A 53,768-nucleotide genomic window follows, 5' to 3' on the forward strand; every position below is an offset into this window, starting at 1 on the left:
GCCGATGGTAGTGAGAGTATAGCTCTTGTGAGAGTAGGTCGTCGCCGGGATTGATCATGAAGCCCCGCCTTGTCACCATGCAAGGCGGGGCTTCTCTGTTTATACTCGAATCCTCATCCCCGCGAAATGTGACGAATGCAGAAAAATCGAAATGATCTCGGAAAGAGCGGAAAAGATATGGACTCTGGAGCTGTTTTGAACTATTTCTCCATTCCATTATCATGAAGCTGTTGTTGTTTTTCTTGCTGGGGTGTTTTGCGATACCGGTCAATGGCCGGGATTTGAAGATTTTTTTACTGACTGGGCAATCGAATTCACTGGGAGCCGTGAAGGGATCTCCTGTATCTGCGGAAATGTTGGAAAAGTACAAGCCGGAAAGGACGATGTACTGGCATGAAAATTTCGGACAGAAGGAGGGAGTCTTTTCCGGGGCCTCCCAAGAATGGGGAATGGTTGTTCCTGCGGTCCCTTCTTATAATGGCAATTTGTGTATGGGGCCGGAGTATGGATTCGCCGCGGTTTTGGAGAAAAAGGGATGGTTTGACGATGCCGATGTGGCGATTGTGAAGGCGTCGCGCGATGGTGGCGACAATGGACATTGGATGCGGAATGGACAGGCTTACCGGTTGCTGGTGGGGGCCGTGAAGAATGCAAGTTCTGCCTTGAAGGAAAAAAAGTATGGGAAAATTGAGTTTGCCGGACTTCTTTATCTGCAGGGTGAGAGTGATTCAGGGGATGCTGTGCCGGCTGCCGCCCAGCGTTTCAAGGAACTTCTCAAGCATTTGGCGGAAGATTTGAAAGGATGGGGAGATACTGCGCCTTTGGCAAAATCGTGTGCTGTGATTGGAGAGAATGCGAATTGGGGGACGAAGAATGTGACGGACTCTTTAACCGGGAATACGAACGGGATGCTGAATGGCCGCGATACGGAGGTGGATGGCAAGACGACTTGGCAGGTGATGCGTTCTCTCGCGGCATCTTCTCCTGCTCTCGGTTATGCTCCTACGAGGGACCTTCCCAAGTTGACTTCCGGCGATTCGATGGGGGTACACTATGATGGATGTTCTCAATTGGTGATCGGAGCGCGTTTTGCCTATGCTATGGGGCATCTGAAAGGGAAATCGGTGGGGAGTGTCCGGAGTGGACGCTATGATCTGCCTTTGAATGCTCCCGACGCCTGGATGGATGGGAAAGTACCTGTAAAGAAGGTGTGTGTATGGGATTTGGCTTCTTCTATTTTGCCGAGCCGGATTGGAGAAGGTGTGGATTCGTTCAAGGCTTTTGGCATCCGTGTCGAGGATCCGTCTGTGAATACGGTTGCTATTGCCGGTGGCGCTTCGCAACGTTTGGTTGTAGGTCCGGGCGGGATTGAAGTACAGCAGGGAAGGAAATTGTTGATTGCCTCGGCATTGCAACTATCCGGTCGTCAGGAGTGGAAATTGTCGGGCGGATCTTGTGTGGCGGTTGCAAGACCGGATGTTAAGGGTGGTATGGCGGCTTTGACGGGACAGGCGGATATTTTCATCATGAATACAGACGCTTCTTCTTCCGGGAAGCATGCTGCCGTCGATTTTACCGAGGTCGGCCAAGGAATGTCGAAGAAGGGGAGGGGTGTACCGTTCCGGGGGAATTGGGTTATTGGTCCGGGGGTTGAGGTGAAGGGGGGTCTTCCTGGAACAGGCAAGGCGATTTTCAAGAAGGGATCTATTTATCAGGGAGAAGTTCTGACAGCTGACCGGAATGTTGTTTTGGAGGGGATTGCGACCGGGGTGTGACAATGTTTGCCGATTTAGGTTGTGTCCGGAGGTAAATTTCTTCATGCTTTTCCCTGATGAATTCCAGCCCACGCATCCTGATTCTGACATCCGGCTACGGTGATGGCCATAATAGCGCGGCACGTGGTGTGGCCGAAGCTCTGGACGGAAAGGCCGAATGCCGCATTGTCGATCCATGCAAGGAGAGTATGCCGTTTTTTTTCCGTTGGTCCCGTGCCGGGTATTTATGGACGATTCGGCGGGCACCTTTGTTGTGGCGTCAGGCTTACGACTGGACGGATAGTCTGGATCTTTCCCGATCGGAGTATCCGATGATGGCTGCCGTGAAAAATTACTTGTCCAGTTTGGTTCGCGGATGGAGGCCGGATGCGATTGTGTGTACCTATATGCTGTATCCTCATTTGCTGGACAAGATTTTCCAGACGGGGGGAAGAAGTGTGCCCTATATGACGGTTGTGACGGATTCTCTGGAAATTAACAAAACGTGGCTGTGCAGCAGGAGCGAGATGTGGTGTGTGACGGATCCATGGACCCGGGATGTTCTCGTCCGGCGTGATGTACCCGAGGAGAAGATCAAGGTGACGGGTTTTCCTGTGTCTCCCTCGGTCGTGCAACGGAGCCGCGGTGAAAGAATGGTGTGGCAACCGGGGAGTCCCTTCCGTATCCTGTATTTTGCCGGAGGGGGAACTGAGAGGATCAAATCCGATCTCAGGGCAATTTTCCATGCTCATCCGGATATTCGGGTAACGTGCATCATGGGAAGGCGTAGCCGGCATCTGTATCCTGTTCTGCACAAGATCCGGCAGAACCTGGACTATCCTGCCCGTTTTCGTCTTGTCGGCTGGACGAATCGCGTGCCTGATTTTCTGGCGAGCCACCACCTTGTCATCGGCAAGGCGGGCGGAGCGACGACGCATGAGGTGATTGCCTCAGGACGTCCCATGCTGGTGAATTATCTGGTTCCAGGACAGGAAGAGGGTAATGTCGCTCTGCTGGAGATTCTTGGCGGAGGGCGTTACGTAGGATCTTCCGGTGAAATGGAAGACTCTTTGAGGGCGATGCTGGGCGATGACGGCGAGCTGTGGCGCCGCATGCACCAAAACCTGCTGGATGCGGGGATGACAGGAGGAAGCGGCATGGTGGCTTCTTTGGCCTTGCAGTTGTGCTCCTCCCGTTCTAATTGAAGTGGGTTGTGAGCTACCTGCTGATTGATAATTCAAATACGAGGACAAAGTTTGTTCTCTCCGAGCCGGATCGCCTTCTGGAGACGCGCATCGTCATCCCGACTCGCGAGATTAACGAAGAACGCCTGACCAGGGAACTAGGCCATTTGCGATATGATTATGCCGTTTTTTCATCCGTGGTACCCCGGGTATCGGAATTGCTGGCAGATTGGCTGCCTCGTCCCTACCATATGGTGACGTGGCAATCGAATTTGGGGGTAGGCATTGATTATCCCCTTCCTCGTCAGATTGGAGCGGATCGGTTGGTGAATGCGGCCGGTGCGGTTGCTTTTTACAGAGCGCCCGCCATTGTAGTGGATTTCGGGACGGCAGTGACGTTCGATGTTGTTTCCCGTGAGACCGGTTACAAGGGGGGAGCTATTGCTCCCGGGCTGGCGTCGATGGGCGATTACCTTGCCAGGAATACGGCCCTTCTTCCGGCAATTGATCCCCATGAACCCAAGTATGCTATCGGGAGAAGTACGGAGGAGGCTATGCATTCCGGGGCCGTTTACGGCTACCGCGGTTTGGTGAAAGAGATTTTGGAATGCTTGGAGAAGGAGATGGATGGAGTTCCGATTGTCATTGCAACAGGTGGCGACGCCGAATTGATTGCACAGGGCGTACCCCGAATCGACCACGTTGATCCTTTGCTGACACTCAATGGATTGAGAGTGATCGCCGGGTTAAATCCCCCTGCCTGACGGTGGAAAACTCTTTTCGTAGAAGGGATCTTGCTCGTCCCTTTCTTGAAGGAAGTCTGAAAAATGTGTTGCCAAACATAGAGTGCCACTGTAAAAGCGGGTAACTCTAACAACCTAACACAATGTCTGATAGCATCGAAGAAAAGGTGAAGGAAATCATCGTCGAGCAACTCGGCGCTGAAGCCGATAAAGTGACCACTAACGCAAAGTTCATCGAGGACCTCGGTGCCGACTCTCTGGATACCGTAGAACTCGTGATGGCTTTTGAAGACGCGTTCGACATCGAAGTGCCCGATAGCGATGCTGAAAAGCTTCAGTCCGTTGCGGACGTCGTTGCTTATATCGAAAAAGCCCAAGCCGAATAATAAGCATTTTACTTTTCCCATGACGGGAAAATAATTTCCCACTGGCGGTTCCCCGGTCAACGCGGGACCGCCTTTTTATTGTCGACTGGTTCCCAGTGGCTTCATTCACGAGAGTTTCCCCCTATGTACTCCGAAGACGATATCCAGTACGCCCTCGAATCCACGAACATCTTGTATGTTCCGGATCGCCGCATTGACACGTTTGGTGATACTCGTTTTTCCTTCCTCCTTGTGAGCGGATTAATGGATGATTCCAATGTGACTCGCATCCGTAGCGGATGGGTAGAAGCGGAAAAGCCGAAAATTATCCGCCCCGATATGTATAAGCAGATTGAAATGGATGGGTTCGGGGATGACGCCCGGCAGTTTTTCGATTGGCTTGCACGCCATGGGGCCGCTCTGCAGACACTTTTGCAATATGGCTTTCAGTTTCGGCGTTCCGAGGTAACCGAGGAATTGGTGCACGAGCCGTTCGAGGCTGTTAAGGGACGTCTTGTGGACGAGGTCAGGGCATCGGGAGATCCCCTGAGGGCCGTGGTGGAGGGTGTTGACGATGCCTGGGAAGTCTGCCTCTTGAAGTTTACGGTAGAGATGGTACAAAAATCACATGAAATCAATATTTTCGATTTCCGTCGCAAAGGCCTGCTGTAAATGGGGGCTGGCGATATGCCTGTTTGGGTGTTCTGTCGTGGTTGCGGAGGAGAACTATTCACTGTGGCCCCGTAGGCCCGAGGCATTACAGCAGGCGGCCATACTGGCGGCAGAGGGGAAGGCGGAGGAAGCCGCTTCCATGCTGGAACCTTTGATTGGAAGAAAGGGGGTGATTGGCCAGGAAGCTCGTGACATGCTGGGCTCCTTGCGTATCCGCGAGGTCTTGGATCCAGCCCGTTGTGCCAGTGAAACATATGTGGTCAAACGGGGCGACTCCTGGATAGGCATTTCCAACAAGACGAAATGCCCGCTGGATTTTATCATGCATTTGAACCAGTTTGTGGACCGTCCCGCTCTGGTGCAGGGGCAGAAACTGAAAGTAAGGGATTTGAACTTTCGGCTCCTGATTAATGTGCCCGCCAAAGAACTTTCCATTTGGGATGGAGAGAAGTTTATCAAATCCTATCCTATTCTGATGATGCGCGATGTGGGGAAGGAAAATGCCGCCGTGACGGTTAAAGCCAAAAATGCTATTGAAGCGGGGAAAGATCTGCGGAGCTATTCTCCCGAATTTGCCGCTGCGGACAAGCAGCTCGTGATCGGCACCAAGGAGCGTTCATGGGTGATTGACGTCAGCAAGGATGGTAAAATGAGGTCTCCGGGGTTCTATTTGCGCCGGGAGGATTGCAATGAGGTGGCCCTGCTGGTTCGTCAGGGGAATGCAGTTCAGATCGTCAACAAATAGTCTCAGGCAAGTATGAGAGTTGTTATTCAACGCGTGAGCGAGGCTTCCGTGACTATTGACGGGGTGCTTGTGGCCAAGATCGGGAAGGGCCTGATGGTGCTGGTCGGGATTGAGGAGGCGGATGCCCGGGAAGATGCGGAGTGGCTTGTCCGGAAGATGCTGGATATGCGGATTTTTTCCGATGATGAGGGAAAGATGAATTGTTCCCTCCGCGATGTCCGGGGCGAGATCCTGGTGGTGAGTCAGTTTACCCTGCATGCCTCGACGAAGAAGGGGAACCGTCCGTCTTTCATCCGTGCTGCCAGGCCCGATTATGCCGTACCTTTGTATGAAGAACTTCTAGGACTGCTGCGGGAGGAGATGCCCGGCAGGGTTGCTTGCGGGCGTTTCGGAGCCGATATGGAGGTTTCCCTGTGCAATGACGGTCCCGTGACAATTGTGATGGATTCCCGGAACAGGGAATAAGTTGTCAAACGGAGTTGTGATAAGAAACAGCCTCCTTCCCGATGTGGAAAAGAGGCTGTTTGCTGTTTTTGGAAGTTTGCTTCCGTTCTCAGGCTTCTTCGGTCTGGGATTCGTCCGTATCTGCTTCGGCAGGTTGCTGGACGGGTGCGGGCCGTTGGTCCCGGGATTGGAATTTTTCAGCGTTTCTGCGGCGTGATTCTTCTTGCAGGAAGAATTCGGCCACGCGGAAGGCACGTTTGGCGGCTTCGCGGGATGTATTGTCATCCATCAGGGCAAGGCCTTCTTCCGTGACTTCTCCGAGGAAGATTTTCCATGCCTTTTTAGCGAGCTTTTTGGCGTTAATTCCGCGAGAATCCGACTGTTGTTGCGGTTGGCGCTGTTCTTCATTACCGTTGCCCCGCTGTTTATTGCGGTTGCGGCGGCGTTTGTTGCGTTTGCCGGCGCCGAGATCTCCTCCTCCTACTGTTTCGGGCTGGGCGAAGTAGCCGGCTTCCTGATCGGTTACTTCGGCATCAACCGTGGCAGTGCGGGGCTGTTCCTGGTGTTGCTGGGACTGTTGATGTTTGGGAGGGAAGGATTCCCGGCGAACCTTGATTTGATGTTTCTGTTGTTTCTGCGGCTGAGCAGAATCGTCGGAACGCTGTTCCGAAGCAACCGTGCTCTTGGGGGCCTGGACAGGAACTGCCTGGTTTTGAGGAGCCGGCTCCGGGGTTGCCGATGTTTCGGGAGCTTGCGTTTCGGATTGTGTCTGCTGGGGAGCCGGTTGTTTTCTCTGCCTGTTCTTTTTGGAGGGAGCGGCAGGGGCTGATTGAACCTTTTCCTGCGATGCCGTTTCGGCGGGGGCGGATTTGGTTTCAAGGGCGGTCACGGCAGCCTTGGTTGCCTTGTCGGCATCGGCTTTCTTCGTGGCGGCAACGGACTTGCGCGATGCAGTGGAGGACTTTGCTTCTTTTTTGGAAGCTGTGTCTTTCCCGGCAGCTTTCTTGTCAACCTTGGGAGCTTTTTCTTTAGCTGTCGTCGTGGTCTTGCGAGTCGCAGTCTTTTTGACCGGTTTTTCTTCCGGTGTGGCGGCTTCTGATGTTTTCTTGGCCATAAAATCTAGATAAGAAATATTATGGGTATTAAAGAGAAATGTCGAGCGTATATCCTGAAGCCCGTCAGTTCATGTCGCCGGATTCGTCAGGAAGCAGGGGAAGACTCTTTAATAATTTCTCGTATGATTTGATATCGAATGACTTGCCCGATATGAGCATATCGTTTCCGACGATGGCCAGGATTTGTGCCATCATGAAGAGAGCCTCATCTTCGTCCATGCCTTCCTTGAGAAGGCGGTCCAGTGTGTTTTTGACGAATGGAGGTTCGGCGTTATCCAACTGCGAGCGGACGGCAGGGATGAGGTCGGCAATGATGTCGTCGGGGATTTCCATGATGGCGGCGAGGGTTAGAATCCGCCCATTTGCTGGCGCAGGACTTTTTGGAGTTCTGTCTGGAAAGCTTGCAGGTCATCGTCGGTGGGTTCTCCGGAGATAGGAGCCCAGTCGATACGGCCCATTTTGTCGATGCTCCAAGTTCCCGTGTGACCGCTCTTGAAAGTAACTTTGCCGGTCAGCAAGGCATGAGGGGGGGTAATTTCGTCGATGGTGACCGAGGTTGATCCCGGGAGCGAAGGGGAGGTATTTCCGAGCGGTGTGTCGGTAGCATTGGCTGGCGATTCTTCCTCCTTCTTGGGCTGGATGAGCTGGATATCCAGATCCATAAGCAGGAAACGGGTGTCCATGTAGGTGATGCTGATGCCGAATTCCTGATTGATTTTTTTCTGAATCTGGTTCAGATCAAGCCCTTCGGCTGCCCATTGGCGCAGAAGTTCCGTTTGTTCCGGCGTAATATTTTTTGAATTAATCATAATACGGATTGTTTGAAGGTTGATGACTGGGGTGAGGAGGGGGGGATGGTTTGTTTTCGGACGGAACGGAGAGGTTTTGTCCTGCGGTCAGGAACAAATCCCAGCATTCCAGGAAGGAACCGGCGAAGTCTTGCGGTCTGCGTTGCATCCATGCCCGGATGGTGGCAACGGGCAGCCATTGGACGGCCTCGATTTCTGCTGCCGGGAATTTGATTTTTCCGGAATGTTCGGCGAGGTAGAGTTCTACGTGTTCCTGTCCGTTTTCTTCCGATGGGGGCAGGTGTCCGACGCGGAGCAGGGGAGCGTCGACAATGCCGAGTTCTTCCTGCAATTCCCGTCGGGCGGACTGGTTGTAGGTTTCTCCGGAATCGACATGCCCGGCGGCGGAAGAATCCCACACGGACGGATGGCGGTCTTTCCACGGAGAACGCTTCTGGAGCAGAATGTCTCCATGCTTGTTGCGGACGAAGATGTGGACGGCCCGGTGGATCATGCCTTCGTTATGAACGGCTTTGCGCGAGGCTTCTCCAACGACTATGTCGTGTACATCGACGATGCTGAGGAGTTCATCGTCTTTCTGGGGGATAGCAGCCAGGGGATGTGTATCGTACAGGATGGACAGCTTGATCCATTGGGCCAGAGAGAGTTCTTCAGGCCTGGCTGTTTCCGGCACTCCGATGGCGGCGGCGACTTCGTTCCAGGGGGGGGCCTGGGGCAGTTGCTTTTTGATCTGCTTGCGCCTCTGGGCAAAGGCTTTCCGCATCAATTCGTCCAGGAGGCGGTCGTCGTAGGGGGGGAATTCCGCCGGGTCTCGGGGTGTGAGCAGCATGACGGTGGAGTCGATGCGGGGCCGCGGGTGGAAGGCTTCCGGGGGGATGGTTTTCAGGGCTTTGGGAATCCAATTCTTTTGAATTCTCAAGGAGAGGAGTCCGTAGGCATCGTCGCCGTCCGTTGCCAGAATGCGGTCGATGAATTCTTTTTGCAGCATGACGACAGCCCGGGAAACGGAGCTGGGTTTCGCAAGGAAATTCTGAAGGATGGCTCCTCCGGCGGAATAGGGGAGGTTGCCTAGAAACTTTACGGGGGCTTCGGCAAAGAGACCTCGGGGATCCCACGAGGCCCCGTCGGCATGGTGGACTTCCACATGCGGGGAATCCTGCCAACGTTCGCGTTGATAGGCCGCCAGACGGGCATCGAACTCGACGAGAACGAGTTTCCTGCATAGCGGGGCCACGTGTTCCGTCAGGGCACCCGTTCCCGGACCTACTTCCACAACGCAATCGCCGGGGGTGATTTCCAATTGATCCACGATCCAGCGGGCGACATTTTCATCCGTCAAAAAGTTTTGTCCGAGCGATTTGCTCGGCTTGACATCATGGTGATCGAGGACAGAACGGATATCCCGGGACTTCATAGCTGCGAGTATCCGTGATGTCCGTTCTAATCTCCAGCCAAATTCATGAGTTCAACCGGCTTGAGTGGGTGGACTGACATGGAAATCCCTCTACGATTGCCGAATTATCTCCGTCCGGGCGGCGGGATTGCGTTGACGCCCCGCCCCGGCAGAGTGCATAATGACCTCAGAACGAATTTTCTCTCACCATGAAAGTACTTGTGACCGGCGGCGCCGGATATATTGGTTCGCACACGGTGCGTCAGCTTGTGAAGGCGGGGCATGATGTGACGGTTCTTGACGATCTTTCCTACGGGCACCGTGAGGCCATTGTCGATCCCGAGGTCAAATTCGTCCGCGGTAATTTGGGAGATCCTTCCGTGGTCTATCCCCTGCTGATGGGCGCCGGTTTCGATGCCGTGATTCATTTTGCTGCTTTCATCGAAGTAGGAGAATCCGTCAAAGATCCGCTGAAGTATTACACGAATAACATCGCTCGTCCTCTCGTCCTCCTGGGCGCTATGAAGGACGCCGGCGTTAAGCGCTTTGTCTTTTCATCCACTTGTGCTACCTATGGTGTGCCGTCTCAGATCCCGATTCCCGAAACGGAAAAGCAGGATCCTATCAACCCCTATGGCAGCTCCAAGTTTATGCTCGAACGCGTCTGCAAGGACTGTGACCGCGCCTGGGGGCTTAAGAGCGTGTTCCTTCGCTACTTCAACGCTTCCGGGGCCAGCCTGGACAGCATGATCGGTGAAGATCACTCTCCGGAAACGCATCTTATCCCGATCATCCTTCAGACATTGACGGGAGACCGCGAGTTCATTACTGTTTTCGGTACCGATTACGATACCCCGGACGGTACCTGCATCCGCGACTATATCCATGTTGATGATTTAGCCGACGCCCACCTGCGTGCTGTCGATTACCTCATGAAGGGAGGAGAAACCAACTGGTTCAACCTCGGTACCGGTATCGGTCTCTCCGTCAAGGAAATCATCGATATGGCCGAACAGGTTACCGGTAAAAAAGTTCCCGTCCAGTATGGAGACCGCCGAGAAGGCGACCCTGCCCGCCTCATTGCCAACCCCAAGAAGGCCAAGGACATCCTCGGATGGGAAGCCCGCTACAAGGATGCCAAGGCTGTCGTGGAAACCGCTTGGAAGTGGGCTACCGGTCCTCGCAACGGACACTTCTAAAGTCTCGGCTTTCAGTCGTTTTGCCAAAAGCCGTTCCTTCCATGTCGGAGGGAACGGCTTTTGAGATTAATTGGTAGCAAGGGAGCTATTGTTCAAAGGGCAGGAACAGGATCCATCTGCAGTTGGGGACTGTGCAGGATTTGTACTTCGGGACCGGAATGAACTGGCTTGAAGGCGGTGGGTTCGCAGGAGATATCCTTGGGTATTTCCAGGCCGATCTGAGCGTGGAATGTCGCTTCTTCCTTTTGACTGCCGCCTTTTGGAGTGTAGCGGCGTATGATGGTAGCACACGCGGTGGTGTTCTTCAGGGTAACTTGTGTCAGGGCATACCGTGGAATACTCCTGGATATGTCAGCTTCATTTTTTTCCATTTCGACATAGAGTTTTTTGTATCAATGGCATAGGTTTTTCCTTGAGCCAGATCAATGATGAAAAACTCGGCTGTTGCATTGTCCGTCTGGTCTCCGATAAAGGCCATATTGAGCTTGTCGTTGACGAGGATTTTGTGTTCGGTATTGCCATCCGGAATCATGACGGAGATGTTTTTCCCATTCTGATTGCGGAAGGTGATTTGCTTGAAATATGCTTTCTGTCCGTCGGGGGCAGTATATTCCAAAGGAGTTGATGATTCGGATGTTCCAGGTGAAACCAGAATGCTCCATTGAGGGGACGTCTGAGTGTATGTAGAGGGATCGTTTTTCTGTGCACAAACGGCCTGGGATCCCAGAGGCAGAGCCAGAACGGCAACTAGGGCAATAGTGGTAGACATGATCGTTTTATTTTATTAAATTATTCATAATAAGCGGGTGACGGGAAATAGGGATTTCTCTCAACCCACTACTACAGTATTTGTTTATTTTTCCTAATGTCAATTTTTTTGCAGAAAACAGGTATTTGGTGGAATCTGTGCCAGATTTTAATCAGCGGTAAAATAAATTTTTCCAAAGAGTTGATTTGCTGACGAATTATACTATCCCTGACTATAGGATGATTCTGAAAGCGAATTTTTTGGTTCTTCGTAGGACTGTGTGGAAGTTTGTATTTTCATGGCCCTCTTTCTGTTGGAGTAGGTAAGAAGATGGCGGGAGACGGATAATGCCGTTGTTGTTTAATGAAGAAATATGGAAAACCTATGACAAGATAATCCGCATTGGCTGGGGGCCGTGTATTTGACATTGCCGTTTAATCTGCTCCTGCCGTCAGGATATTCGCGAAGAGTATTAGCGTTCGTCGCTAGTATGTAAATGGAGCCCGAGGAACTGTCCCTTTTGCGGAGGAGGAGTGGGGAGCCAGAGAATCGGCGGGAAACTGTAATCTACCGGATTGGTAGACAAAATGAGTAAAGAAGAGCTTCAGCGTTTATTTGCTAAAAAATTGGGAAAATCATCATCGTTTTCATATCTGTCTCCACGCTGATGTTTTGCTTAGTTACAAGAAAAGCCGGGAGCTGGGGAGCTTCCGGCTTTTAGGATAGCATGTAGTTTTTTTAGCGTTGCTGGCGAATGATTTCTGTGCCGATGCCTTCGTTGGTGAAGATCTCCAGAAGAAGGCTGTGAGGGACTCTGCCGTCGACGAAGTGGACTTTGCGAACTCCGGCATTGAGGGCATCGACAGCGGAGCAGATCTTGGGAATCATGCCGCCTTTGACGGTTCCGTCCTCAATGAGCTCTAGGGCTTCAGAACGAGTCAGGGAGTTGATGAGGCTGGTGGGTTCACTGGGGTCCCTAAGGACACCGGGAACGTCGGAGATATAGATCAATTTGACGGGTTTGAGTTCTTTGGCAAGAGCTGCTGCTGCAAGGTCTGCATTGACGTTAAGAGATTTATGGGTTCCCAGTTCGCGGGCTAGAGGGGAAATGACCGGGGTGATCTCCATATCGAGGGCTTCCGTGATACGGGGCAGAAGGGAGCCAATGACATTGCCGACTTCTCCGATATCGATGGGGGTACCGTTTTCGTCTTTTTCCTGTAGGCGTTCGCCGATGAAGATATCCGTACCGGGGATACCGACGGCTTTGCCTCCGAATTCACGCATGGTCTGGACGAGGCCAGGGTTAATGATTCCGGAGAGGGTACGTTCGACGATGGAGATGGCTTCGGGACTGGTGACGCGAAGGCCGTTGACGAAACGGGCTTCGAGGCCGGAGTCGGCCATGGCTTTGGAAATGGCCTTGCCTCCGCCGTGAACGACGACGGGATTGATGCCGAGTACTTCGAGCAAGACGATGTCTTTCAAGAGGATACGGACGAGATCGGGGTTATCCATGGCGCTGCCGCCGAATTTGATCAGGAAGATTTTGTTACGATAAGCCTGAAGATAGGGCAGGGCATTGACGACGACGGATGCTTTGTCAACGAGGCTTTCAAGAGTTTCGGGCATGATAGAAGGTAGGGAATGGTGTTGGTAAGATAAGTATAAAGAGCGGAAACGGGCCGGATAGCGCTGTTGCGGTAGAAAGAAGGGCTCAAATGAGTCTTCGCGCGCGGAAGTAGGCCAAGGGAAGGATGATGGAAATAGCCATGCCGAAGAGGGCGAAAAAGTAACCGTAGGAGGTTTCCAGTTCCGGCATGTTTTTGAAGTTCATCCCGTATACGCTGGCAATGAGCGTAGGGGGCATGAAGATGACGGAAGCGACGGTGAAGATTTTGACGATTTCGTTTTGCTCGATGTTGATGAGTCCGAGGACGGCGTCGAGCATGAAGTTGACGTTGCCGGAGAGGAAGGTGGCGTATTCGGAAAGGGAGGATACGTCGCGGCTCAGCGGGCGCAGTTTGACGTAGAGGTTGGTACCGGAATCGTCGTAGGCTTCCTGGTTGCTGGCGAAGGTAAGGAGGCGCAGCAGGTTGACGAGGCAGTCTCGCTGCCGGGTCAGAAGGTCGCCGACGCGGCCGAGATCCTGGAGGATGAGGCGGAGGGTACTGGTTGCCGGGGTTTTCTTGCGGCGTCCTCCTTCGGTTTCCTGCCGGGAGAAGATGGTTTTTGAGAGGCGGTCGAGTTCGGCTCCGAAACGTTCGAGAACGTCTGCCTGACGGTCGACAATGGTTTCTAGGAGACCGATGAAGACTTGGTCTCGCGAGATTTCCGAACGACGCAGGAGCTGGTGAGAGAAGACGCGAAACGAGTAAGAATCCGAATGGCGAATGGTGATGATGCGCGGTCCGATCAGAACGAAGGTAATTTCAGACAAGGAGGGGGATTCCGTGTCGACACGGCTCAGGACGGTAGTCGTCATGAAACGGGCTCCGTCTTCCGAGTAGAGACGGCTAGTGGCCTCAATCTCGCGCATTTCATCGTAGGTCGGCATTTCAATGCCGAAGAGGCTCTCGGTGTAGCGGATTTCGTCCTGATCCGGAGTGAGGAGATCCACCCAGAAGATGGATTCAAAATCAAGTTCCTCCACGTCCACATTGGTGGTGCGGTCGATTCCGTTGTCGGTCTGTCGATAAATCCGGATCATACGAACGTGGGCGGAGCCCAGGGTTGATGTGAGGCTCTTGGAAAGACGATTGCGGAGGCACGATACTTTCCTGTCGTGTATTATGACTCCGATTGCGTGAAATGGGAAGGAAAAACAGGTGAATGAGAAAGGAAAAAGCCTCTGTCCCGTATGAACGGAAACAGAGGCTTGGAAAAGGTAATGAAAACGGAGCCTTTATTCGGCGGCTGCTTCGGGAGCAGGGGCGGGGGCGTTTTCGGCGCCTTCGACCTTGACGTTGACCTTAAGGATAGCGGTTACCTGAGTGTGCAGTTTGACGGATACTTCGTGCAGACCACCTTGCTTGATGGGTTTTTCGATGTCGATCATGCGGCGATCGATTTCGACACCCTTGGCAGCAAGAGCTTCCTGGATATTGTGGTTGGTAATAGCACCGAATGTCTTGCCGTCCTGACCGGATTCCAGATTGAGGTCAAGGGAAAGGGCGTTAATCTTTTTGGCGACTTCTTCAGCAGCAGCCTTTTCAGCGGCTTCGCGTTCGGCACGCTTGGCCTTGAGGCTGGTGATAAAACGCTTGTTGGAATTGGTGGCTTCGTAGGCGAGGCCCTTGGGGATAAGACAGTTGCGGCCATAGCCAGCCTTAACAGTCACGAGATCGGCTTCTGCGCCGAGCCCTTCGATCTTTGTTGCGAGAATAACTTCCATCGTTGCCATGGCTAAAAAAACGTATTTGTGAGCGGTTGAATTAGGTTGAAATCGATGTAATGTCAAGCGAAGAGTGTAAAAAAGACGAATTATGAGGCGATTTGTCCCGATTTGAGGGGTAAATCCGGCAGCTTTCCTTACGCGCGATGACAGGAGTGAAACATATTGCGCTTGCGTCCGGGGGGGGGAGTGGGTAGGGAAAGGAGTCGGGCTTGGCGCATTTGCATGAAGTCGTGCGGCGGGAGTCCGGCAATAGAGATTTAATACCTATGGCTATTCAACGCGCACTAATTTCCGTGTCCGACAAGACGGGTCTGGATGTATTCGCCAAGGGACTCCACGAGATGGGAGTCGAACTTATTTCCACGGGAGGGACCTGCAAGTTCCTGAAGGATCTGGGACTTCCCGTGATAGAAATTTCGGACTATACGGGGGAACCCGAATTATTCGAAGGCCGTTTGAAGACGTTGCATCCGATGGTTCATGGCGGGCTTTTGCAGCGTCGTGACAGCGAAGAACACCAGCGGCAGGCTCAGGAACATGGCATCAAGCCTATTGATCTTGTCTGTGTGAATCTGTATCCGTTCGAACAGACGGTGGCCAAGCCCGATGTGACGCTTGAGGAAGCCATTGAGAAGATCGACATCGGTGGCCCGTCGATGCTCCGTTCTGCTGCCAAGAATTATTCGGCCGTGACGGTTGTATCCGATCCTGCCGATTATGACCGGATTCTGGATGAAATGCAGACGCATAAGGGAGAGACGACCCTCAAGACGCGTGAGAGCCTTGCCATCAAGGTGTTCATGCGTACGTCCCAGTACGACAATGCGATCTCCAATTTTCTCGGTCACAAGAATGAGGAATGCACGGGCGGCAATTTCTCCATTTGCCTGCCTCTCTACCAGAAACTTCGCTACGGCGACAATCCCCACCAGTCTGCCAGCCTGTATGGTAACTTCGGCGATATTTTCAACCAGTTGCAAGGCAAGGAGTTGTCCTATACGAATGTACTCGATATCGAAGGCGCGGCAACGCTGATTTCCCAGTTTAACCGGCCGACGGTCGGTATTCTCAAGCACATGAATCCTTGCGGCGTCGGCCAGGATGACGAAGATCTCCGTACTGCTTGGCAGAAAGCTTATGAAACAGACACTCAGGCTCCCTTCGGCGGCGTGATTGTGATGAATCGCCCGATGACGGAAAGTCTTGCCCGCGTGGTAGGAGCCATCTTCACGGACGTGATTATTGCTCCAGACTATGATGCTGAGGCCCGGGCTATCCTGCAGAAAAAGAAAAACTGCCGCATTATCCGCCTTAATGTCGAAGCCTGGCAGAAGGCTAGTAAGGAACCGATCATCCGTTCTGCTCCCGGCGGACTGATGGTAATGGACCGCGACTATGACGTGCGGGGACTGGATAATCTGGAAGCCAAGGTCGTGACAAAACGTCCTCCTACGGAAGAAGAGCTTAAAGCCATGCGTTTCAGCTGGAAGGTTGTCAAGCAGGTACATTCCAACGCTATTGTGTTCGGTTCGTCCGACCGTACGCTTGGCATCGGCGCCGGACAAATGAGCCGCGTGGATTCTGTCCGCATTGCTATCTGGAAAGCTCAGCAGGCGGGTCTCAATCTCAAGGGCAGCGTCATTGCCTCGGATGCCATGTTCCCGTTTGCAGATGGTCTCCAGGCCGCCATTGACGCCGGCGTGACCGCTTGCATTCAACCGGGAGGCTCCATCCGTGACGAAGAGGTGATTGCCGCTGCAGATGCCGCCGGCATTGCCATGGTGTTCACGGGCGTTCGCCATTTCCTTCATTAATCAACCCGATTTAACGATCAATTCCTATCCCCTCTGACTGCAATGATTCTTCTTGGTGTCAATATCGACCATATCGCCACGCTGAGACAAGCGCGTTACGCAACGATGCTGGATTCCTTCAATGCGGAACCCAGCGTGCTGGAAGCTGCTTTTGCAGCCCAGAGGGGAGGGGCGGATTCCATCACTCTGCATGTGCGCGGTGATCGCCGCCATATGCAGGATGCCGATGCCTTCCTCGTTCGTAGGGAAGTCTCTCTTCCCCTGAATCTGGAAATGGGCAATACTCCGGAAATGGTAGATCTGGCCTTGAGACTCAAGCCGGATTATGTTTGCATGGTGCCGGAGTCGCGCGAGGAAATTACGACGGAAGGCGGTTTGGATGCTCTCCTCCATTTCAACGAACTGGCTCCCTCCATCCGCAAGATGGCGGATGCGGGCATTCAGGTCAGCCTGTTTATTGATCCCGAAATAGCCCAGATTGAAGCTGCAGCCCGCCTTGGTGTTCCCATGGTGGAGTTGCATACGGGATGTTTTGCCAATCACTTCGGTGACGAACGGTTGGCGGAGATTGCCCGGTTGTGCGAGTCAGCGGAGGCGGCCCGCAGTGCCGGAATCCTTGTCAATGCCGGACACGGCATTAATTACTCCAATCTCGCCGATCTGGTGGCTGTTCCTCATTTGCATGAATTGAATATCGGACACACGATTGTGAGCCGGGCTCTTTCCGTTGGCATGGAACAAGCCGTGTGCGAGATGAAGAGTGAAATGACTCGTCTGTTTTAATGTTACGGGAGGGGGCTTTTTCCCTCTCCTTTTTTGCTTCTGGAAAGATTATGGGAAGAAACGTTGTCGCTATCGGCCTTGATCTTGTCGATCTCGAACGGATTGACAAAGCTTTCTCCCGCTCCGGAAAGGCATTTGCCGCTCGTTTGTGTACGCCAGGCGAGCTTGAATACTGTTTTGCCAGGGAGAACCCCGTACCATCCCTGGCCGCCCGTTTTGCGGCCAAAGAGGCTGTTTCTAAAGCTTTGGGTACAGGGATTGGCGTTGCCTGCGGTTTGCGGGATGTAGAAGTTGTGATGTCTCCGGCAGGGAGGCCGGAGATTGTCTTGCATGGTGCGGCTCGTCAAACGGCTGAGGGATTAGGCATTGCCGGCTGGTCGTTGAGTCTGACCCATTCCCGGACGGCTGCTGCTGCGGTGGCTCTTGCCTTTGCGTGAGAGCTATTCGATATGCCGTGATTTGAATGGATTGATTTCCTTGGGCCTCGGTTGTGGTTGAGGAAAACGAAAACGGCGCCCATGAAAATGGACGCCGGAAGTTTTTCCGAGATAAATGATGACGGAAGGCAGTTTGCAGCCCTTGAAACAGCGTATGAAACGCGTGCTTAGGACTTGTAACGCAAACGCTTCTTGTGACGGTTCTGGCGCATGCGCTTGCTGCGCTTGTGCTTATTGATCTTTGCTTTACGGCGTTTTTTCAGCGATCCCATGATGGTGGTTCGTTATGTTTGTTTCTTATGATGAGAAAAGGTCCTTTAGTACACCAGCTTGCTGAGCGGGTATTCAATGATGCCTTCCGCACCGAGAGATTTCAGCTGCGGAATAATATCGCGAACGACGGCTTCGTCAATGACCGTTTCCACGGCGACCCAACCTTCTTCCGTCAGAGGGGAGACGGTGGGGCGGCGAAGGGACGGGAGGCACTCGGTCAATTGAGTCAGGGAGGCGCTGGGCAGGTTCATTTTGAGACCGACCTTGTTGCGGGCTTCCAGAGCACCCTTGAGAAGCATGACCATATTTTCCAGTTTCTCGCGCTTTTCGGGATCCTGCATGGTTTCCTTGTTGGCGATGAACTGGGGGTAGGAGTGCATCAAGGTGTCGACGATGCGAAGCTTGTTGGCCTTGAGGGAACTGCCGGTCTCCGTGATATCCACGATGGCGTCCACAAGTTCGGGGACTTTGACTTCGGTGGCTCCCCAGGAGAATTCGACGTGAGCCTTGATTCCTTTTTCTTCCAGCCAGCGTTCCGTGATGCCGACTCCTTCCGTCGCGATGCGCTTACCCTGGAGGTCTTCTGCGCAACGGATCGGGGAATCTTCAGGGACGACGAGCACCCAGCGCGTAGGCTTGGAGGTGGCTTTGGAATATTGGAGGTCAGTCAAGACTTCGATATCGGCCTTGTTTTCATAGATCCAGTCTTTTCCGGTAATACCGCAGTCAATGAATCCGTCATTGACGTAACGGCCGATTTCCTGGGCGCGGATCAGAAAAATGTCAAGGGAGTCATCGTCGGATGTGGGGCGATAACCTCGGCTGGACACGTAGATATTGTATCCGGCTTTGCGGAACAATTCTACCGTGGCATCCTGAAGGCTACCCTTGGGGAGAGCGAATTTGATCTTTTTTGACATGACAGGAAGACAGATGGAACTCCGAAGAGTCCTATCTGTCAAGGGAAGAACGGTTCATGTCCGGATTTATTCCGCCATCCATTTTTCGATTTCGTCCGCATCGAGGGGGACCTGGGCGAGTAAATCGGTATTGGATTCTTCGCCGATGAGGACATCTGTTTCCAGGCGGATGCCGATGCCTTCCTCCCGGATGTAGATGCCGGGTTCGATGGTGAAGACCATGTTTGCCTGAAGTACGGGCTGAGGGTCTCCAACGTCGTGGACATCAAGGCCCAGCGAGTGGGAAACCCCATGCATGAAATAACGACGGACGGCGGGCGGATCTTCCGGCTTTTCAGCCAGGTCTTCGGGGGTCAGCAGCCCCAGGGTGACCAGTTCGTTGCCGACGAAGACACGGACGAGACGTTCGTATTCTTTTTTATCAATGCCCGGTCGCAAGATCTGCATGGCATACTTCATGGCATTGTGTACGGCATTGTAGACGGCTTTCTGACGAGGGGTGAAACGTCCGTTGACAGGGACGGTTCGGGTCATATCTCCATTGTAGTTGCCGTATTCGGCACCGATGTCGAGAAGGACAAGGTCCCCGTCCCGACAAATCTGGTCGTTGACAATGTAGTGAAGGACGCAGGAGTTGTCCCCGGAAGCGATAATTGGCAGGAAGGAGAATTTGCGGGCGCCGCGGCGAAGGTATTCGTAGGAAAGGATTGCTTCTATTTCCCATTCTCCCATGCCCGGTTTGAGGGCTTTGAGGAGGGATTTGAAGCCTTCTCCCGTGATATCGCATGCCATTTTAATGTATTCGATCTCGACAGGCTTCTTGATGAGGCGCATGTCGCCGAGAATTGGATAGATATTGGCGTATTCGGCTTCAGGGAATTTGGATTTGAGTTCCGAAGCGAGGCGGACATTGCGAGTCTGGACGGGGCTGGTGCAGCGCGGGTGCTGGTTTTCTTCCAGATAGACGGTAGAGGCGGCGGGTACGAGTTGTTCGATCAGCGCGTCATATTCCGTGGTCCAGCGGACATCCCGAATGCCGCTGAGTTCCGAGCCTTGTTCCCGTTTGAGCCGGGCTCCTTCCCAGATGGCAATCTGGTCGTTTGTTTCACGAAGGAAAAGAGTGTCTTGATGGGAACCATTGGCGCCGATAGCCATGACGAGAACCGTTTCTTCCTGGTCGATTCCGCAGAGATAGAACAGGTTGGCATTCTGATGCAAAGCCATGGTCCCATCGGCATTGGTGGGATATACATCGTTGGAGTGGATGATCAACAAGCTCCCTGCCGGAAGTTTGGAGGCGAGTTCATCTCTGTTTTCCTGAAAAAATGCTGCTGGGATGGGCTGGTATTTCATGATGGATATGAGCATGGATTTCTCAGGCGGATTGTCAATCTCGTCCCGAAAAAAATGTGTTCGTATGGCGGTATTTTCTTACCGTATGCCAAAGGAAATCTTGCAAAAGGAATTTTTTACTGTATATCCTATGAGTTGCGGGTGGACCCGCATTTTAACCAATATAGAAAGAGGTAAACGCCATGCAAAAGGTAAACGTCAATATACCCATTACCGTCACTGGGCGCCATGTAGAAGTAACTGATGCTATCCGTGAGTTCGTCGTGAAGAAGATTGAGGGGATACGCATCGATTCGCCGAAGATTTTAGAAGTCAAAGTTGTGCTGGATATTCAGCGCGACAGGCAAATTGCTCAAATTATCCTGTTTTGTTCCAATCATATCACGATTGACGCTTCCACGGAAGGTACGGATATGTATGCCGCCATTGATGAGACAGTCACCAAGGTCATGCGCCGTATGCGTAAGCATAAGACACGCATTATGAAGGGATTCCGTCCTCATCACCAGGAAAGCATCCGCCATCTTCCGGAAGGCATCTACGAAGCCGATGTCTTGGAAGAGACTCCGGAAGAACCCAAGGAAGAACCGGAACCCATGCTTATCCATCGCGAAGGGTACACCCTGCGTACACTCTTCAAGGAAGAGGCTATTATGGATATGGAACTCAACGATAAACCATTCGTGTTGTATCGCAATGCGCGCCGCAACGTGCTTCAGATCGTGTACCGTCGTCCCGACGGCGACTATGCCATTGTCGAGCTGGGTGAAAGCATCCAGGCCTAATTGAAACGAAAATAAAAATTACGGAGGGAGAGGTGTCGGACGGGCACCTCTCCTTTTTTATGAATAACAGTTAAGAACATGTAAAATGCGCTTGATTTCACGCCATGAGGATCTTATTCTTTACACTAGATCCTGCGGTCGACGTCAGGATCTTTAGTATTAACTGATAATAATTAATTCGAATTATGAAAAACATCGCTATCCTTGCTTTCGCCGGTGCGGCCCTCGTGGTTGCTTCCTGCAGCCAGCAGCAGCAGGTTACTCCTCCCGTTAATCCCATTCCTCAGGTGCAAGTCGTCAAGGGCAAGTAAATTCTGATGCGGGCGGGGTCGGAAACGAATGCCCTCCTCGTTCTCATTTTTTACAATTCGACGCGTTCGGTGATGCCGGGCGCGTTTTTTATTTATGTCACTAGTATTGAAAATACACTTGATTTCATATTGGGCGTGTTTATACTCCGCGGCAGTGATCCAGCGCGTGGCGTTGGGTTCCAGTAACATAAACTGATAATCAATTCGAATTATGAAGAACATCGCTATCCTCGCTTTCGCTGGCGCCGCCCTCGTGGTCGCCTCCTGCAGCCAGCAGCAGCAACAGCCTGCTCCTACGCCGGCTCCCGCTCCCGTCGTTGTCCAGAAGGGCAAGTAAATTCTGATTGCAGAAGGGCTGGCTTCTAGCGAGGTTCTTCTGCCTTCTTTATTTATCACTGATATTTTTCACGCGTCCGGTTTTCCGGGCGCGTTTTTTGTTTTCTCACCGGAGGAAAGAGACTGGCGTGACGAAATGCCGCTTAAGAGAATGGTGAGTATTTCGAAGGAAGGAGGACGATGTCCTCTGGTTCAGCGAAATGAAAAAGCCGTTTCCTGCTGGTGGAGGAAACGGCTTTGGAAAATGGGGAATGGTGTGAGCGGGAGGGTCAGACCAAAGTCCAGGTGATGGTACGGAGGGCGGATTGTCCCGGTCTCAGAACGATACTTGGAAAGTGGGGAATGTTGATGGCATTCGGGAATCCCTGCGCTTCCAGAGCAATCCCGTGGCGAGGTTGGGGGAGGTAATCGCCGGTGTAAACCTGCAGACCTGGGGCATCGGTAGCGATAACCATTTTTCTGCCTGAAGCAGGGCATCGGAGGATGGCTGCTACTTGTTCTCCCCCTTCGCTGGGAAGGACGTAATTGTGGTCGTATCCTCCGGCTATTTCCGGGTTGGCGGGGGAATTGCATTCTCCGAGAAGGCCGGGTTTGCGGAGGTCGAATGGCGTATGGACTACCGGCAGAATACGGCCATCAGGGATGCCGGTATCGTCTTTGGGGGTGTAGGCCGTTGCCCGAACTTCCAGGGTGTGGTTGTCAATGGTGCCGTTACCGTTGAGGTTCCAATAGACGTGGTTCGTCAGGTTGACGATGGTTGGGATGTCGGTGGTGTAGGCTTCCAGTTTGAGTTCAAGAGTGGTTTCTTCCAGCCGATAGGTTGCTACGATTTCAAGATTACCGGGGTAGTTTTCTTCTCCGTCGGAGGAGTGGAGAGTCAACACTAGTTTCTTGTCTGTCGCCTCCTGGATATCCCAGATTTTAGAGTCGAATCCTTCCAGCCCTCCGTGCAAATGGTTAGGGACATTGTTGACGGCGAGCTGGTGGGAATTTCCATCAAGAGAGAACTTTCCCTTCTCGATTCGATTGGCGACGCGTCCACAGATAGCGCCGCAGTAACAGGTATCCCGGAGCATGGCATCAAAGGTTTTGGGCCCGCAGGTCATATCAATCCCGTCTTTGCAGACGGAAATGATACGTCCTCCGTAATTGGTAATGCGGACTGACAGCAAATCGGACTTCAATTCATGAATATCCACGCTGCGACCATCGGGAAGTGTGCCAAATGATGCCATGTGATTCGGGAATACCGTGTGCTGTTAATAGAGAGGAACGATGCGGGAACCGGTGGAACCCATCAGAACCTGGACGCGCTGGCCGACTGTAATCGGACGGCGGGAGTCATATTCCTGAACAACGGAGACAGAGCGCTTGCTGCCGTCAAGACGGACGGTGATACGCACGCCGTTCTTTTCGGAAACAGCCTTGTCGATCTGGTTGCCGACCAAACCTCCAAGGATGACTCCGCCGGCGGAAGTAGCGTACTTGGCATTGCCTCCGCCGAGCATGGCTCCGCCGAGGCCGCCTGCAACTGCTCCAATAGCGGTACCGGTGTTGGCATTATTGGCCTGGATGGCGACCTTTTCAATGTTGGTGACAACGCCTTCGACTGCTTCTTGCGTGGCGCCGATCTGGTTTTCCTTGTAGGTATTGGTGGCGCCGTATGGATCCGAGCAGGAAGTCAGGGAAACCGCGAGGGCCATGGCTGATATTGCAATGATGGAATGAGGTTTCATATCTCTTAATATATGGGGTTATTTTGTTGTGGAATCAAGGAGAAGATCTCCTATGACAGGATAGGTGACGAGGTTCTCCCGTTTGGATACATGAATGGAAACGTTGCCGATTGTGATTTTAGTCTAATCTTTTTTCCCATGACGTAGCTTTCCCGTTGACGAACTGGACGAAGCCCGTGTTGACGGGGACGTAGGTGACGTTATTCATGTAGCCAAAGCGGTTATAATAATAAGGGTATGGCCCCCAGTAACCGCCGCCCCAGAGAAAAGGAGAAGGTGTGGCGACCGGTTGGAGGCTGGAGTAAAGCCAGCGGACGGTATTTTTCCCATTGATTTTGCCTTCGCTGACGGAAGTCGGGTGCCCCCATGCCAGAAAAACGGCAGAAGGCGGCATGCCTTCTTCCAGGCGTCCTTGCTGAACCGCGTTTTTGTACTGAGGAGGCAATTCGTTAAAGACGGACGGATTTGCCTGGATGCGAGATTGGGGCGTCGCGGAACAGGCAACAAGAAGGATACTTGCTGTCGCTAGGGCCAAAATAGGAAGGATGCGTGACATTAGTGGTTTCATATCATTCATTTTGACTCTTGCCAAGATGCTTTCGCTGATTAATATGACGTCACACAGATGAAAACATTCAAACATTTTGCCTCCATTTTTATGGCCGCCGCCATGGTTGCCCCTTCTTTTGCCGCAGCCGATTCGGCAGAAACGCCTGTTATTGGTGGTTATCTTCCTGAAAACGGTCTTGTCCAAGGTGCCTTGGTGAGGGTAGAAGTGGATCAGGAACTTCCTGCTTTCTTGCAGAAAATTCAGAATATCAGCAACAGTCGTCCCCAGGAAGAACAGCAGGAACTCGCCAAGCTGGTCAAACCCGGTTATCCTTTGCCTTTCGACGAGCGTTTCGGGCTGAGTAAGGAAGAATACGCCAAGTATATTGAAGTTTGGAACAAAAAGAAGATTGTCGATGTCGCTCCGGTCGTTGTCGGCATTTCGGCTACGCCCGACAAAAACGTATGGAAAATGCTTTCCAGCACGCAAACGACCCCTCTTCCCTTAAGCACTCTGGAATACAATTCCGCCAAGAACATGTGGATTTCTCCGAATGGCGACTTGACCTTCAAGGGCAATGTCGTCCATACGGCGGATTATCAGTTGGGTGCCTGGAAAGGCCAGGAATGGCTTCTTGAGAAAAAGGATTCCATCTCCCAGTTTGCGGAAAACATTATTATCGGCAAGACGGACGACGGCAAGTTTGTGTATATCATCTATAATATTCTCGAATTGACGAACGAAGGCCGTCCGACCTGGAATGACAGTTTCATTATCCGTATTCCCGTCGGAGCAGCCAAGAAAGATCCTCTTCTTGAAAAGGCCAAGCAGAGCGTCGGCAAGTAAGAATTGTTGATTGCCGGATTTTCCGTTTATTCTCCGCTCCGATTTCCCATCCATGCGCATTATTAGCGGAAAAGCCGGCGGTATTACCCTGCAGGTTCCCAAGGGCGAGGTTCGTCCGACTACCGACAGGGTGAGGGAAGCGCTTTTCTCCATTCTGGGGGAACGCGTCGAGGGGGCTTCCGTATTGGATTTGTTTTCCGGTTCCGGGGCTTTTGCCTTGGAAGCGTTGAGTCGCGGGGCTTCGTCATCCGTTATGGTAGATGTATCCCGTGCGTCCTGCGAGGTTATCCGGGCGAATATGAAGAAGGCTGGGCTCTCCGGAGGTTCCGTCCTGTGTGCGGATGCCGTATCCTGTGTGAGGCGAGATGCCGCATCCGGCCTGAAGCAGTATGATATCGTGTTTGCCGATCCTCCCTATTGCAAGGGGCCGGCAGACAGGGATTTCATCGCCGAACTGGCACAAGCCGAGGTCTTTCGCCTTGTGAAGCCGGATGGATTGTTTATTGCTGAAGCCCAGGAGGGCTGGGGCGTGGCGGGACAGGACTCGATGGAATTGAAAGGGTTGAAGTTGCTGGATGCGCGGCGTTACGGCAAGAATGTCATTATGATTTACGAGAGAAGCGGAAAGGGAGAATTGCCATGAATGCGTTGAAGTGGATGATCCGGATTGTTTATGATGTCATCTACCTGTTTTTCCTGGTTTTTGCGTTGCCGGGTTACTTGCTTAAAATGAAGCGCCGCGGCGGATTCGGGACAGGGCTTTTGGAGCGTTTCGGCTGGTATCGCATCCCGGCGGAAGAGGAGCCTACAGGCGGTTTGTTCATTCATGCAGTCAGTGTAGGGGAAGTCATGATTGCCTTGAAATTGATCCGTGCCTGGAAGCAGACGGAAAAAGGCCCTGTCGTTCTTTCTACGACAACATCCACAGGGCATGCTACTGCCCGTGAGGCCGGTCTGGAAGGTGTACGCGTTCTCTATGGCCCCTTGGATATTCCCGGTTTGCCCGGCAGATGTCTGGATCGGTTCCGTCCGGATTTGATCGCTTTGGTGGAGGCCGAGCTTTGGCCTAATTTTTCATATGCGGCCTCTTGTCGCGGGATTCCGATGTGCATGATTAATGCGCGTCTTTCCTTCCGGTCCGAGAAGCGCTATCGGATGGTGCGTCCGCTGACGAGATTGTTCTTTTCCGCTCTTTCTGCGATGGGAGTTCAGGATAAGGAGGATGCCAAGCGTTTCGCCGGGATTGGAGTAAACCCTTCGATTATCCATGTGACGGGCAGTATTAAATTTGACCAGGAGTCGGCGATGCAGCCGAAACTCCGCTCTGAGTTTGAGGAAATCCTGCGCGTGCTTTCGCGTGGTAAATCCGTGGTGCTGGCTGCCAGTACTCATGCCGGAGAGGAAGTTTTGATTGCACGTGCTATCCGCCAGGCCGGAGGATTCCCCCTGATTGTCCCACGCCATGCGGAACGCCGTCAGGAAGTAGCTCTTGCCTTGGAAGAAGACGGCTGGCAGTGCGTGTTGAGATCGGAAAAAGCGATCCCCAAGACTTTGCGAGAAAACGTTTGCTATGTGGCTGATACGACGGGAGAACTTCGAGACTGGACAGCTCTGGCCCAGGTTGCTGTGATCGGCAAGAGTTTTCTGGCTGAAGGCGGACAGAACCCTGCCGAGGCTGTTGCCTGTTCCGTTCCTGTAGTAACGGGACCTCACATGGAGAATTTCTCCGCTTTGATGAATCTTCTGATCGGAGTGGACGGTGTAACTCAGTGTCTCCCTGAACAATTGGCATCGGTTCTGGACAACTTTGTGGGCAATCCTCTCATTGCACATGCCCAGGCTTCGCGAGCCATGGTAGCGTTGAAAGCCCATTCGGGAGCGACTCGCCGCACAATCGCCATGATGCAATCCTTGCTTCCTTCGCGTGACGATGGGAGAGAGACACTTAATGCCCTGAGCGCCGATTAGGATTTTGGCGCCTCTCGAGATCCAGCCTGTCTTCGTAATTGCGGGCTTGAACCTTCTTTTCTCGTTTTTGGGCACGTTCTATATTCATCTGGCGTTTTTTTTGACGCTGAATGAGTTTGCGTATTTCTTCCTCCAAATTGAGGAAGTGGAGGTAGCGCTCTTCGGAAAGTTCTCCCCGGTGCACGGCGTCCCGGATAGCACATCCGGCGTCATTGCCATGGCTGCAATCGGCAAATTTGCAGAGTCCGGCTAATTCGGTGAGGTCGGCAAAGCTTTCCCGGAGGGTGTGTTCATCCGTCCACATTTGGATTTCGCGCATTCCCGGGTTGTCGATGAGAATCCCTCCCTTGGGGAGGATGACGAGTTCGCGAGCCACGGTTGTGTGGCGTCCTTTGCCGGTAGTTTTGTTGACGTCGCCGGTCCAGAGCCATTCTTCTCCGAGGAGACTATTGACAAGAGTGGATTTACCGACGCCCGACGAACCGACAACGGTGAGGGTAACGCCCGGTTTGACGAGTTTGAGGAGTTCCTTGATTCCTTTTCCTGTGAGTGCGCTCACGGGGATGACAGTCGCTTCCGGCGAGAGTTCGCGGAGGCAGGAGATGGCATTGTCGAGGTCGCTTTTATCGTAGCAGTCGATCTTGTTGAGCAGGATTACGGGGGAGGCTCCGCTTTTGCGGATGAGCGTGAGGTAGCGTTCCATGCGCCGCGGGTTAAAGTCCGGGCCGGGATCGGTTACCACGATGACGATGTCGACATTGGTCCCGATGACTTGCTCGGCGCTGCTTTTACCGGGTTCTTTGCGTGAGAATTGAGTGAGGCGAGGCAGAATAGCGCGGATGACGGGTTCGTCGCCCGGCTTGCCGGGGTCGATGGCGACCCAGTCTCCGACCGCAGGCAGTTCAGCATCTGTGGCGGCATCGTGCCAGAGTTTGCCGCTGACGACGGCATCGAGTTCTTCACCTCCGTCCAGAAGGACGGAAAAGTTGATTTTGGTTTCCCTGATCAGGCGACCAGGAAGCCAGCCTTCCTTGGCGATAGCGCGGAAAGCTTGTTCGAAGTGGTCATTCCAACCGATATCGGAGAGCGTCAGGGGCATGCGGGGGAGATGTCAGGGATGGTCTTTCTGTGCGTATGGGGCAGGGCGTATGCGGATGGTGCCCCTTCTCATGTCGATCAGCATATCGAATTGGCGTAACATATCCAGCCCCAAGATACAGGGAATAGCGTTTTCCGTCAGTACGGGTTCTACTCCGGGCAGGGTCAAAGCATTCCCGAAGCAGATATTGAGGGGCGTGCCGCGGCGTCTTGTCTCCGTTCTGGATATCCGGGAGTTGATATCGGCGGTTTCCTGAATTACGAGGGATGTCGGTCCGTTCGGCCAGCAGGAAGCGGGAACGGAAGTGAAAGTGGCTCCGCTGTCGATCAGAAAATCCAATTCCCGGGTTCCCGTGTTTCCGGAAATAGTGATGCCTCCCAAGGAATTTTTGCGGCAAGGGATGGGGAGGAAACCGTCAGGATGGGGTGTGGAGCCGGGAAACCACTGGAGACGGCCCTGTGAGGCGGAAATTACGAAGGGAGCAATGCCAAGGCTGTTCATGCCGAGGATGCCGTCAACGGGAGTGCCCAGTGCGGATCGAAGGGAAGATATGTCCATGACGACGGCAAAGAACGAACGCTGGACGGATTCTCCCAAGCGAAGTGTGCCGACGGCAAAGGCTTCCGGAGATGAGATGACGTTGCTGCCCGGTTGCAGACAGATGGGACTCCGGGGAGAGCCGGGGAAGTTGCGCTGGATGAACTGCGTGTCGAACACGGTATGCGTCGTGCCCGTATCAACGATGAGAGTACAGGGCTTACCGTTGATCCATGCGCTGACTAGCAAAAGGCCGGAGGCGGGATCTTGCCGGAGGACGATGGAGTTTGGCGGCGTGGAAGCAGGGGTAGTCCAAGAGGGAACGGGGGTGTAGGTCATGGGAGCTCCCGTGGCTTGCCGGAAGGCGAGCAGAGCGATTGCTGAGAGCAGGACGGGGAGGATGGCTCCGTATTTACGGATGAGTCCGTTCATGGATGTTGCAGGCGCGGTGGATGATTTCCACGGCAATGGTCTCTTTCGGGGCTTTTTCCAGGAAATGGGAAGCTTCCGGTTCAATGAGTGTGACTTCGTTGCACGAACTATCGAAGCCGATGTCGCGGCGGGAGACATCGTTGGCGACGATCATATCGCACTTTTTTCGTTCCAGTTTACCCCGGGCATAGGTTTCCACATCGTTGGTTTCCGCAGCGAACCCGACGAGAGTTCCCCGGAATCCGAAAACATTGCGCATGGAGCCGAGAATGTCCGGCGTACGTTCCAGTTCCAACACCATGCGGTCGGCCGTTTTTTTGATTTTCTGCGCTGCGACGGAGACGGGACGGTAATCCGCAACGGCGGCACAGAGAATGGCGATGTCGGCCTTGTTGCAGTAATTGGCTACGGCATCGTACATTTCCTGGCAGGATTCCACAGGGAGGAAGTCGACCCCATGCGGAATATCCAGAGATGTGGGGCCCGAGATGAGGATAACCTGGTGGCCGTGGTGGACGGCAGCTTCCGCAAGGCAGTACCCCATTCTGCCGGAGGAACGGTTGCTGATGAAGCGGGCAGGATCGATGGCTTCCCTCGTGGGGCCGGCTGTAATGAGAAATCGCATAGCTGGCTGCATTATGGCACGTTTTTTCCGGAGGGGAAGCCGGGATGTGCGCTTGACTCGTCATGGCGGGGCTGGTTCCAATATCGGGGTGATCTACTGGGATAACAATGCTACGACGCCCATTGCGGATGAAGTCTTTGCCGCAATGGAACCCTACCTGCGGGATTGTTTCATGAATCCCTCTGCCGACTATGTCTCAGCGCGTGCGGTGAGACGTGCCATTGAAGAGGCTCGGGAACATGTGGCACGCCTGGCCGGAGCAAGCGCGGGCGAAATCGTATTTACGTCCGGTGCTACAGAGGCGATCAATACGGTGTTGCGGGGTATGGCCCGGATGGGAACTGCCGGGTCGGCATCCCATATGATGTGCGTGGCAACCGATCATGATGCATCTTTGCATACATTGCGCCAGTTGGGCAGGGAAGGGGTGGTGCTGCCCGCGGAATGTCCGGTGGATCGCCAAGGTGTCGTCGATTGTGATGCATGGGCGCGTTTTGTTCGTGAGGAAGATGTGGCTGGAGTATCTCTGACCTGGGTCAATAATGAAACGGGAGTCGTTCAGGATGTAGCCTCGTTGTGCGCTTGTGCCCATGAAGCCGGGGTGCCCGTGCATGTGGACGGGGTGCAGGCTCTAGGCAAGATCCCGGTGGATTTGCATGGGGTCGGGGTCGATTATGCTTCGTTTTCCGCACATAAGATGCATGGCCCCAAGGGGGTCGGCGCCTTGTATGTAAAGTCTGGGTGTCGTATGCCGGTGTTGTTGTTCGGTGGCGGACAGGAAGATGGTCGGAGATCCGGAACGGAAAATGTGGCCGGCATTGTCGGCTTTGGGGCGGCAGCCGAGCTGGCGGCCCGTCAGTTGGATGAGGCTGCCTGTCGCATGAGGCGTCTCAGAGATGCGTTTGAAGGCAGATTACAGGCTGCCCTCGACGGGGTGGAGATTCAGTCTGCCGGGAGTGAACGTGTCTCGAATACCTCCAATATCTCTTTTGCGGGTTGTACGGCCCAGGCTCTGATGTTGTTGCTGGAACCGCTTGGCATGCTTTGTTCTGCCGGTTCGGCTTGCAGTACGGCCAATCCTCATGCATCGCATGTGTTGACGGCTATGGGACTTTCCGATGTGGAGGCGAGGAGTTGTCTTCGTTTTTCCATTTCATCCATGACGACGGAAGATGAAATGGAACATGCGTCCGGTCTTGTGATTGAAGCCGTGAGGAAAGTGCGTAGCGTCCAGTCCTCGAAAACGGGGCCGGTCATGGTATTTCGTCCGTAAAATAAGGGAAAAGGTCAGTTTGCCTGGTGCAGGGTGACGAGGCGATCTTCCGGACCTTTGTGTTCAATCAACAACCATTCCGTCGTGTGCGGCAAGGCATCCGGGAACATGTCCGCCCATTCCACGATGAGGATATCGCCCCGGGAAAGGTAATCCTCCCAGTCGATTTGACTGAGTTCTTCCTCGTGTTTTAGTCTGTAAAAATCGAAATGGCTGGCCGGATGACGTCCGTCCCGGTGCTCGTGGACGAGAGAAAACGTTGGACTTACCGCTCCGTGGGAAGAGCCGAGCCCTTTCATGATTCCTTGGGTCAGATGCGTCTTGCCGGCACCCAGATTACCTACTAATGCCAGGATTTCTCCTCCCTCCAGCAGGGCGCCGATCTGTTCGCCCAGTGCGGTCATTTCCTCGGGGGAATGAACCGATACCGGGCCTTCATTAAAAATTTTATACCATTTTTTCATAATCGTGTGAAATTTTGCTTGCGTTTTAATCGATAGCGTGATGAACTCCGTCACCCGCAGTTTTTGTGGATTCATCAACTTAAGAAGTGACAGCAATGGCATACGCAGTTTTCAAAACCGGTGGCAAGCAATATCGCGTGCAAAAGGGAGATTTTATCGTTGTGGAACGCATCAGCGAGCTTGAAGAAGGCTCTGATACCGTGTTCGACCAAGTACTGATGGTGGAAAATGAAGGTTCCGTCAAAGTGGGTGCTCCCATTGTGGCTGGCGCTTCCGTTTCCGCTAAAGTCGTCAGCCAGTGCCGTGGCAAGCATGGCGTGGCTTTCAAGTTCAAGCGCCGCAAGGGCTTCCACAAGAAGAAAGGTTTCCGTCGCGCCCTGACGAAGCTCGAAATCACCGACATCAAGGCTTAATCCTCTACCCAATCATTTCAAGTTATGGCACATAAGAAAGGTCAAGGTTCTGTAAGGAACGGTCGTGACTCCCGCAGCAAGCGCCTCGGCGTGAAGAAGTTCGGTGGTCAGGCCGTTATCGCCGGCAACATCATTATCCGTCAGCGTGGTACCAAGTGGCATCCCGGCCGCGGTGTTGGCATGGGGCGTGACTACACGATTTTCTCCCTTGTGGATGGTCGTGTGTTTTTTGACCGCGATGGTCGCCGCGTCAATGTGGCTCCGGAAGAATCCGCCAACTAAGTTGGTATCTATTCCAATTTCCGAAAGGCGGTCATCAGTGATGGCCGCCTTTTTTAGTTTCGAATTTTGAGAATTGTTCTTGATTCTGTGAGGCTGATTGTGAATTAATGTCGTACCACAACCTTTTGTGAACAGATGATTAATCCTAAAAAACATCCGACACCCTCTCCCAAGTCTCATTCGACTCTGCCGACAGTCGCCGGATTGCGTCTGACTCGCCAGCGTCAAGAGGTTTATCATGTGTTGATGGAGAAACGGGATCATCCGACGGCCGGAGAAGTGTTTGCCCGCGTTCGGGAACGGATGCCCTCCATTTCCCTGGCGACTGTTTATAATTGTTTGGATGCTTTGGTTGCTCACAGGCTGGTCAATCAAGTCAACTTTGAACGGGAGCCTTCACGTTTTTGTCCCAATCTTGTCGATCATGGTCATTTTCAGGATACCCAGACCGGGAAAATCTACGACGTGACCTTGAAGCTTGGGGCTAAGCTGGAGCAAATTCTGAATATGCCCGAAGGCGTTTGTATTGACGAGGTGGATATCACCATTAAAGGCGTCATTCTCAACCGTCCCAAATCCTGATTGTTTTCATAGGAAAAATGAGTCTGATTATTAATGACCTTCATGCCAGCGTGCAGGGGGTTGAAATTTTGAAGGGGATCAACCTGGAAATTCCCAAAGGTGAAGTCCATGCAATCATGGGGCCTAATGGTTCCGGGAAGAGTACTTTGTCCAAAGTTATTTGCGGTCATAAGGATTACGAAGTCACTCGTGGAGAGATCCTGTTGGACGGTCAGAACGTCCTCGACATGAGCGTGGACGAACGTAGCCGCGCCGGTATTTTCCTGGCTTTCCAATACCCGATGGAAGTACCGGGGGTTTCCAACGCCAATTTTCTCCGGGCGGCTCTGCAGGCTCGCATGCCAGAAGGAGAAGAACTGGGAGCAGTCGATTTCTATAAAATTTTATATGCGAAAATGGCGGCTCTCGGGATGGATCGAAAATTTACGTCGCGTGCTGTCAATGAAGGTTTTTCCGGAGGAGAGAAGAAGCGGAATGAAGTGTTGCAGATGATGCTTCTGGAACCATTGTATGCTATTTTGGATGAAACGGACTCTGGTCTTGATATTGATGCCTTGCGTATCGTTTCCGAAGGAGTCAACTCTATGCGTTCTCCCTTCCGCAGCTTCATGGTGATTACTCACTACAAACGCCTGCTGGAGTACATCAAACCGGACGTTGTTCATGTTCTGGCCTACGGTCGTATTGTCCGCACGGGCGGTTACGAACTGGTCGATGAACTTGAGGCCAAGGGCTACGAATTCCTCAAGGAACAAGGCCTGGGTAACTGAGGAAGCGTAAGAGAGGGGGGCCATACGAAATGAGCGATTCAACATCATCATCCGTTTCTGACAACGGAATTCTGCAGGACATCGACAGGAACAAGGGAGATTTCCACTTCCCGGAAAGCCACAAATTCGATGCTGGTTTCGGCCTGACGCGCGATGTGGTCAATTACATTTCCGATGTCAAAGGGGAACCGGACTGGATCCGCGAGTTCCGGCTGAAGGCGTTGGAGGTCTTTGAAAGCAAACCCCTGCCGACGCACTGGGCCACCCACCAGCTTGAGGAACTCGATTTCGACAAGATACGCTATTATCTTTCCCACGGCTCGGAATCCAAGCGAAGCTGGGATGAAGTGCCCGACGATGTGAAGCGGACTTTCGAGCGCCTCGGCGTCCCGGAACAGGAGCGTAAATTTTTGGCTGGTGTCGATGCCCAGTACGATTCCGAGTCCGCCTATTCCAGCATGCGCGAGGAATTGCGCGAGCAGGGTGTCATTTTCGTGAATCCGACGGAGGGTTTGACGGAGTATGAACACATCTTCCGTCCCTGGTTTGGCAAGGTGATTCCGACGGGGGACAGCAAATACTCCGCCCTCAACAGCGCGGCTTTCTCTGGCGGCTCCTTCATTTACATCCCCAAGGGTGTGAAGCTGAAACACCCCTTACAGGCCTACTTCCGCATTAATTCTCGCGATTTCGGTCAGTTCGAACGTACGCTGATCATCGCCGACGAAGGTGCCGAGCTGATGTATATGGAGGGCTGTACGGCGCCTCAGTTCGATACCTCTACCCTGCACTCGGGTGTCGTCGAACTCGTCGCCATGCCTCACGCCAAAATCCAGTACGTGACCGTCCAAAACTGGGCATCCAACATTTTCAACCTCGTCACCCAGCGCGGCATTGCCCATGAAGGGGCTGAAATCCGCTGGATTGACTGCAATATTGGGTCTGGCCTGACGATGAAGTACCCCTGCGTCATCCTCAAGGGGCGCAAGGCCAGAGGGGAAGTGATCTCCATTTCCCTCGCTAACACCGGGCAGCATCAGGATACCGGAGCGAAGATGATCCACGTCGCGGATGAAACGACATCCAACATCGTTGCCAAATCCATCAGCATCGGCGAAGGGCGTGCCAGCTACCGTGGCCTTGTCAGCGTTGCCAAGGGGTTGAAGGGATGCCGGAACAGTACGGAGTGCGATGCTCTCCTGCTCCATGCCAACAGTCGTACGGATACCTATCCGGCCATTACCGTTCATGGGGACAGCCATGCTGTCCAGCATGAGGCCTCCGTGTCCCAGGTGTCGGAGGAGATGCTCTTTTACATGGAACAGCGCGGTATTCCGCGTGCGGCCGCCATGTCGCTGGCCGTTAATGGATTCATTAATGATCTGGTGCAGGAATTTCCCATGGAATATTCCGTGGAGCTTCGTCGCCTGATCGATATGGAAATGGAAGACAGCATTGGATAAGGAAGCAAAATGACCGATCCCGCAACAACACAGACCGCTATCCGTCCTCAATGGTTTTCAGAACAGGTCCTGGCTGCCCAGGCTGCCTATGAAGCCTTGCCTGTTCCCATCCGCCTTGATGAACAGTGGCGCTTTGGTGCTCGCAAGGGAGCCGATTTTTCCGCTTTTGTCCCGGCCGTGCCGAGGGAGAACTACGGGAGTTCTGGCCGGTTGCTGGAAGATGCTGTTACCGTGGAAATTCTCAATGGCATCTGGTCAGGGGTTGAAGGTGTACTTCCCGACGGCTTGGAGATTCTTTCCCTGGAGCGCTGGATTGCCTCTGATGAAGCCGAAGCCCGTGACTGGCTGGGCAGGGAAGTTGCGGCTCTTGGCTCTGCTCCCTGCGTTGCCTGGAATCGTGCGATGATGACGGAGGCCGTCGTGGTGAAGGTGCGTCCCGGCGTATGCGTCGAAACGCCCGTGGAAATCATCTGGCGCGTTGAGGGCGAATCCGCCGCTATCTTCCCGTATACTCTCGTCCTGGCCGGGGAAGCTTCCTCGATCAATCTTTTGGAGCGCCATGTCGGTTCCGGCTATGTCCCTCAGCTTGCCGTCGGCGTGCAACGCATCGAAACTGCGCCGTCATCCTTCGTTCGCTATGCCTTGCTGCAACAGATGACAACGCTGGGTTCGGCTTTGGAAGTGGGACAGGCCGATTTGCGAGACAATGCACGTGTGGAACATCTTTCTGCTCATTCCGGCGCTCTCTGGACGCGCCAGGAACTTACCAGTCGCATGTTAGGCAGCGATGCCTGGGCGGAACTCATGTCTGTGGCTTCCCTGGACGGCCATTGCGTGTTGGATCAGCGTACCCACCAAGCTCATCTGACTCCCGGTTCCGGTAGTAATTTGATGTACAAGACCGTTCTCCGGGGGGCTTCCCGTAATGTTTTTGCCGGCATGATTCGCGTCGAAGAGGGAGCCCATGGTACGGATGCCTACCAAAGCAACCGCAATCTTTTGCTGAGTGATGCGGCGGAATCCGATTCTCTGCCGGGGCTTGAGATTCTTGCTGACGGCGTCCGTTGTTCCCATGGTACGGCTACTTCCTCCATAGACCCGGAAGAAGTATTTTACCTCCTTTCCCGCGGTATTCCCCAAGCCGAGGCTGAACGGATGATTGCCGCTGGTTTTCTGCATCAGGCCAGTATGAAATTCGGATATTCTCCCATTGTGGAAGCCGTGATGAAGTCGATTGAGCGATAGTATGGTTGTTAAGGTGGCTATGAAAGATTGAGCCTATGGTTATTTCCAGGCATGAAAAGAGGCACCCGGCGAGGGTGCCTCTTTTCGGTTGGGAATGATCAATCGATCGGGAGAAGACAGGTCAGTCTTCGATGATGGTGATCTCGTCGTCTTCCTCTTCGAGTTCTTCGTCGGAAAGTTTACGGAAGGTATCTTGATCGGCAGTAGCACCCCAGTTCATTTCTGCATTGTCGTCGGATTCGCCGATATGGATGAGGCAATGGTAAACGGCTTCTTCGTCTTCACCAATGCGGGCTGCGATGGCAGCGGCGGTTTCCGGTGTTTCCGAGAGGGATTGGCGCACCTTGGTGAGAAGGTTGAGGAAGGTTGTGGCGGCTTTCTTGCCTGCTTCGACGCCGGGCTGATGGTAGGCGTTGATGTTGACGAGAGAGGCGTAGAAAGAGACGGCTCGTTCGAAGAGGGCAATGAGCATGCCGATCGTCAGCGGAGAGACGGTGGGAATGGAGATCGTGATGGAAGCGCGTCCGGATTCTGCAAGGGCCTGGCGGGAACCGCGCAGGAAGCCCTGGAGATAGTCTCCGGCAGTGACTCCGGGATCGACTTCCACGAAATCAGTCATGGCTTGGCGCACTTCGATGAAGGTGACGAAGAAGTTGGCGATGCCGTCGCGGAGTTGCTGGACGTAGGCGTGCTGGTCGGTGGAGCCCTTGTTGCCGTATACGGTCAGTCCCTGATGGACGACATTGCCGTCGAGGTCTTCCTTCTTGCCGATGGACTCCATGATGAGCTGCTGGAGGTATTTGGAAAAAAGGACGAGGGAATCCTTGTAGGGAAGGACGACCATATCTTTTTCTCCTTTGCCGTTGGTAGCTTTGTACCAGGCGAGGGCAAGCTTCATGGCGGCGTTGTCTGCAACATTGTGGATGCGTGTGCGGCTGTCCATGAGCGCGGCTCCTTCGAGCAGTTCTTCGACATCGATACCCTGAAGGGCGGCGGGAACGAGTCCGACAACGGAAGTGACGGAAGTACGGCCTCCGACCCAGTCTTCCATCGGAAAACGCCGGAGCCAGCCTTCGGCTTTGGCTGTCTTGTCGAGCTTGGAACCGGTGCCGGTGACGGCGACGGCCTGTTGTGCGAAGTCGAGTTCGCAAATGCGGAAGAAGTCCTGGGTCACAAGCATGCCGTTGCGTGTTTCAGGTGTGCCGCCGGATTTGGAGATGACGACGACGAGGGTTTCTTCCAACGGAAGTCTTTCCAAGACGGCGTACATACCGTCGGGATCAGTGTTGTCGAGGAAGTACATATCCAGTCCAACTCCGGGGAGGGCGTCGGCGATCAGTTCCGGCCCGAGAGCGGAACCACCGATACCGATGACGAGGGCGGTTGTGTAGAAACCTCCCTGCGGGGGACGGATGGTACCGTCGAGGATGTCGTGGGCGAATTCGAGGACGTCGGTGTACACATCGTCGATCTGAGTTTTGATCTCGGGGGTGGGAGCGAGGTCGGAGTTTCGCAACCAGTAGTGACCGACCATGCGGTTTTCGTCCGGATTGGCGATCTTGCCGGCTTCGAGGTCATCGATGGCATTGAAAGCACGGGTGATTTTGTCACCCATGGAAGAGAGGAAATCTGGCGTCAGAGGCAGCTTGGAGAAGTCGAGAGAGATTCCAAGGTCATTGTAACGCACGAGTTGGTCGGAATAAGTGCTCATGAGTGAAATCAGGATAAAATGAAAGCGAATGTCTGCAAGCACGAAGGGCGTGTGCAGAGGTGAATGTCACAGGGGGCTATTTGATGGTTTTGAGGGCTGCAGCAGCTTGTCCATCCCCTTTTGCAGCAGCAGCCGAGAGCCATCGGGTCGCTTTCTTGGGGTCTTTGGTGAGGCCGTATCCGTTTTTGTACATGATGCCGATGTTGAATTGCTCGGCTACGCTCCCTTCAGCGGCAGCACGTTGGCAAGTGGAGAGCAGGGCTTTGGCATCTTCCGGGAAAACTTCCAGTTCCTTCATGGCAGCATCGAAATTTTTGTCAATCAGGACCGCAGCGAGAGCAAATCCTTTTTCGGCAGCCTGGCGGTAGTATTGTTGGGATTTTTCCTTGTCGGCGGGGATGCCTTTGCCTCCGGCATAGATTTGGCCGAGAGCCCATAAGGCACGGGATGAGCCGAATTGGGCGGCTTCCTCGAAGAGCGGAATGGCTGCTTTGCCGTTTTTTGCGGCGAGGGCAGCCATGCCCTTGGCGTTCAGGGCATCGGCTTTGATAAGATCGAAGAATTCGGGGACGGCGTCCCAGGCTTTGATGGCTTTCGGGTTATTCTGGGGGGGACGGATTTTACCGGAGACGAAGGTCGTTACGACGTAACACTTGTTTTCGGTATCTCGCATGATGCCGGTCATGATGGATTCCTTGGTACCGATGTGCCAGGTGTGGAGAAAGAGGACGCGATTGGGTTTCATGCGCTCCGGAGAGGGCCAGTCGGGGCAGTTGAGCGGTAGCCCGTATCGGTCGGAAACAGACATGAAAAGGTTTTTGTACCGGGCTTTGAAGCGGCTGTTGTACAGGCTGGGTTCGAAACCCGTTTTTGAGTAGAAGGAAACGGCATTGAGGAGATCGTCGCTGCCGAAGCGGAAAGAGAGTTCGCATAGGTCTCCGTAGAACGTTTTTCTTGTGACGAATCGATCGTTTTCCGAGGAAGAGCCCATGACGGTCATTTCTCCGGGTGGTTCGAAGGCGGGATCCGAGCGGAGAGTGGCATCAAGGGTGTTGCGATCCATACCTAGTGAGAGCGGTCCCCATATTTTTCCGAAAGCATTGGAACAGCAAAGGATTGTGGCGACGAGAAGGCCGGTTGATAGGCTCCGGGTGATGCGAAGGTGATGTTTCATGATGGCGAAGGAGGATCGGAATGGTGTTAGAATTGGACGAAGAGGCATTTGAGGTAGTCTTCTCCGGGAAAATCGAAGGGCATGGGGTCATGCCTCAAGTCGGCACCGGGAGCGGCGGAGGCTACCATAATCCGGAAGTCCCGGTGGCTGAGTTTGCGGCAATTGGTGGAGCAGAGGAGCCATCCGCCGGGTTCCAGACAGGCTATGGCTTTGGAAACGAGGTCTCCGTAGTGGCACTCGACACGGAAGACTTTTCCGTTTTTGTCGCGGGAAAAAGTAGGAGGGTCCAGGATGATGCCGTGGAAAGTACGCTGCTGTTTGGCGAAACGGTCAAGCCAGTGGAGCGCGTCTCCCTTGCAGAAATAATGTTCGTCGGGTTCTAGAGCATTAAGGAGAAAGTTTTGCCGGGCCCAGTCGAGACAGGGTTGGGCGAGATCCAGCGTCGTCGTGATGGCTCCGCCAAGGGCGGCATACACGGAAAATGCTCCCGTGTAGGCGAATGTGTTGAGGATGCGCATACCGGGACGGCATGCCTGGCGGACACGTCGCCGGTTGTCTCGTTGATCGAGGAAGATACCCTGGGAATAGCCGGCTCCCATGTCGATGAGGAATCGGACGCCCTGTTCGACGATGTGGAATTGGAGAGGAGTGGAATCTCCGGCGTGGGCGATGGGAACGGGCGGTTGTTTATCGTCCTGGTCTAGGCGTTTGTGATAAACCGGCCCTGCTTCGGAAACAATCTGCTGGAGAAGCTGGTGCGGAATGTCGCGGTCACGAGTGGAGATGAGAGTCCTGTCCCCGAACCGATCAATGAACAGGTTCGGGTAACCGTCTGCTTCTCCGTCTATGACGCGAAAAGAATCGGTATTCTCCGGAAGTCCGGCGATGCGGCTGGCAAGTATGTCTTGGTAGGTGCGTGGCACGTTTATGGACAATAAACGAGAAAAGAATTCGCGCAAGGGCTTTTTCGCGGATTACAAGGTGAGTGAATGTCAGCAGGTAATGGTAAAATTTGCCATTGTGGAATTCGATGTTACACTCCTGTTGGAATACCGTGAAGTTGAATTTGGAGCCATATCGCCTCCCCAGGCAGAAGCTGAAACCCCATAAACCGGCAAAATCCGCACTGGTTTACGCGGCTCTGGTCGCTTTAGGCGTACCGGTAGCTCTCGGGTGCGTGTTGGCGTTGTACCGGTACCATGAATCGGGACTTCTGGGGATGCATGGGCCGTTTTCCGTCAGTATGGCAGACCCGGATCCCGTTTCGCAGGAAGAGAACATTGCCCAAAAGACAGTGATTTCACGGGTCTTGCCGGCATTGCCTCCGATTATCAGGACGGAGGCGCCCAGACAAGTGCTGAATTTGTCGCCTGACATGCCCGATCTGGCCTGGACTGCCGGAGAGCTGGCGGCTTCCCATGATGTGTTCGACGATGCGGATACGGGAACGCTGATGAGTAATCCTCAGGTGGTGAAACGGAGCAATCTCCGTCCCCGTGTCCGTCCGAAAACGGTTTTGGGCGGAGCTCCGGGAAATCCAGAAGCTTCTACATCCGCGCCGCAGGCTCTGGAAGCCTCGTTGCCTCCCTATCCGGCTTCGGCCCGTAGTGCGGGGCAAGTGGGTGTTGTCAAGGTGTTGATTTCCGTGGATGAATGCGGTTCCGTATCGGGGGTTTCCCTTTCGGAGTCCAGCGGATATGCTTCGTTGGATCGTGCTGCTCTGGAATGGGTGAGAAACAACTGGTCGTTTCGTCCCGCAGTCCGTGGCGGTATTCCCATTGCTTCACAAATTATAGCTCCCATCAGATTTAAACTGGATTGATACGCGCATGATGAATGAACGAAACATCGGCCCTTTATACGTCATTGGCCATAAGAACCCCGATACGGACTCCATCTGTTCTGCAATTGGGAATGCTTCCTTTTTGCGACGCCATGGTTATCCCGATGCCGTTGCCGCCCGATGCGGGGAAGTGACCCAGCGTACGGCCTGGGTATTGGAGCAGGCACAACTTCCCCAGCCCGTTTTGATTCGGGATGCAACGCCGACGGCAGAATCCATTTGCCACAGAAACATTATTTCCGTCCTGCCCGGCGATACGTTCCTGACGACTTACAAGAGGATGACGGAGAACAACCTGAGTTCCATCCCCGTTATTGATGAACAGGGTAAACTGCACGGGTTGATCCGGTATCTGGATCTGTTGAATCTACTGCTCCCCAAACAGTTGAGTGATGACAGCGTGCGCTCCGTCGTTGCCAGCCTGGACAACATCGCCAAGACGATCAATGCCCGCTGCCTGACCGGCGAAACACTGAGTACGGAAGATGAGGAACTCTTCCTTCTGGTCGGTGCATCCAGTGAACCCAGCGTGCGTTCCCGACTTGCCAACTACAAGAGGAAGGGGCTGATTCACAAGTTGTGCGTGATTTGCGGCGACCGTCCGAACGTGCAGCTTTTTGCTGTGGAGAACGGAGTGAGAGCACTCGTTATTACGGCGGATGCCCACCCAACGGCCGATATTCGGGAGGAAGCCCAGGATTCCGGTACATGCATTCTCAGCACGCCGTGGGATACGGCGAGTGTCGGCCAGTTGATTCGCTGTTCGCGGCGTGTCCACGATGTCGTGCACCGTGACTTTGTAACGTTCACCTCCGGCCTTCCCCTGTCTCAAATGCGCCAGCTAGCCGTGCAGAGCCGCCAGCCTTTGTTTCCTGTGCTTGATAAGATCAGCAACAAGGTGGTCGGAGTTGTTTCCAAGACGGATTTGGTTGATCCTCCTCGTATGCGTTTGGCTTTGGTGGATCACAACGAATTCAGCCAGGCGGTAGATGGAGTAGAAGAGGCGGAAATCGTCGAAGTGATGGATCATCACCGCCTCGGTTCCCAGGTATCGACACGCGATCCCATCAGGTTCCTGAATGAGCCTGTCGGTTCGACATCGACGCTGGTGGCTCGCCGGTTTTTCCATCGGGACGAGGAGCCGGAGCCGAATGTCGCCTTGTGCCTGTGTGCGGGGATTTTGTCGGATACGATCAATCTGACGTCTCCGACGACGACGAGCGTCGATCGTCTGATGATGGAATGGCTAATGCCGATTTCCGGGATTGATCCGCAGAAATTTACGGAGGAATTCTTCTCGACCGGTTCCTTGTTGAGATCAAAGGATTCCTCGGCGGTCGACATCATCCAGGCGGACCGCAAGGAATTCGTAGAATTCGGGTTCCGCATCAGTATTTCCCAGGTAGAGGAAGTTGGAGTATACGGATTTGATGCCGTACGACATCAACTTCAAAAAGCTTTGGAGGAATTGCAGGTAAAAGAAAAGTACAGGCTTGCCTGCCTTCTGGTGACGGACATCAGTACGCACGATTCCCTTTTGCTGGCAGTAGGAGATCCCGATGTGTTGGATAAGCTGGAATTCAAACGTTTAGACGACAATCTCTTTTCTGCCAAAGGCGTGGTGAGCCGCAAAAAACAACTCTTTCCGGCTATTTCCCAGGCTCTGAAAGGGGTGGAATGAGGATCTAAAATATCCAGGGCTTTCCGTAGAGGATCAGAACCAGGGCGGGAATAATCATTAAAGTTCCGCGAGCGAGTTCCTTCAGACCAGAGGAAAGCCGGGGTGGCAAGGAGAGAGTCAGGATGAGGCTGAAGTAGATACCTGTGTACCAGACTGGCGCACTGATCATGAAATCATTGGCGTAGCCGCTCATTTTCTCGAAGTAGGCAGGAGTTGCTGTGGCAAAAGCAAGGACGATGCCTGCGTAGATGGATTCTCCCAAAATAGATGGACGGAAATCCCGTTTGGCGATTGAGAAGAGGTATCGTGCCAGGAGCGCCAGACCAAAAAGGCCGGAAGGAAAAAGAAATGGGAATATGCCGACACCTAGCCGAAACAGGAGCAGGAAGCCGGAGGTGCCGAATGCGAGGATGCTTCCGACCGGGAACAGTTTGCACAGGAGACGATATGCCCTGGGGGTGAGTTCCGCATCGACGGCAAGTGTTGATGTTGCCGGATTCAGTTTGTTGCGCAACAGGGCAGCCCCCCATGAAACGGCAAAATGAAACCGTATTCATCGCCGGTGATCAGAAATACATCGTAAATCGTCTTGAATGCGGCGCTCCAGGCAACGGCTATAATCGGGATGATCAATCCTGAAAGAGCGAGCCTTGCTGAAAAACGGGTGAGGGTTGCCGATTGAAGGAACATAGATAGTATGCCCTCTATCGTCCGGACGATCGGGGCTGCATGCAAGGAGGTGCACTGTCATGGTTTTTTGTAAAGTCGGTATGTAGTGCGAGCTGTTCGTATTATCCAATCTGCGAATTGATGAATGCACCCTTGACAATGAACGAAAAATCACCATATTTCCATCTCCACCTCATTGCGTTGGAAACGCAATACATATCCTATTCATCATGAAAGCAGATATTCATCCCAAATATAATCCGGTCGTTTTTGTTGACATCTCTACCGGCCGCCGTTTTATCACCCGTTCCACTGCCCGTTCCTCCAAGACGGAAGTGATTGATGGTGTGGAACACTTCGTGATCACCTGCGGTATTACCTCCGATTCCCACCCTTTCTTCACGGGTAAGAACCAGTTTGTCGATACCGAAGGCCGCATCGACAAGTTCCAGAAGCGTTTCGGCGCTTCGATCCGTCGCCAGGGCGGCAAGCCCAAGCTCGGCAAATAATCGGATTCCGATTCATTTTTTCCAAAGCCATCTTCCTTGATAATCAAGGGAGATGGCTTTGTTGTTTACCAGCGTAGTGGGCGAGAGAGCCATAGGCACACGGCATGGGAATTATGCCCCGGCTCCTCCGACTGTTGGCATGAAAATCCCCGGAGGGCATAAGAACGCTTCCGGGGATGCTGTCAAGGAGGGAATGTCCCAGAGAGGAGTATTTTATTCCGAGATGGCCGTGTTGTGTTTGGCGATGGTACTCTTGACCGATTTAAGGAGATTGGAACAAGCATCTTCCAAGAGTTCAACAACATGATCGAAGCCTGACTGTCCGCCGTAATAGGGGTCGGGGACTTCGGTGTCGCGGAATTTATTACTGACAAATTTACACATGGGAATGATTTTATCCCGGAAGCGCTTCAATTTGTCCATGGCCCGGACATCGGTAAAATTGTCTCCGTCCATGGTTAGGATGAGGTCGAATTGTTCCAGATCTTCAGGTTTGATCTTGCGTGCGCGGTGGGGAAAAATGCTGTAACCGTGGTTCGCGAGGGTTTTGAGCATGCGCGAGTCGGGAGGGGAGCCTTCGTGGTAACCGATAGTTCCTGCGGAATCGGTATGAATCTGTTCGTTCATCTGGTTTTTATCCACCATGTTGCGGAAAATGATTTCCGCTGCGGGGGAACGGCAGATATTTCCCATGCAAACGAAGAGTACATTGATGATAGGGCTTTGATTCAGGAAATGTTTCATAACTGAAAACTCTTGAATAGGTTAAAAAAGTAAGGAGATAATCGTAGGTTTTCAAGTGTCAATTTTGTCCGCATCGCTTCTTGCTTGGATTTTGTGATGAATTGCCTTATGAATTGTCCGGTTATGATCTGGTTTCTTCATGGCAATATGGGGCTTCCGGGCGACTGGGGACCAGTCTCCAAGGCGTTGCAAGGCATGGGGGTGGCCTCGCGTTCTTTGAATTTGTGGAAGTTGCTGGCGTGTTGTCCCAAAACTTTGACAGAGGCGGGAGATCTCATAGCCGCGGAGATTTCGTCTCAGGATCACAGACCAGTTTTATGCGGATATTCTCTGGGAGGGCGTTTGGGGTTACATGCCGTGTGCCGGCATCCGGAGTTGTGGGCGGGTGCAGTGTTTGTCAGTACCCATCCCGGGCTCCAGAGCGACGATGAGCGTTCCATCCGTCGTGCCTCCGATGCGGAATGGGCTGTCAAATGCCTGGAGATACCCTGGAATGATGTGATGACCTCCTGGCATGAGCAGGGAGTTTTGCGGGGAAATAAGAGGGAGGAGCAACCGGCTCTTTCGTCATGGAAGAGGAGTATTGCCCGGGGATTTGTAGATTGGTCATTAGGGATGCAGGAAGATTTCCGGCAGAATCTCCGGCAATTGGAAATCCCCTGGTTGTGGGTGTGCGGGGAGAAGGATCCCAAGTTTTCCAGGCTGGGGAGAGAGGTTGCCGGAGACGGGCTTGTTCTCGTGCCCGGTTCAGGGCATCGGGTGCCTGCCGAACAACCGATTTTGCTTGCGGATATCCTGTGTGAGTTTTACAAGAAACTAGGCGATGAATGACAATATTCCCAATGGCGAGGATCTGAGAAAGCTGGTGGAAGAAATTGCAGCCATGCATATGCCTTTCGGGATGTATGGTCCGGCGAAATACCCGCCGAAGGGGTGTCCGCTGATGGATGTCCCCATCGAATACCTGACGTGGTTCAAGGCCAAGGGGTTTCCCAAAGGGAAACTGGGGTTGTTGATGGAACAATGCTGGTTTCTGCGTGCCAATGGCTTGGACGATTTGTTTAATCCGTTCAGACAAGTCCGGGGCGGGCGGACCAGCCACCACAAGCGCTACGGGAAAACGTATCGTTTCGACGAAGGAGAATCATAAAAAAAACCGGTCCGCCTTTCAGCGAACCGGTTGGGGATGAAAAACGGGGATCTCCGTTTGGCGGATTAGATCTTGCCGCAGAGGGTTTTACCTGTGGAGAGCAGGTCTTCGCAAGCACTCTTGAGGCGATCGCAAATGCCCATTTCTCCCTTCTTGAGGTAGGAACGGGGATCGTAATCTTTCTTGTTGCCGACTTCGCCATCGATCTTGAGCATGCCTTCGATCTTTTCGCACATGTGGAAGACGATAGGCTTGGAGAAGGCGTATTGGGTGTCGGTGTCGATGTTCATCTTGACCACGCCGTAGGAAATGGCTTCGCGGATATCCTTAAGCTCGGAACCGGAACCGCCGTGGAAAACGAGTAGCATGCGTGCATCCTCGCCGTGTTTGGCGGCAACGACGTCTTGTCCGTCGCGAAGGATGCTGGGCTTCAATTTGACGTGACCGGGCTTGTACACGCCGTGAACATTGCCGAAGGTGGCGGCGAGCATGAACTTGCCGATGGGGGCAAGGGCTTCATAGGTTTGCAGCATGTCTTCGGGGGAGGTGTACAGCTTGTCGGCAGGGTGGCCGGAATTGTCCACTCCGTCTTCTTCGCCGCCGACGACGCCGATTTCGATTTCAAGAATAATGCCGAGTTCGGCGCATTCCTTGAGAAGGCTCTTGGAAAGCTCCAGGTTCTCTGCCATGGGCAAGGTGGAGGCATCCAGCATGTGGGACGTGAAAAGCGGAGGAAGACCGGCGGAAACGCGGCGGCGGGATTCTGCAATGAGGGGACGCAGGAAGGTGTCGACGTGTTCGGGCTGGCAGTGGTCGGTGTGAAGACCGACGAAAACGTCGTACTTTTCGGCGAGGCGGTAGGTGGCTTCCGCCAGGACGATGGCACCGAGGGCGGAGTTGCCGACGGCGGAACCGGAAGCGAACTTGCCGCCGCCGATGGAAACCTGGATGATACCGTCGGACTTGGCTTCGGAGAAGGCGCGGAGGGCGCCATTGATGACTTCGATGGTCGTAACGTTAACGGCGGGGAGGGCATAGCCTTCCTTTTTGGCCGTTTCGAGGATCTTGCTGTATTGCGCAGGAGTGGCGATTGGCATAGTGTTGTGGATGTTAGTGTTTATATGGGCAACGGCAAGGCTGAAGTCGGTCAGTCCTGCCGTAGAAGTGGGATTTATACCTGGGGGATGGATTCTCCGGCAATGAGGTCGTCCCAGCTTTGCCGGTGGCGTATGGTATGCCATGAATCGCCGTCGACGAGGACTTCCTCAGGCATCGGACGTGAGTTGTAATTGGAAGCCATGGAAAAACCGTAGGCTCCGGCGGACAGGATGGCCAGGAGTTCTCCCTGATGGATATTGGCTACTTCACGGTTTTGAGCCATGAAATCGCCGGATTCGCAGATGGGGCCGACGACGTCGGCAACAATGGTGTCGTTTCCGGCGTGTTCCGTAACGGGAACGATCTGGTGATACCCTTGATAGAGAGCGGGACGGATGAGGTCGTTCATGCCGACATCAATGACCTTGAATGTCTTGGCTTTCCCGGTTTTTTCGTACAGGCATCGGGTGATGAGGGCTCCTGCATTTCCGACGATGACGCGGCCGGGTTCGACGATGATGTGCAGTCCGAGAGGCTGGAGCAGGGGGATGATGGAATCCGCATATGTCTTGATCGTGAGCTGCTCGGGGGATTCGTCCCACCATTCTTTTCCTCCGGATTCCAGAGAGTCCTGGTAGACGATGCCAACCCCGCCTCCGATGGACAGGAATTCGATACCGTGGCGTTCCTTCAGTCGGGCTGCAAGGGGGGCTACTTTAGCGACGGCTTCCACGAAGGGGGCTGCCTGGGTCAGCTGGGAGCCGATGTGCATTTGCAGGCCTTTGAGGCGGATGTTGGGCAACTCGCGGGAGGCGCGTTCGTAGAGCTCTTCAATCCGTTCGAAGTCGATGCCGAATTTGTTTTCCGATTTGCCGGTGGTGATGTATTTGTGCGTGCCGGCTTCTACGTTCGGGTTGACGCGGATGGAAACGGGGGCGATGGTGCCCATGCCGCGTGCGATTTCGTCAATTGCGCGCATTTCGGCTTCCGATTCGACGTTGAAGCAGTAGATTTTCTGTTCCAGCGAGTAACGGATTTCCTGTTCGGTTTTACCGATTCCTGCGTAGGTACACTTTTTGGGATCTCCTCCGGCTTTGATGATACGGAAGAGTTCTCCGCCGGAGACGATGTCGAAACCGGCGCCATGTTGGGCCATCAGATTCAGGATGGCTATGTTCGAACAGGCCTTGACTGCAAATTCGATTTCGGCATTCAGCGGTGCGAGGGCTTCTTTGAGCCGTGTGAAGTGATCCAGAATGGTCTGCTTGCTGTACACGTAGAGAGGGGTCCCTGTTTGTGCGGCGAGTGTTTCGAGGTTGACTCCCTCGCAACACAGGGTTCCGTTTCGGTAGGCGAATGCGTGCATATTCGAATGTGTCTTAGGTTCTTTTTTTGATGGTTGGCGGCAGATCCTGCAGGCGGGGCAGCTTGCGGGCTTTAGGAGGATTGTCGATGATATGGGCGATCCATCGGAGATCGTCGGAACTTTCCAGCCCCAGCTTGAGGAGCATGGAGATGGGAACGGCCAGGAGCATGCCGAGAGGTCCCCACATCCAACCCCAGAAGACGACGGAAAGCAGGACAACGCTTGTGGCTATGCCGAATTGTTTGCCGAGGAGCATCGGTTCAAGAACCTGGCCCAGCAGCATGTTCATGCCAAGATAGCCTCCGGCGACGATGAACGTATCGGTGGTGCCGAGCGTCAGGGCTGCCAGCATGATGGGAGGTACGGCTGCGACAATGGATCCGAATGTCGGGATGTAATTGAGAGCAAAGGCGACAATTGCCCAGAGCAAGGGAAGATCTACCCCGACCGAGGCACAGAGAATCCATGCGCAGATACCTGTCAGAATGCTGATGAACGTCTTAATAACCAGGTATTTCTGGATACCGGCGAGGGTTTTGGTGAATTGGATGACACCCGGGCTGTTTGCCTGGGCCATTTTGCGGATGTTGGAACGGAAACGCGGAGCTTCTCCCAGGAAGAAGGTCATCAGGATCAGGACAAGCGTGGTGACGGTGAGAATAGTGGCGGCTTTGCTCATCAGCATGGTGCTCCAGTCCACGATGCGCTTCCCGTCCAGCATTTCCGTGAGGACTTCCATCACTTTGGACGCCTGGGTGTCCAGATCATGACGGCGCAGGAAATCGATGATCTCCGCGAACTTTTCCTGGAGGACGACATTGTACTTGGTGATGACGATGGTGGTGAGATCCTTGGCCAGATAATTGACGAGGAATCCGATGCCGGTGAGGAATCCAAAATCGATGACGACGGTCAGGAGGACGGACAGCCAGTGGGGAAGGCGGCATTTGTCACGCAGGAACTGGGTAACGGGGTAACTGATGACGGCCAGGAAAGACGCCAGAATAATGGGAAGGATAATATCCTGTCCTGCCTGGAGGCCGGCAATGATGATGACTGTGCTGGCGGCTGTAATCAAAACCCGCAGTCCATCTTTGCCTGTTGTCGTTGCATGCATCATGGCGGAATGTGGCTTGAACCGGTATGAAATGGCAAGAAGCCGCGTTGAGCTTCTCAAATTTCCAATCTGTTGGCAATCCTTTGTTCCCGTTCGTGATCGGGATGCATTATTTTCGGTCCCAGAATAACAAAAAAACCCGGACCGGACAAACCGGACCGGGTTTTGTGACGAAACTGGAAGGGACTGGTCAGTCTTTGTAGATGGTAATGGACTGCATCAAAATACTGTTGCCGGCAGGATTGGGAAGGATCAAAATGAGATTGCCGCAGATTTTGTCCGTTTTCAGGATCATTTTACGTTCGATGAACCACTGTTTCTGGCCATTCTTGAGAGTAAGTTCCTTGCGGATTTCCATGGGCAGGGTGCGGTTGGCCTTGGGGAGGCTTTGACCAAACTTCCATTCCTGATTGCCGGCCATCAGCATTCTGTCTTTTTCCCCGGAAGGAGCCTGCGGAACGATGAGCAGGTAAGGCGTTGAGGTCATGTTCTTGATGATCGTCATGCCCGGCTGGCAATCTTTTTCTTCAATATAGCTCAGAAGCATTTGCTTGCCCGAGAAACAGAAAACTCCCAGAATCTTTCCGGAAATATTGGCCGGAATTTCCGCCTTGAAGAATGGTTGAAGCTTGTTTTCCTTGGTCGGAATGTCCTCATAGAAACGGATGACCCTGTCTTCGGGGAAAGGAACGCGCGCTGCCGGTAGGCCGAAGCGCATAGGAACTTCGACGAAGACGTCTTTGTTGATTGGCATGAGAGCCTTGTTCAGGTTGCTATTGGGCATGCCGAAGACGAAACGGATACCCGTTGTCAGACCTGCAGGAGGTTTGATGATGGTTGGACCTTCTTGCTTGGCATTCGGATTCTGTTTGGGATTTTGGGAATTCCCGGCTGCCGGTTGAGCTGCCGGGGTACCGCCGGTGCTTCTTGATGAAGCCGGTGCCGGAGTCTGAGCCAGGGTGATACAGGGAACCGTAAAAGCTAAAAGGATGGCTGTGACAATCTTTTTCATGGAATCTAGTCGATTGTATATATGTGCGTTGGGCCATCCCTTCAAATGCATCAGACTTCTTCCGGGGAGAGCCAACGGAACGATATAATATCGAATTTCCGTCCGAATGCACGATTTATATTGCTTAACTGTGTTTTTTCCAGTGAACCCGTGCTTGTGTTGGGCTGATAGGCCGGGGTTTCGGGAGCATCCGTCGGATCGACATAGTCCACTCCGCGTTTGACGACGGCTTCACACCAGGCGCGGGAGAGGATGCTCTTGCCGGATTTGGTCGTCAGTTCCCCGTACGCCCGGATGGTGAACGTATCGTCCCGCGTCGTCAGGATGTTGCCCAGCACGGCCAGAATGTCGGACTGGATCAGGTAGCCGGGTGCTCCCGTAAACACGTTGCCGCGCGCGGCCTCCGGGTTCGGATAGGGGGCGGAGGGATTCAGGACGGAGCTTTGCACCTGGTCGAAGACGGAGTTGATGCCCGTGTTGTCGATGGCCGCCTGGATGGCGCCCTTCAACCCGAGGTCTCCGGATGTGAGACGCCGGTTAACGAACTCGGCCATGTTGAGGAACGGGCCGCGCTTCTTGACTTCGGCAACGAGGTTTTCCGTCAAGCTGTCGAGCGTTCTCTCATCAAGCTTGCGAAGGTCGGACCATGCCTGGGCGACACCATCGGTCAACCCGTTGGTAATGCCAATGCTGCCGTAATCGTCCACATGGGACTGATCGCTGCTGGCTACGCCGAAACGGGAGAAGTAGGCCGTGTTTTTATCCTGGCTGAGTGGAGTGATTCCATTGGATGAGGAATTGAAAAGCAACTGGCGGTCCCTGAGCCCCTTGATGACGGACTTCCACGCTTTCATGGATGTAGAGTTCACATTGAAAGCGCCTTCGACGCTGACATACTTGGCCACTTTCTTGTAGCCGTCAGAATCGCTCAGTTCACTGATGACGTCTTCAACCTTGGAAGCACCGGGGTTCAGGGAGAACCGTGAATTGGGCAGGACTTCCAGAGAGTTGACGTTGGCGGTGGTGTCTTTTTTATCGCTGAGCACGTTTTGGAGGACGTCGGTGAATTCTTCTTTGCCTCCGCCATTGCCAATCTGAGAGGGACGGTTGGAGATGGAAGAAGCGAACCAGGAGTCCCAGACGCCGTCGTTGGCCATCAGGGCGTGATCCCAGAAATCTCCGAGTTCCTTGTCTCCCGAGATTTCGCTGTGAACAAATACCCGGTTGCCTGGAATCATGGGGTCGGCAAACGAGTTGCCAATACCGATTCCGGGAACGCCGGACTGGTAGGAGAACCGTTTTGCAATAGTCGCCGGGGAATCATTGCCCTGGGTGTACCAGCCGGGGGTCAGGCGGGCGCCGGCAAATCCGGCAATGGAGTAGGGCGGATGAATGGGGATTTCCGTGGCGGAGATCTTGTTGATTTGTTCGGCACCGGGGCCTCCGAAGGTCGTGAGGCGCGTTCCGTCGTTGTTCAGAACGTTGGAAATGGAAATCGGAGCAAATCCTTCCGGGTCGTTGTGGTGCTTGACTTCGAACTGGTACGGGCTGTAGGTACGGGACAAATCGCTGGCGGCGACCATCTGGTTGCCCCAGAAGAGAGGCGAGGAGTGTTGCCAGATTTTGGTGCGGTAGTCCTTGTTTTCCGGATAGGTACCGACGAGGGGAGTCTGGCTCCATTTGACGGAAATGCCGTAATAGGCCACGAAATCATATTTTTCAGCTCCGACGCCACAGCATCCGTGATATTTGCGATAACCGTAGCCGGGACGATTGACAATAGTGGAGGCGTCTTTGTTGTCGTAGGGATTTTCCGGGTTATCCCTGTCCCTGTATAGTTCGTGCGGGAATTTGATCTCCTGAATCAGGGGTTCTTCCCAGACACCCCAGTTCAAGTTGTAGAAGGCCGGCATTTTTTTGGCGAAAGAATCGGGCATGTCGCCCATGGCTCCACCGCTTTGCTGAGTCAGTTCGTATTCCTTGCCTATTTCATCCTGATCGAAGAGACCGGCAATACTGACATAGGCATTCATTTCACCGGAAGCCTTTCCTTCGTCCGTGTACACTTGGGAGAGCACGGAGTTACGGGGCTGGACGGTTAAATCCTTGGCCTTGGGCACAAAGTCCACTTTGGCTTTGCGATAGGTATGTGATTGAGGAGAATTCGGCTGCGGGAAAGTCGGGAAGGAAGTGCTGCCATAGAGTGAGTCGAAACGGATACCGCACCACACGAAACTCCAGCCATAGGCCGTTACCTGATAGAGGTCTTCGGACCATCCTTCCTTGAGTGGATAGTTGTCAACTCGGATGTCTTTATTCTTGGCTTTAGCCTGCGCGGGATGGGGAGCCCGGCTATCGAAGACTTCGCCGCCGTTGTAAGTCGGAGGCCAAATACCCCGTTCCGAGCCGGGTTGGGAATACATAATGATTTCCCCTGGTTCCAGAAATGATACATCCCCTTTGTCCGGATCCCCGGAGACGGACATGTCGACTTTCTGGCGCAGGGAACTGCCATAGTCGGCCAGAGGCCTTTGGACGGAACCCTGATAACCGAAACCTCCGGGACCTTTGAAATAGGATGTGTAGGAACTGTCGTAATAGTTTGACAGAAGAGAATCGTCCACGTAGGAGGACTGGCCTTTTGAATAGCAGTGGTCGAAGTCGGTATAGAAATTATAAGCGGACTTCAGAGGCAGGAAGTGTTCCGCATTGACATAGGTTCCGAAAGGTTCTCCGTTGGCACCTTCGAACTTCATGCTCACGTTGTATGGGTTCCACCACACGCTTACGGGGGTAATGAAAGCACAGGGAATAACGAATCCCGCGTCGCTGGAGCCAACCCCGCCTGTAGCATCACCCCACTGGGTAAAGGTATAGCCGATGAAGTTGTACTGTCGCAGCATGATGGGATTGCGCATGTACGTGTAGCGGTTGTTCATCATCGTCGATACCGCTTCGGCATCGGCCGCAACTAGCGTATAGGGCCTTTTGCCGTCCCACTTCAGTGTCGCCGAGGCGTCCTGGCCGTTGCGCACCGTCGCTCCGTCCCAGATGTTGGACCAGTAATAGAATTGCGGCCACGACGCGATCGGACGCACGGTGACGGCCGCATTGCCGTCTTCATTGTTGTACGGGCGCAGGCCGACGTCATGACTGTTTGTCCGGAATTCGTCGGGGACTTCCTTCTGGGACATCATGATGTTCATGTCCTTCTTCAACCCGCCGAACTTGGAGTCCGTCTGCAGGCCGGAAGCATACAGGGACACATCGTGGAAGAGGCTGGGAATGTCGCGGGAATTGCGGGCCTGCAGCAGGACGGTGCCGCGCGTAATCAGGCGGGATACCTGTTCATCGTAGGCATTGCCTCCGTCGGTGGAAAGGGTGCTGTTGAGCGAGGCGAGTTCCCGGATGGAGGAATTGTCCGGGGGAGGGGTGTTCCATGTCGCCCTCAGTTTGTCCACATCCTGGCGGAGCCTGTCCTTGTAGGCAGGCAGGTTGATTCTCGCTTTCTGGTTTTCCGCACTGACCCACCAGGCGATGTTTTTGACCGTCCGGGAGTTTTTCTTGGAGACCGTGTCGAGCATGACGTTGGTGGAGTCGTCCACCTGCACGAGCCCGGCATAGATTTCGTCCTTGCGGTCGGCACGCAGTCCCAGAGTCCCTTCGCCGAGAAGAAGGATTTTGCGTCCCCGGTCGGCGCGATCCTGCCCCAGGTCCTGGGAGACGGAATTCAAGCGGGTCAGGAATTCCATGCGGCTGTCGGAAATCAGCCAGCTTCGGAACATGTTCTGGCGGCCCTTGGTGTACGTGTCCGTCAGGGAATAATTGT

At 53.6% G+C, this 53,768-nt stretch carries 59 protein-coding genes; 29 read left to right on the forward strand and 30 right to left on the reverse strand.

Features of this window, described 5'->3' with window-relative positions; translation table 11 throughout:
* Positions 1-221: 221 nt before the first annotated feature.
* From QET40_RS01480 to dtd, 7 genes are all read left to right on the forward strand, one after another.
* Positions 222-1,775, forward strand: coding sequence for a sialate O-acetylesterase (locus QET40_RS01480; RefSeq protein WP_280125397.1), 1,554 nt, complete (start codon positions 222-224; stop codon positions 1,773-1,775).
* A gap of 56 nt (positions 1,776-1,831) precedes the next feature.
* Positions 1,832-2,959 carry a hypothetical protein gene (locus QET40_RS01485; protein ID WP_280125398.1) on the forward strand — a complete coding sequence of 376 codons (1,128 nt, stop codon included), beginning with the start codon at positions 1,832-1,834 and terminating at the stop codon, positions 2,957-2,959.
* 8 nt (positions 2,960-2,967) lie between these two features.
* Positions 2,968-3,702, forward strand: a complete 735-nt coding sequence (locus QET40_RS01490) for a type III pantothenate kinase (protein ID WP_280125399.1) — start codon at positions 2,968-2,970, stop codon at positions 3,700-3,702.
* A gap of 122 nt (positions 3,703-3,824) precedes the next feature.
* Entirely contained in the window at positions 3,825-4,067 is a 243-nt protein-coding gene (locus QET40_RS01495) for an acyl carrier protein (protein WP_280125400.1), read from the forward strand.
* A gap of 123 nt (positions 4,068-4,190) precedes the next feature.
* Positions 4,191-4,718 carry a hypothetical protein gene (locus QET40_RS01500; RefSeq protein WP_280125401.1) on the forward strand — a complete coding sequence of 176 codons (528 nt, stop codon included), beginning with the start codon at positions 4,191-4,193 and terminating at the stop codon, positions 4,716-4,718.
* Positions 4,675-5,463 carry a LysM peptidoglycan-binding domain-containing protein gene (locus tag QET40_RS01505; RefSeq protein WP_280125402.1) on the forward strand — a complete coding sequence of 263 codons (789 nt, stop codon included), beginning with the start codon at positions 4,675-4,677 and terminating at the stop codon, positions 5,461-5,463. The genes QET40_RS01500 and QET40_RS01505 overlap by 44 nt, the downstream gene beginning before the upstream one ends.
* A 12-nt stretch (positions 5,464-5,475) precedes the next feature.
* Complete coding sequence (dtd, locus tag QET40_RS01510; RefSeq protein WP_280125403.1) at positions 5,476-5,928, forward strand: D-aminoacyl-tRNA deacylase; 453 nt, start codon at positions 5,476-5,478, stop codon at positions 5,926-5,928.
* Positions 5,929-6,016: 88 nt separating this feature from the next.
* Here dtd and QET40_RS01515 read toward each other — a convergent pair whose 3' ends face one another.
* The 4 genes from QET40_RS01515 to rsmA all read right to left on the reverse strand — a co-directional run bounded on the left by QET40_RS01515 (position 6,017) and on the right by rsmA (position 9,245).
* Positions 6,017-7,021: a hypothetical protein gene (locus tag QET40_RS01515; RefSeq protein ID WP_280125404.1), complete on the reverse strand. Its 1,005-nt coding sequence runs from the start codon at positions 7,019-7,021 to the stop codon at positions 6,017-6,019.
* A 64-nt stretch (positions 7,022-7,085) separates the two neighbouring features.
* Positions 7,086-7,355, reverse strand: coding sequence for a hypothetical protein (locus QET40_RS01520; protein WP_280125405.1), 270 nt, complete (start codon positions 7,353-7,355; stop codon positions 7,086-7,088).
* A gap of 14 nt (positions 7,356-7,369) precedes the next feature.
* Positions 7,370-7,831: a hypothetical protein gene (locus QET40_RS01525; protein WP_280125406.1), complete on the reverse strand. Its 462-nt coding sequence runs from the start codon at positions 7,829-7,831 to the stop codon at positions 7,370-7,372.
* The gene (gene rsmA, locus QET40_RS01530; RefSeq protein ID WP_280125407.1) at positions 7,824-9,245 is read right to left on the reverse strand and encodes a 16S rRNA (adenine(1518)-N(6)/adenine(1519)-N(6))-dimethyltransferase RsmA; all 1,422 of its coding nucleotides are present in this window, start codon (positions 9,243-9,245) and stop codon (positions 7,824-7,826) included. The genes QET40_RS01525 and rsmA overlap by 8 nt, the downstream gene beginning before the upstream one ends.
* Before the next feature lie 188 nt (positions 9,246-9,433).
* Between rsmA and galE the strand changes: the two genes are divergently transcribed.
* A complete protein-coding gene (gene galE / locus QET40_RS01535; protein WP_280125408.1) occupies positions 9,434-10,423 on the forward strand; it encodes a UDP-glucose 4-epimerase GalE in 990 nt (329 codons plus the stop codon).
* Between the two features lie 92 nt (positions 10,424-10,515).
* Here galE and QET40_RS01540 read toward each other — a convergent pair whose 3' ends face one another.
* The 5 genes from QET40_RS01540 to rplI all read right to left on the reverse strand — a co-directional run bounded on the left by QET40_RS01540 (position 10,516) and on the right by rplI (position 14,574).
* A complete protein-coding gene (locus QET40_RS01540) occupies positions 10,516-10,794 on the reverse strand; it encodes a hypothetical protein (RefSeq protein ID WP_280125409.1) in 279 nt (92 codons plus the stop codon).
* Entirely contained in the window at positions 10,743-11,192 is a 450-nt protein-coding gene (locus QET40_RS01545; protein ID WP_280125410.1) for a hypothetical protein, read from the reverse strand. Before QET40_RS01545 ends, QET40_RS01540 begins: the two co-directional genes overlap by 52 nt.
* A 717-nt stretch (positions 11,193-11,909) precedes the next feature.
* Complete coding sequence (argB, locus tag QET40_RS01550; protein WP_280125411.1) at positions 11,910-12,803, reverse strand: acetylglutamate kinase; 894 nt, start codon at positions 12,801-12,803, stop codon at positions 11,910-11,912.
* A gap of 85 nt (positions 12,804-12,888) precedes the next feature.
* Entirely contained in the window at positions 12,889-13,881 is a 993-nt protein-coding gene (locus tag QET40_RS01555) for a magnesium transporter CorA family protein (RefSeq protein WP_280125412.1), read from the reverse strand.
* A 195-nt stretch (positions 13,882-14,076) separates the two neighbouring features.
* A complete protein-coding gene (rplI, locus tag QET40_RS01560) occupies positions 14,077-14,574 on the reverse strand; it encodes a 50S ribosomal protein L9 (protein WP_280125413.1) in 498 nt (165 codons plus the stop codon).
* Between the two features lie 260 nt (positions 14,575-14,834).
* On the opposite strand from rplI, the gene purH reads away from it, so the two are divergent.
* The 3 genes from purH to acpS are packed head-to-tail and all read left to right on the forward strand — an operon-like array spanning position 14,835 to position 17,602.
* A complete protein-coding gene (purH, locus tag QET40_RS01565; protein WP_280125414.1) occupies positions 14,835-16,382 on the forward strand; it encodes a bifunctional phosphoribosylaminoimidazolecarboxamide formyltransferase/IMP cyclohydrolase in 1,548 nt (515 codons plus the stop codon).
* A gap of 42 nt (positions 16,383-16,424) precedes the next feature.
* Positions 16,425-17,165 (forward strand): pyridoxine 5'-phosphate synthase, encoded by a 741-nt coding sequence (locus QET40_RS01570; RefSeq protein WP_280125415.1) that lies wholly within the window; start codon positions 16,425-16,427, stop codon positions 17,163-17,165.
* Between the two features lie 50 nt (positions 17,166-17,215).
* Complete coding sequence (gene acpS / locus QET40_RS01575; protein WP_280125416.1) at positions 17,216-17,602, forward strand: holo-ACP synthase; 387 nt, start codon at positions 17,216-17,218, stop codon at positions 17,600-17,602.
* Between the two features lie 167 nt (positions 17,603-17,769).
* On the opposite strand, the gene QET40_RS01580 is transcribed toward acpS, so the two are convergent.
* From QET40_RS01580 to QET40_RS01590, 3 genes are all read right to left on the reverse strand, one after another.
* The gene (locus QET40_RS01580) at positions 17,770-17,874 is read right to left on the reverse strand and encodes a hypothetical protein (RefSeq protein WP_012420149.1); all 105 of its coding nucleotides are present in this window, start codon (positions 17,872-17,874) and stop codon (positions 17,770-17,772) included.
* A gap of 45 nt (positions 17,875-17,919) precedes the next feature.
* The gene (hisG, locus tag QET40_RS01585) at positions 17,920-18,795 is read right to left on the reverse strand and encodes an ATP phosphoribosyltransferase (RefSeq protein WP_280125417.1); all 876 of its coding nucleotides are present in this window, start codon (positions 18,793-18,795) and stop codon (positions 17,920-17,922) included.
* 66 nt (positions 18,796-18,861) lie between these two features.
* The gene (locus tag QET40_RS01590) at positions 18,862-20,163 is read right to left on the reverse strand and encodes an aminopeptidase P N-terminal domain-containing protein (RefSeq protein ID WP_280125418.1); all 1,302 of its coding nucleotides are present in this window, start codon (positions 20,161-20,163) and stop codon (positions 18,862-18,864) included.
* 167 nt (positions 20,164-20,330) lie between these two features.
* Here QET40_RS01590 and raiA point away from each other — a divergent pair, with 167 nt between their 5' ends.
* From raiA to QET40_RS01605, 3 genes are all read left to right on the forward strand, one after another.
* A complete protein-coding gene (gene raiA, locus QET40_RS01595) occupies positions 20,331-20,933 on the forward strand; it encodes a ribosome-associated translation inhibitor RaiA (protein WP_280125419.1) in 603 nt (200 codons plus the stop codon).
* Between the two features lie 185 nt (positions 20,934-21,118).
* Positions 21,119-21,244: a hypothetical protein gene (locus QET40_RS01600; protein WP_280125420.1), complete on the forward strand. Its 126-nt coding sequence runs from the start codon at positions 21,119-21,121 to the stop codon at positions 21,242-21,244.
* Between the two features lie 211 nt (positions 21,245-21,455).
* Positions 21,456-21,581, forward strand: coding sequence for a hypothetical protein (locus QET40_RS01605; protein ID WP_280125421.1), 126 nt, complete (start codon positions 21,456-21,458; stop codon positions 21,579-21,581).
* Between the two features lie 268 nt (positions 21,582-21,849).
* Here the strand turns inward: QET40_RS01605 and QET40_RS01610 are convergent, their stop codons facing one another.
* From QET40_RS01610 to QET40_RS01620, 3 genes are all read right to left on the reverse strand, one after another.
* Positions 21,850-22,815: an aldose epimerase family protein gene (locus QET40_RS01610; RefSeq protein ID WP_280125422.1), complete on the reverse strand. Its 966-nt coding sequence runs from the start codon at positions 22,813-22,815 to the stop codon at positions 21,850-21,852.
* A gap of 24 nt (positions 22,816-22,839) precedes the next feature.
* Positions 22,840-23,316 carry a hypothetical protein gene (locus QET40_RS01615; protein ID WP_280125423.1) on the reverse strand — a complete coding sequence of 159 codons (477 nt, stop codon included), beginning with the start codon at positions 23,314-23,316 and terminating at the stop codon, positions 22,840-22,842.
* Positions 23,317-23,434: 118 nt separating this feature from the next.
* Positions 23,435-23,884 carry a hypothetical protein gene (locus QET40_RS01620; protein ID WP_280125424.1) on the reverse strand — a complete coding sequence of 150 codons (450 nt, stop codon included), beginning with the start codon at positions 23,882-23,884 and terminating at the stop codon, positions 23,435-23,437.
* 57 nt (positions 23,885-23,941) lie between these two features.
* Between QET40_RS01620 and QET40_RS01625 the strand changes: the two genes are divergently transcribed.
* From QET40_RS01625 to QET40_RS01635, 3 genes are read left to right on the forward strand one after another with little or no spacing between them, the layout of a single operon-like run.
* On the forward strand, positions 23,942-24,712 hold the full coding sequence (locus QET40_RS01625; protein ID WP_280125425.1) for a hypothetical protein: 771 nt from the start codon (positions 23,942-23,944) through the stop codon (positions 24,710-24,712).
* Between the two features lie 52 nt (positions 24,713-24,764).
* Positions 24,765-25,355 carry a 16S rRNA (guanine(966)-N(2))-methyltransferase RsmD gene (gene rsmD, locus QET40_RS01630; protein WP_280125426.1) on the forward strand — a complete coding sequence of 197 codons (591 nt, stop codon included), beginning with the start codon at positions 24,765-24,767 and terminating at the stop codon, positions 25,353-25,355.
* Positions 25,352-26,680, forward strand: coding sequence for a glycosyltransferase N-terminal domain-containing protein (locus QET40_RS01635; RefSeq protein ID WP_280125427.1), 1,329 nt, complete (start codon positions 25,352-25,354; stop codon positions 26,678-26,680). Before rsmD ends, QET40_RS01635 begins: the two co-directional genes overlap by 4 nt.
* Here the strand turns inward: QET40_RS01635 and rsgA are convergent.
* From rsgA to QET40_RS01650, 3 genes are read right to left on the reverse strand one after another with little or no spacing between them, the layout of a single operon-like run.
* Positions 26,658-27,779, reverse strand: coding sequence for a ribosome small subunit-dependent GTPase A (gene rsgA / locus QET40_RS01640; protein WP_280125428.1), 1,122 nt, complete (start codon positions 27,777-27,779; stop codon positions 26,658-26,660). The genes QET40_RS01635 and rsgA overlap by 23 nt on opposite strands.
* A 12-nt stretch (positions 27,780-27,791) precedes the next feature.
* A complete protein-coding gene (locus QET40_RS01645; protein WP_280125429.1) occupies positions 27,792-28,748 on the reverse strand; it encodes a pepsin/retropepsin-like aspartic protease family protein in 957 nt (318 codons plus the stop codon).
* A complete protein-coding gene (locus QET40_RS01650) occupies positions 28,729-29,373 on the reverse strand; it encodes a phosphopantothenoylcysteine decarboxylase (protein ID WP_280125430.1) in 645 nt (214 codons plus the stop codon). Before QET40_RS01650 ends, QET40_RS01645 begins: the two co-directional genes overlap by 20 nt.
* A gap of 13 nt (positions 29,374-29,386) precedes the next feature.
* Here QET40_RS01650 and QET40_RS01655 point away from each other — a divergent pair, with 13 nt between their 5' ends.
* A complete protein-coding gene (locus QET40_RS01655; RefSeq protein WP_280125431.1) occupies positions 29,387-30,646 on the forward strand; it encodes a cysteine desulfurase family protein in 1,260 nt (419 codons plus the stop codon).
* A 14-nt stretch (positions 30,647-30,660) separates the two neighbouring features.
* Here QET40_RS01655 and tsaE read toward each other — a convergent pair whose 3' ends face one another.
* On the reverse strand, positions 30,661-31,110 hold the full coding sequence (tsaE, locus tag QET40_RS01660) for a tRNA (adenosine(37)-N6)-threonylcarbamoyltransferase complex ATPase subunit type 1 TsaE (protein ID WP_280125432.1): 450 nt from the start codon (positions 31,108-31,110) through the stop codon (positions 30,661-30,663).
* A 95-nt stretch (positions 31,111-31,205) separates the two neighbouring features.
* Between tsaE and rplU the strand changes: the two genes are divergently transcribed.
* The 6 genes from rplU to QET40_RS01690 all read left to right on the forward strand — a co-directional run bounded on the left by rplU (position 31,206) and on the right by QET40_RS01690 (position 35,865).
* The gene (gene rplU, locus QET40_RS01665) at positions 31,206-31,523 is read left to right on the forward strand and encodes a 50S ribosomal protein L21 (protein WP_280125433.1); all 318 of its coding nucleotides are present in this window, start codon (positions 31,206-31,208) and stop codon (positions 31,521-31,523) included.
* Positions 31,524-31,547: 24 nt separating this feature from the next.
* Complete coding sequence (gene rpmA, locus QET40_RS01670; protein ID WP_280125434.1) at positions 31,548-31,805, forward strand: 50S ribosomal protein L27; 258 nt, start codon at positions 31,548-31,550, stop codon at positions 31,803-31,805.
* A 135-nt stretch (positions 31,806-31,940) separates the two neighbouring features.
* Positions 31,941-32,387 carry a transcriptional repressor gene (locus tag QET40_RS01675; RefSeq protein WP_280125435.1) on the forward strand — a complete coding sequence of 149 codons (447 nt, stop codon included), beginning with the start codon at positions 31,941-31,943 and terminating at the stop codon, positions 32,385-32,387.
* A 17-nt stretch (positions 32,388-32,404) separates the two neighbouring features.
* Positions 32,405-33,157, forward strand: a complete 753-nt coding sequence (gene sufC, locus QET40_RS01680) for a Fe-S cluster assembly ATPase SufC (protein WP_280125436.1) — start codon at positions 32,405-32,407, stop codon at positions 33,155-33,157.
* Positions 33,158-33,186: 29 nt separating this feature from the next.
* Positions 33,187-34,620 carry a Fe-S cluster assembly protein SufB gene (sufB, locus tag QET40_RS01685; protein WP_280125437.1) on the forward strand — a complete coding sequence of 478 codons (1,434 nt, stop codon included), beginning with the start codon at positions 33,187-33,189 and terminating at the stop codon, positions 34,618-34,620.
* Between the two features lie 9 nt (positions 34,621-34,629).
* Positions 34,630-35,865, forward strand: a complete 1,236-nt coding sequence (locus QET40_RS01690) for a SufD family Fe-S cluster assembly protein (protein ID WP_280125438.1) — start codon at positions 34,630-34,632, stop codon at positions 35,863-35,865.
* A gap of 121 nt (positions 35,866-35,986) precedes the next feature.
* Here QET40_RS01690 and QET40_RS01695 read toward each other — a convergent pair whose 3' ends face one another.
* From QET40_RS01695 to QET40_RS01705, 3 genes are all read right to left on the reverse strand, one after another.
* A complete protein-coding gene (locus QET40_RS01695) occupies positions 35,987-37,576 on the reverse strand; it encodes a glucose-6-phosphate isomerase (protein WP_280125439.1) in 1,590 nt (529 codons plus the stop codon).
* Between the two features lie 76 nt (positions 37,577-37,652).
* Positions 37,653-38,750, reverse strand: a complete 1,098-nt coding sequence (locus tag QET40_RS01700; RefSeq protein ID WP_280125440.1) for a tetratricopeptide repeat protein — start codon at positions 38,748-38,750, stop codon at positions 37,653-37,655.
* A 26-nt stretch (positions 38,751-38,776) separates the two neighbouring features.
* On the reverse strand, positions 38,777-39,673 hold the full coding sequence (locus tag QET40_RS01705; protein ID WP_280125441.1) for a class I SAM-dependent methyltransferase: 897 nt from the start codon (positions 39,671-39,673) through the stop codon (positions 38,777-38,779).
* Positions 39,674-39,804: 131 nt separating this feature from the next.
* Between QET40_RS01705 and QET40_RS01710 the strand changes: the two genes are divergently transcribed.
* Both QET40_RS01710 and QET40_RS01715 read left to right on the forward strand, forming a co-directional pair.
* Complete coding sequence (locus tag QET40_RS01710) at positions 39,805-40,572, forward strand: energy transducer TonB (protein ID WP_280125442.1); 768 nt, start codon at positions 39,805-39,807, stop codon at positions 40,570-40,572.
* Positions 40,573-40,579: 7 nt separating this feature from the next.
* Positions 40,580-42,274, forward strand: a complete 1,695-nt coding sequence (locus QET40_RS01715; RefSeq protein ID WP_280125443.1) for a putative manganese-dependent inorganic diphosphatase — start codon at positions 40,580-40,582, stop codon at positions 42,272-42,274.
* Positions 42,275-42,278: 4 nt separating this feature from the next.
* Here the strand turns inward: QET40_RS01715 and QET40_RS01720 are convergent, their stop codons facing one another.
* Together QET40_RS01720 and QET40_RS01725 are read right to left on the reverse strand one after the other, a co-directional pair.
* A complete protein-coding gene (locus tag QET40_RS01720) occupies positions 42,279-42,788 on the reverse strand; it encodes a hypothetical protein (protein ID WP_280125444.1) in 510 nt (169 codons plus the stop codon).
* Entirely contained in the window at positions 42,773-42,964 is a 192-nt protein-coding gene (locus tag QET40_RS01725; protein ID WP_280125445.1) for a hypothetical protein, read from the reverse strand. Before QET40_RS01725 ends, QET40_RS01720 begins: the two co-directional genes overlap by 16 nt.
* Positions 42,965-43,173: 209 nt before the next feature.
* On the opposite strand from QET40_RS01725, the gene QET40_RS01730 reads away from it, so the two are divergent.
* The gene (locus tag QET40_RS01730) at positions 43,174-43,452 is read left to right on the forward strand and encodes a type B 50S ribosomal protein L31 (protein WP_280125446.1); all 279 of its coding nucleotides are present in this window, start codon (positions 43,174-43,176) and stop codon (positions 43,450-43,452) included.
* 213 nt (positions 43,453-43,665) lie between these two features.
* On the opposite strand, the gene QET40_RS01735 is transcribed toward QET40_RS01730, so the two are convergent.
* Entirely contained in the window at positions 43,666-44,166 is a 501-nt protein-coding gene (locus QET40_RS01735; RefSeq protein ID WP_345783039.1) for a low molecular weight protein-tyrosine-phosphatase, read from the reverse strand.
* A gap of 153 nt (positions 44,167-44,319) precedes the next feature.
* Between QET40_RS01735 and QET40_RS01740 the strand changes: the two genes are divergently transcribed.
* Together QET40_RS01740 and QET40_RS01745 are read left to right on the forward strand one after the other, a co-directional pair.
* Positions 44,320-45,027, forward strand: a complete 708-nt coding sequence (locus tag QET40_RS01740; protein ID WP_280125448.1) for an alpha/beta fold hydrolase — start codon at positions 44,320-44,322, stop codon at positions 45,025-45,027.
* A complete protein-coding gene (locus QET40_RS01745) occupies positions 45,020-45,346 on the forward strand; it encodes a DUF3820 family protein (RefSeq protein WP_280125449.1) in 327 nt (108 codons plus the stop codon). Before QET40_RS01740 ends, QET40_RS01745 begins: the two co-directional genes overlap by 8 nt.
* 65 nt (positions 45,347-45,411) lie before the next feature.
* On the opposite strand, the gene fbaA is transcribed toward QET40_RS01745, so the two are convergent.
* The 5 genes from fbaA to QET40_RS01770 form a co-directional block, all read right to left on the reverse strand.
* On the reverse strand, positions 45,412-46,443 hold the full coding sequence (gene fbaA, locus QET40_RS01750; RefSeq protein ID WP_280125450.1) for a class II fructose-bisphosphate aldolase: 1,032 nt from the start codon (positions 46,441-46,443) through the stop codon (positions 45,412-45,414).
* A 74-nt stretch (positions 46,444-46,517) separates the two neighbouring features.
* Positions 46,518-47,810: a diaminopimelate decarboxylase gene (gene lysA, locus QET40_RS01755; protein WP_280125451.1), complete on the reverse strand. Its 1,293-nt coding sequence runs from the start codon at positions 47,808-47,810 to the stop codon at positions 46,518-46,520.
* 13 nt (positions 47,811-47,823) lie between these two features.
* Positions 47,824-48,930 (reverse strand): AI-2E family transporter, encoded by a 1,107-nt coding sequence (locus QET40_RS01760; RefSeq protein WP_280125452.1) that lies wholly within the window; start codon positions 48,928-48,930, stop codon positions 47,824-47,826.
* Positions 48,931-49,117: 187 nt separating this feature from the next.
* Positions 49,118-49,939, reverse strand: a complete 822-nt coding sequence (locus QET40_RS01765) for a hypothetical protein (RefSeq protein ID WP_280125453.1) — start codon at positions 49,937-49,939, stop codon at positions 49,118-49,120.
* A gap of 50 nt (positions 49,940-49,989) precedes the next feature.
* On the reverse strand, positions 49,990-53,768 hold a 3,779-nt coding region (locus QET40_RS01770; protein ID WP_345783038.1), incomplete at its 5' end, for a hypothetical protein.

The sequence above is a fragment of the Akkermansia sp. N21169 genome, from assembly GCF_029854675.1.
Classification (GTDB): domain Bacteria; phylum Verrucomicrobiota; class Verrucomicrobiia; order Verrucomicrobiales; family Akkermansiaceae; genus Akkermansia.

Bases quoted from the DNA above. Each gene is read 5' to 3' on its own strand.
- QET40_RS01610 (WP_280125422.1), bottom strand. From the start codon at position 22,815: ATGGCATCATTTGGCACACTTCCCGATGGTCGCAGCGTGGATATTCAT.
- QET40_RS01650 (WP_280125430.1), bottom strand. From the start codon at position 29,373: ATGCGATTTCTCATTACAGCCGGCCCCACGAGGGAAGCCATCGATCCT.
- QET40_RS01495 (WP_280125400.1), top strand. From the start codon at position 3,825: ATGTCTGATAGCATCGAAGAAAAGGTGAAGGAAATCATCGTCGAGCAA.
- QET40_RS01590 (WP_280125418.1), bottom strand. From the start codon at position 20,163: ATGCTCATATCCATCATGAAATACCAGCCCATCCCAGCAGCATTTTTT.
- argB (WP_280125411.1), bottom strand. From the start codon at position 12,803: ATGCCCGAAACTCTTGAAAGCCTCGTTGACAAAGCATCCGTCGTCGTC.
- galE (WP_280125408.1), top strand. From the start codon at position 9,434: ATGAAAGTACTTGTGACCGGCGGCGCCGGATATATTGGTTCGCACACG.
- QET40_RS01540 (WP_280125409.1), bottom strand. From the start codon at position 10,794: ATGGAAAAAAATGAAGCTGACATATCCAGGAGTATTCCACGGTATGCC.
- sufB (WP_280125437.1), top strand. From the start codon at position 33,187: ATGAGCGATTCAACATCATCATCCGTTTCTGACAACGGAATTCTGCAG.
- QET40_RS01500 (WP_280125401.1), top strand. From the start codon at position 4,191: ATGTACTCCGAAGACGATATCCAGTACGCCCTCGAATCCACGAACATC.
- QET40_RS01675 (WP_280125435.1), top strand. From the start codon at position 31,941: ATGATTAATCCTAAAAAACATCCGACACCCTCTCCCAAGTCTCATTCG.
- fbaA (WP_280125450.1), bottom strand. From the start codon at position 46,443: ATGCCAATCGCCACTCCTGCGCAATACAGCAAGATCCTCGAAACGGCC.
- QET40_RS01730 (WP_280125446.1), top strand. From the start codon at position 43,174: ATGAAAGCAGATATTCATCCCAAATATAATCCGGTCGTTTTTGTTGAC.
- QET40_RS01480 (WP_280125397.1), top strand. From the start codon at position 222: ATGAAGCTGTTGTTGTTTTTCTTGCTGGGGTGTTTTGCGATACCGGTC.
- QET40_RS01635 (WP_280125427.1), top strand. From the start codon at position 25,352: ATGAATGCGTTGAAGTGGATGATCCGGATTGTTTATGATGTCATCTAC.
- QET40_RS01520 (WP_280125405.1), bottom strand. From the start codon at position 7,355: ATGGAAATCCCCGACGACATCATTGCCGACCTCATCCCTGCCGTCCGC.
- QET40_RS01570 (WP_280125415.1), top strand. From the start codon at position 16,425: ATGATTCTTCTTGGTGTCAATATCGACCATATCGCCACGCTGAGACAA.
- sufC (WP_280125436.1), top strand. From the start codon at position 32,405: ATGAGTCTGATTATTAATGACCTTCATGCCAGCGTGCAGGGGGTTGAA.
- rplI (WP_280125413.1), bottom strand. From the start codon at position 14,574: ATGGCAACGATGGAAGTTATTCTCGCAACAAAGATCGAAGGGCTCGGC.
- QET40_RS01555 (WP_280125412.1), bottom strand. From the start codon at position 13,881: ATGATCCGGATTTATCGACAGACCGACAACGGAATCGACCGCACCACC.
- QET40_RS01625 (WP_280125425.1), top strand. From the start codon at position 23,942: ATGAAAACATTCAAACATTTTGCCTCCATTTTTATGGCCGCCGCCATG.
- hisG (WP_280125417.1), bottom strand. From the start codon at position 18,795: ATGTCAAAAAAGATCAAATTCGCTCTCCCCAAGGGTAGCCTTCAGGAT.
- rplU (WP_280125433.1), top strand. From the start codon at position 31,206: ATGGCATACGCAGTTTTCAAAACCGGTGGCAAGCAATATCGCGTGCAA.
- purH (WP_280125414.1), top strand. From the start codon at position 14,835: ATGGCTATTCAACGCGCACTAATTTCCGTGTCCGACAAGACGGGTCTG.
- rpmA (WP_280125434.1), top strand. From the start codon at position 31,548: ATGGCACATAAGAAAGGTCAAGGTTCTGTAAGGAACGGTCGTGACTCC.
- tsaE (WP_280125432.1), bottom strand. From the start codon at position 31,110: ATGAAAAAATGGTATAAAATTTTTAATGAAGGCCCGGTATCGGTTCAT.
- QET40_RS01690 (WP_280125438.1), top strand. From the start codon at position 34,630: ATGACCGATCCCGCAACAACACAGACCGCTATCCGTCCTCAATGGTTT.
- rsgA (WP_280125428.1), bottom strand. From the start codon at position 27,779: ATGCCCCTGACGCTCTCCGATATCGGTTGGAATGACCACTTCGAACAA.
- QET40_RS01515 (WP_280125404.1), bottom strand. From the start codon at position 7,021: ATGGCCAAGAAAACATCAGAAGCCGCCACACCGGAAGAAAAACCGGTC.
- QET40_RS01740 (WP_280125448.1), top strand. From the start codon at position 44,320: ATGATCTGGTTTCTTCATGGCAATATGGGGCTTCCGGGCGACTGGGGA.
- rsmD (WP_280125426.1), top strand. From the start codon at position 24,765: ATGCGCATTATTAGCGGAAAAGCCGGCGGTATTACCCTGCAGGTTCCC.
- QET40_RS01545 (WP_280125410.1), bottom strand. From the start codon at position 11,192: ATGTCTACCACTATTGCCCTAGTTGCCGTTCTGGCTCTGCCTCTGGGA.
- acpS (WP_280125416.1), top strand. From the start codon at position 17,216: ATGGGAAGAAACGTTGTCGCTATCGGCCTTGATCTTGTCGATCTCGAA.
- QET40_RS01700 (WP_280125440.1), bottom strand. From the start codon at position 38,750: ATGAAACATCACCTTCGCATCACCCGGAGCCTATCAACCGGCCTTCTC.
- QET40_RS01725 (WP_280125445.1), bottom strand. From the start codon at position 42,964: ATGTTCCTTCAATCGGCAACCCTCACCCGTTTTTCAGCAAGGCTCGCT.
- QET40_RS01485 (WP_280125398.1), top strand. From the start codon at position 1,832: ATGAATTCCAGCCCACGCATCCTGATTCTGACATCCGGCTACGGTGAT.
- QET40_RS01615 (WP_280125423.1), bottom strand. From the start codon at position 23,316: ATGAAACCTCATTCCATCATTGCAATATCAGCCATGGCCCTCGCGGTT.
- QET40_RS01645 (WP_280125429.1), bottom strand. From the start codon at position 28,748: ATGAACGGACTCATCCGTAAATACGGAGCCATCCTCCCCGTCCTGCTC.
- QET40_RS01605 (WP_280125421.1), top strand. From the start codon at position 21,456: ATGAAGAACATCGCTATCCTCGCTTTCGCTGGCGCCGCCCTCGTGGTC.
- QET40_RS01715 (WP_280125443.1), top strand. From the start codon at position 40,580: ATGATGAATGAACGAAACATCGGCCCTTTATACGTCATTGGCCATAAG.
- QET40_RS01580 (WP_012420149.1), bottom strand. From the start codon at position 17,874: ATGGGATCGCTGAAAAAACGCCGTAAAGCAAAGATCAATAAGCACAAG.
- QET40_RS01620 (WP_280125424.1), bottom strand. From the start codon at position 23,884: ATGAAACCACTAATGTCACGCATCCTTCCTATTTTGGCCCTAGCGACA.
- raiA (WP_280125419.1), top strand. From the start codon at position 20,331: ATGCAAAAGGTAAACGTCAATATACCCATTACCGTCACTGGGCGCCAT.
- lysA (WP_280125451.1), bottom strand. From the start codon at position 47,810: ATGCACGCATTCGCCTACCGAAACGGAACCCTGTGTTGCGAGGGAGTC.
- QET40_RS01525 (WP_280125406.1), bottom strand. From the start codon at position 7,831: ATGATTAATTCAAAAAATATTACGCCGGAACAAACGGAACTTCTGCGC.
- QET40_RS01655 (WP_280125431.1), top strand. From the start codon at position 29,387: ATGGCACGTTTTTTCCGGAGGGGAAGCCGGGATGTGCGCTTGACTCGT.
- QET40_RS01600 (WP_280125420.1), top strand. From the start codon at position 21,119: ATGAAAAACATCGCTATCCTTGCTTTCGCCGGTGCGGCCCTCGTGGTT.
- QET40_RS01765 (WP_280125453.1), bottom strand. From the start codon at position 49,939: ATGAAAAAGATTGTCACAGCCATCCTTTTAGCTTTTACGGTTCCCTGT.
- QET40_RS01695 (WP_280125439.1), bottom strand. From the start codon at position 37,576: ATGAGCACTTATTCCGACCAACTCGTGCGTTACAATGACCTTGGAATC.
- dtd (WP_280125403.1), top strand. From the start codon at position 5,476: ATGAGAGTTGTTATTCAACGCGTGAGCGAGGCTTCCGTGACTATTGAC.
- QET40_RS01505 (WP_280125402.1), top strand. From the start codon at position 4,675: ATGAAATCAATATTTTCGATTTCCGTCGCAAAGGCCTGCTGTAAATGG.
- QET40_RS01745 (WP_280125449.1), top strand. From the start codon at position 45,020: ATGAATGACAATATTCCCAATGGCGAGGATCTGAGAAAGCTGGTGGAA.
- rsmA (WP_280125407.1), bottom strand. From the start codon at position 9,245: ATGAAGTCCCGGGATATCCGTTCTGTCCTCGATCACCATGATGTCAAG.
- QET40_RS01760 (WP_280125452.1), bottom strand. From the start codon at position 48,930: ATGATGCATGCAACGACAACAGGCAAAGATGGACTGCGGGTTTTGATT.